General features: G+C 58.6%; 58 protein-coding genes (1 of these 58 running past the window's edge). 30 read left to right on the top strand and 28 right to left on the bottom strand.

Translation table 11 applies throughout. The annotated features are described in order from the left end of the window. From FJ320_00770 to FJ320_00760, 3 genes are all read left to right on the top strand, one after another. A partial coding sequence (locus FJ320_00770; protein ID MBM3924515.1) for a zinc ABC transporter substrate-binding protein occupies window positions 1–283 on the top strand: 283 nt, incomplete at its 5' end. A gap of 68 nt (window positions 284–351) precedes the next feature. Next, window positions 352–627 (top strand): hypothetical protein, encoded by a 276-nt coding sequence (locus FJ320_00765; GenBank protein ID MBM3924514.1) that lies wholly within the window; start codon window positions 352–354, stop codon window positions 625–627. A gap of 105 nt (window positions 628–732) precedes the next feature. Continuing rightward, window positions 733–1,155, top strand: a complete 423-nt coding sequence (locus FJ320_00760; GenBank protein ID MBM3924513.1) for a hypothetical protein — start codon at window positions 733–735, stop codon at window positions 1,153–1,155. A 67-nt stretch (window positions 1,156–1,222) separates the two neighbouring features. On the opposite strand, the gene lepB (FJ320_00755) is transcribed toward FJ320_00760, so the two are convergent. Further along, entirely contained in the window at window positions 1,223–1,642 is a 420-nt protein-coding gene (gene lepB / locus FJ320_00755) for a signal peptidase I (GenBank protein ID MBM3924512.1), read from the bottom strand. Between the two features lie 180 nt (window positions 1,643–1,822). After that, window positions 1,823–2,920 carry an NAD(P)-dependent oxidoreductase gene (locus FJ320_00750; protein MBM3924511.1) on the bottom strand — a complete coding sequence of 366 codons (1,098 nt, stop codon included), beginning with the start codon at window positions 2,918–2,920 and terminating at the stop codon, window positions 1,823–1,825. Window positions 2,921–3,079: 159 nt separating this feature from the next. On the opposite strand from FJ320_00750, the gene sodN reads away from it, so the two are divergent. Beyond that, window positions 3,080–3,583: a superoxide dismutase, Ni gene (gene sodN / locus FJ320_00745; GenBank protein ID MBM3924510.1), complete on the top strand. Its 504-nt coding sequence runs from the start codon at window positions 3,080–3,082 to the stop codon at window positions 3,581–3,583. A 192-nt stretch (window positions 3,584–3,775) separates the two neighbouring features. On the opposite strand, the gene hemB is transcribed toward sodN, so the two are convergent. The 8 genes from hemB to FJ320_00705 all read right to left on the bottom strand — a co-directional run bounded on the left by hemB (window position 3,776) and on the right by FJ320_00705 (window position 11,654). After that, on the bottom strand, window positions 3,776–4,759 hold the full coding sequence (gene hemB / locus FJ320_00740; protein MBM3924509.1) for a porphobilinogen synthase: 984 nt from the start codon (window positions 4,757–4,759) through the stop codon (window positions 3,776–3,778). Window positions 4,760–5,028: 269 nt separating this feature from the next. After that, the gene (cobA, locus tag FJ320_00735) at window positions 5,029–6,558 is read right to left on the bottom strand and encodes a uroporphyrinogen-III C-methyltransferase (GenBank protein MBM3924508.1); all 1,530 of its coding nucleotides are present in this window, start codon (window positions 6,556–6,558) and stop codon (window positions 5,029–5,031) included. A gap of 282 nt (window positions 6,559–6,840) precedes the next feature. Continuing rightward, the gene (gene hemC, locus FJ320_00730; GenBank protein MBM3924507.1) at window positions 6,841–7,758 is read right to left on the bottom strand and encodes a hydroxymethylbilane synthase; all 918 of its coding nucleotides are present in this window, start codon (window positions 7,756–7,758) and stop codon (window positions 6,841–6,843) included. A gap of 172 nt (window positions 7,759–7,930) precedes the next feature. Then, window positions 7,931–8,611: a bifunctional precorrin-2 dehydrogenase/sirohydrochlorin ferrochelatase gene (locus tag FJ320_00725; protein ID MBM3924506.1), complete on the bottom strand. Its 681-nt coding sequence runs from the start codon at window positions 8,609–8,611 to the stop codon at window positions 7,931–7,933. A 92-nt stretch (window positions 8,612–8,703) separates the two neighbouring features. Next, complete coding sequence (gene secG, locus FJ320_00720) at window positions 8,704–8,919, bottom strand: preprotein translocase subunit SecG (GenBank protein MBM3924505.1); 216 nt, start codon at window positions 8,917–8,919, stop codon at window positions 8,704–8,706. A gap of 11 nt (window positions 8,920–8,930) precedes the next feature. Beyond that, window positions 8,931–10,409 (bottom strand): Asp-tRNA(Asn)/Glu-tRNA(Gln) amidotransferase subunit GatB, encoded by a 1,479-nt coding sequence (gatB, locus tag FJ320_00715; protein MBM3924504.1) that lies wholly within the window; start codon window positions 10,407–10,409, stop codon window positions 8,931–8,933. 55 nt (window positions 10,410–10,464) lie between these two features. Next, on the bottom strand, window positions 10,465–11,136 hold the full coding sequence (locus FJ320_00710) for a protein-L-isoaspartate(D-aspartate) O-methyltransferase (GenBank protein MBM3924503.1): 672 nt from the start codon (window positions 11,134–11,136) through the stop codon (window positions 10,465–10,467). A gap of 20 nt (window positions 11,137–11,156) precedes the next feature. Further along, on the bottom strand, window positions 11,157–11,654 hold the full coding sequence (locus FJ320_00705; GenBank protein MBM3924502.1) for a hypothetical protein: 498 nt from the start codon (window positions 11,652–11,654) through the stop codon (window positions 11,157–11,159). Between the two features lie 152 nt (window positions 11,655–11,806). Between FJ320_00705 and FJ320_00700 the strand changes: the two genes are divergently transcribed. The 3 genes from FJ320_00700 to FJ320_00690 are packed head-to-tail and all read left to right on the top strand — an operon-like array spanning window position 11,807 to window position 13,725. After that, complete coding sequence (locus FJ320_00700) at window positions 11,807–12,853, top strand: Lrp/AsnC family transcriptional regulator (GenBank protein ID MBM3924501.1); 1,047 nt, start codon at window positions 11,807–11,809, stop codon at window positions 12,851–12,853. 42 nt (window positions 12,854–12,895) lie between these two features. Beyond that, window positions 12,896–13,615: an SAM-dependent chlorinase/fluorinase gene (locus FJ320_00695; protein MBM3924500.1), complete on the top strand. Its 720-nt coding sequence runs from the start codon at window positions 12,896–12,898 to the stop codon at window positions 13,613–13,615. Next, window positions 13,615–13,725 (top strand): SAM-dependent chlorinase/fluorinase, encoded by a 111-nt coding sequence (locus tag FJ320_00690; GenBank protein ID MBM3924499.1) that lies wholly within the window; start codon window positions 13,615–13,617, stop codon window positions 13,723–13,725. The genes FJ320_00695 and FJ320_00690 overlap by 1 nt, the downstream gene beginning before the upstream one ends. Here the strand turns inward: FJ320_00690 and FJ320_00685 are convergent. The 10 genes from FJ320_00685 to FJ320_00640 all read right to left on the bottom strand — a co-directional run bounded on the left by FJ320_00685 (window position 13,722) and on the right by FJ320_00640 (window position 25,620). Further along, window positions 13,722–14,621, bottom strand: a complete 900-nt coding sequence (locus FJ320_00685; protein MBM3924498.1) for a magnesium transporter CorA family protein — start codon at window positions 14,619–14,621, stop codon at window positions 13,722–13,724. The genes FJ320_00690 and FJ320_00685 overlap by 4 nt on opposite strands. Before the next feature lie 127 nt (window positions 14,622–14,748). Further along, complete coding sequence (locus FJ320_00680) at window positions 14,749–16,134, bottom strand: FAD-binding oxidoreductase (protein MBM3924497.1); 1,386 nt, start codon at window positions 16,132–16,134, stop codon at window positions 14,749–14,751. A gap of 14 nt (window positions 16,135–16,148) precedes the next feature. Then, window positions 16,149–16,559 carry a large conductance mechanosensitive channel protein MscL gene (gene mscL, locus FJ320_00675; GenBank protein MBM3924496.1) on the bottom strand — a complete coding sequence of 137 codons (411 nt, stop codon included), beginning with the start codon at window positions 16,557–16,559 and terminating at the stop codon, window positions 16,149–16,151. 356 nt (window positions 16,560–16,915) lie between these two features. Further along, on the bottom strand, window positions 16,916–18,400 hold the full coding sequence (locus FJ320_00670) for a cysteine--tRNA ligase (GenBank protein MBM3924495.1): 1,485 nt from the start codon (window positions 18,398–18,400) through the stop codon (window positions 16,916–16,918). Beyond that, window positions 18,400–18,879, bottom strand: coding sequence for a 2-C-methyl-D-erythritol 2,4-cyclodiphosphate synthase (locus tag FJ320_00665; GenBank protein ID MBM3924494.1), 480 nt, complete (start codon window positions 18,877–18,879; stop codon window positions 18,400–18,402). The genes FJ320_00670 and FJ320_00665 overlap by 1 nt, the downstream gene beginning before the upstream one ends. A 217-nt stretch (window positions 18,880–19,096) precedes the next feature. Beyond that, on the bottom strand, window positions 19,097–19,804 hold the full coding sequence (gene ispD, locus FJ320_00660) for a 2-C-methyl-D-erythritol 4-phosphate cytidylyltransferase (protein ID MBM3924493.1): 708 nt from the start codon (window positions 19,802–19,804) through the stop codon (window positions 19,097–19,099). Between the two features lie 213 nt (window positions 19,805–20,017). Further along, complete coding sequence (locus tag FJ320_00655) at window positions 20,018–21,064, bottom strand: PIN domain nuclease (protein ID MBM3924492.1); 1,047 nt, start codon at window positions 21,062–21,064, stop codon at window positions 20,018–20,020. Between the two features lie 543 nt (window positions 21,065–21,607). Further along, window positions 21,608–24,067 carry an AAA family ATPase gene (locus FJ320_00650; protein MBM3924491.1) on the bottom strand — a complete coding sequence of 820 codons (2,460 nt, stop codon included), beginning with the start codon at window positions 24,065–24,067 and terminating at the stop codon, window positions 21,608–21,610. Between the two features lie 262 nt (window positions 24,068–24,329). Next, the gene (locus tag FJ320_00645) at window positions 24,330–24,689 is read right to left on the bottom strand and encodes a MerR family transcriptional regulator (protein MBM3924490.1); all 360 of its coding nucleotides are present in this window, start codon (window positions 24,687–24,689) and stop codon (window positions 24,330–24,332) included. A gap of 16 nt (window positions 24,690–24,705) precedes the next feature. After that, complete coding sequence (locus FJ320_00640; protein ID MBM3924489.1) at window positions 24,706–25,620, bottom strand: J domain-containing protein; 915 nt, start codon at window positions 25,618–25,620, stop codon at window positions 24,706–24,708. Between the two features lie 212 nt (window positions 25,621–25,832). Here FJ320_00640 and FJ320_00635 point away from each other — a divergent pair, with 212 nt between their 5' ends. The 4 genes from FJ320_00635 (at window position 25,833) to FJ320_00620 (ending at window position 28,495) form a co-directional block, all read left to right on the top strand. Further along, window positions 25,833–26,291, top strand: coding sequence for an Hsp20/alpha crystallin family protein (locus FJ320_00635; GenBank protein ID MBM3924488.1), 459 nt, complete (start codon window positions 25,833–25,835; stop codon window positions 26,289–26,291). A 399-nt stretch (window positions 26,292–26,690) separates the two neighbouring features. Then, complete coding sequence (locus FJ320_00630) at window positions 26,691–27,932, top strand: threonine synthase (GenBank protein MBM3924487.1); 1,242 nt, start codon at window positions 26,691–26,693, stop codon at window positions 27,930–27,932. Between the two features lie 7 nt (window positions 27,933–27,939). Next, window positions 27,940–28,182 carry a FeS-binding protein gene (locus FJ320_00625; GenBank protein ID MBM3924486.1) on the top strand — a complete coding sequence of 81 codons (243 nt, stop codon included), beginning with the start codon at window positions 27,940–27,942 and terminating at the stop codon, window positions 28,180–28,182. 37 nt (window positions 28,183–28,219) lie between these two features. Then, on the top strand, window positions 28,220–28,495 hold the full coding sequence (locus FJ320_00620) for a MoaD/ThiS family protein (GenBank protein MBM3924485.1): 276 nt from the start codon (window positions 28,220–28,222) through the stop codon (window positions 28,493–28,495). Between the two features lie 345 nt (window positions 28,496–28,840). Here FJ320_00620 and tgt read toward each other — a convergent pair whose 3' ends face one another. After that, complete coding sequence (gene tgt, locus FJ320_00615) at window positions 28,841–30,055, bottom strand: tRNA guanosine(34) transglycosylase Tgt (GenBank protein ID MBM3924484.1); 1,215 nt, start codon at window positions 30,053–30,055, stop codon at window positions 28,841–28,843. A gap of 3 nt (window positions 30,056–30,058) precedes the next feature. Further along, complete coding sequence (locus FJ320_00610; protein ID MBM3924483.1) at window positions 30,059–30,937, bottom strand: sulfite exporter TauE/SafE family protein; 879 nt, start codon at window positions 30,935–30,937, stop codon at window positions 30,059–30,061. A gap of 97 nt (window positions 30,938–31,034) precedes the next feature. On the opposite strand from FJ320_00610, the gene FJ320_00605 reads away from it, so the two are divergent. From FJ320_00605 to FJ320_00595, 3 genes are all read left to right on the top strand, one after another. Continuing rightward, complete coding sequence (locus FJ320_00605; GenBank protein ID MBM3924482.1) at window positions 31,035–32,000, top strand: D-2-hydroxyacid dehydrogenase; 966 nt, start codon at window positions 31,035–31,037, stop codon at window positions 31,998–32,000. 185 nt (window positions 32,001–32,185) lie between these two features. Next, a complete protein-coding gene (locus FJ320_00600; protein ID MBM3924481.1) occupies window positions 32,186–32,869 on the top strand; it encodes a deoxyribonuclease V in 684 nt (227 codons plus the stop codon). 223 nt (window positions 32,870–33,092) lie between these two features. Next, window positions 33,093–34,215, top strand: a protein-coding gene (locus tag FJ320_00595) for a peptide chain release factor 2 (GenBank protein ID MBM3924480.1) whose coding sequence is annotated in 2 segments (ribosomal slippage) — window positions 33,093–33,158 and window positions 33,160–34,215 — 1,122 coding nt in all. Because the reading frame shifts where the segments join, the coding sequence is not laid out codon by codon here. Window positions 34,216–34,554: 339 nt separating this feature from the next. Here the strand turns inward: FJ320_00595 and FJ320_00590 are convergent. The 4 genes from FJ320_00590 to FJ320_00575 form a co-directional block, all read right to left on the bottom strand. Then, the gene (locus FJ320_00590; protein MBM3924479.1) at window positions 34,555–35,760 is read right to left on the bottom strand and encodes a bifunctional 3,4-dihydroxy-2-butanone-4-phosphate synthase/GTP cyclohydrolase II; all 1,206 of its coding nucleotides are present in this window, start codon (window positions 35,758–35,760) and stop codon (window positions 34,555–34,557) included. 38 nt (window positions 35,761–35,798) lie between these two features. Then, window positions 35,799–36,380 (bottom strand): riboflavin synthase, encoded by a 582-nt coding sequence (locus FJ320_00585; GenBank protein ID MBM3924478.1) that lies wholly within the window; start codon window positions 36,378–36,380, stop codon window positions 35,799–35,801. A gap of 1 nt (window position 36,381) precedes the next feature. Beyond that, window positions 36,382–37,473, bottom strand: coding sequence for a bifunctional diaminohydroxyphosphoribosylaminopyrimidine deaminase/5-amino-6-(5-phosphoribosylamino)uracil reductase RibD (gene ribD / locus FJ320_00580; GenBank protein ID MBM3924477.1), 1,092 nt, complete (start codon window positions 37,471–37,473; stop codon window positions 36,382–36,384). A gap of 382 nt (window positions 37,474–37,855) precedes the next feature. Continuing rightward, a complete protein-coding gene (locus FJ320_00575) occupies window positions 37,856–38,986 on the bottom strand; it encodes a DUF541 domain-containing protein (GenBank protein MBM3924476.1) in 1,131 nt (376 codons plus the stop codon). A 294-nt stretch (window positions 38,987–39,280) separates the two neighbouring features. Between FJ320_00575 and FJ320_00570 the strand changes: the two genes are divergently transcribed. From FJ320_00570 to FJ320_00555, 4 genes are all read left to right on the top strand, one after another. Further along, window positions 39,281–40,210 (top strand): hypothetical protein, encoded by a 930-nt coding sequence (locus tag FJ320_00570; protein MBM3924475.1) that lies wholly within the window; start codon window positions 39,281–39,283, stop codon window positions 40,208–40,210. Window positions 40,211–40,579: 369 nt separating this feature from the next. Then, window positions 40,580–41,815 carry a hypothetical protein gene (locus tag FJ320_00565; GenBank protein MBM3924474.1) on the top strand — a complete coding sequence of 412 codons (1,236 nt, stop codon included), beginning with the start codon at window positions 40,580–40,582 and terminating at the stop codon, window positions 41,813–41,815. 67 nt (window positions 41,816–41,882) lie between these two features. Continuing rightward, the gene (locus tag FJ320_00560; protein MBM3924473.1) at window positions 41,883–42,467 is read left to right on the top strand and encodes a hypothetical protein; all 585 of its coding nucleotides are present in this window, start codon (window positions 41,883–41,885) and stop codon (window positions 42,465–42,467) included. A gap of 76 nt (window positions 42,468–42,543) precedes the next feature. Then, window positions 42,544–43,494 (top strand): cyclase family protein, encoded by a 951-nt coding sequence (locus FJ320_00555; GenBank protein MBM3924472.1) that lies wholly within the window; start codon window positions 42,544–42,546, stop codon window positions 43,492–43,494. Window positions 43,495–43,872: 378 nt separating this feature from the next. On the opposite strand, the gene FJ320_00550 is transcribed toward FJ320_00555, so the two are convergent. Together FJ320_00550 and FJ320_00545 are read right to left on the bottom strand one after the other, a co-directional pair. Continuing rightward, window positions 43,873–44,646, bottom strand: coding sequence for a zf-HC2 domain-containing protein (locus FJ320_00550; GenBank protein ID MBM3924471.1), 774 nt, complete (start codon window positions 44,644–44,646; stop codon window positions 43,873–43,875). A 9-nt stretch (window positions 44,647–44,655) separates the two neighbouring features. Continuing rightward, on the bottom strand, window positions 44,656–45,291 hold the full coding sequence (locus FJ320_00545) for a sigma-70 family RNA polymerase sigma factor (protein ID MBM3924470.1): 636 nt from the start codon (window positions 45,289–45,291) through the stop codon (window positions 44,656–44,658). Window positions 45,292–45,429: 138 nt separating this feature from the next. Here FJ320_00545 and lepB (FJ320_00540) point away from each other — a divergent pair, with 138 nt between their 5' ends. The 12 genes from lepB (FJ320_00540) to FJ320_00485 form a co-directional block, all read left to right on the top strand. Further along, window positions 45,430–46,038 carry a signal peptidase I gene (gene lepB, locus FJ320_00540; GenBank protein ID MBM3924469.1) on the top strand — a complete coding sequence of 203 codons (609 nt, stop codon included), beginning with the start codon at window positions 45,430–45,432 and terminating at the stop codon, window positions 46,036–46,038. Between the two features lie 538 nt (window positions 46,039–46,576). Beyond that, entirely contained in the window at window positions 46,577–47,653 is a 1,077-nt protein-coding gene (locus FJ320_00535) for an inositol-3-phosphate synthase (GenBank protein ID MBM3924468.1), read from the top strand. A 31-nt stretch (window positions 47,654–47,684) separates the two neighbouring features. Next, window positions 47,685–48,827 carry a glycosyltransferase family 4 protein gene (locus tag FJ320_00530; GenBank protein MBM3924467.1) on the top strand — a complete coding sequence of 381 codons (1,143 nt, stop codon included), beginning with the start codon at window positions 47,685–47,687 and terminating at the stop codon, window positions 48,825–48,827. Then, complete coding sequence (locus FJ320_00525; GenBank protein ID MBM3924466.1) at window positions 48,799–49,413, top strand: CDP-alcohol phosphatidyltransferase family protein; 615 nt, start codon at window positions 48,799–48,801, stop codon at window positions 49,411–49,413. Before FJ320_00530 ends, FJ320_00525 begins: the two co-directional genes overlap by 29 nt. A gap of 52 nt (window positions 49,414–49,465) precedes the next feature. Then, entirely contained in the window at window positions 49,466–49,921 is a 456-nt protein-coding gene (locus tag FJ320_00520; GenBank protein ID MBM3924465.1) for a hypothetical protein, read from the top strand. Window positions 49,922–49,936: 15 nt separating this feature from the next. After that, a complete protein-coding gene (locus FJ320_00515; protein ID MBM3924464.1) occupies window positions 49,937–50,167 on the top strand; it encodes a hypothetical protein in 231 nt (76 codons plus the stop codon). Between the two features lie 4 nt (window positions 50,168–50,171). Next, window positions 50,172–50,645 (top strand): 6,7-dimethyl-8-ribityllumazine synthase, encoded by a 474-nt coding sequence (locus FJ320_00510; protein MBM3924463.1) that lies wholly within the window; start codon window positions 50,172–50,174, stop codon window positions 50,643–50,645. Between the two features lie 9 nt (window positions 50,646–50,654). Then, a complete protein-coding gene (locus tag FJ320_00505; GenBank protein ID MBM3924462.1) occupies window positions 50,655–51,110 on the top strand; it encodes a GatB/YqeY domain-containing protein in 456 nt (151 codons plus the stop codon). A 263-nt stretch (window positions 51,111–51,373) separates the two neighbouring features. Further along, on the top strand, window positions 51,374–51,589 hold the full coding sequence (locus FJ320_00500) for a DUF2283 domain-containing protein (protein ID MBM3924461.1): 216 nt from the start codon (window positions 51,374–51,376) through the stop codon (window positions 51,587–51,589). A 5-nt stretch (window positions 51,590–51,594) separates the two neighbouring features. Continuing rightward, window positions 51,595–52,290 (top strand): phosphoribosylformylglycinamidine synthase subunit PurQ, encoded by a 696-nt coding sequence (gene purQ, locus FJ320_00495; protein MBM3924460.1) that lies wholly within the window; start codon window positions 51,595–51,597, stop codon window positions 52,288–52,290. Window positions 52,291–52,295: 5 nt separating this feature from the next. Next, entirely contained in the window at window positions 52,296–52,754 is a 459-nt protein-coding gene (locus FJ320_00490) for a DMT family transporter (protein MBM3924459.1), read from the top strand. Then, window positions 52,744–52,983, top strand: partial view of a DMT family transporter gene (locus FJ320_00485; GenBank protein MBM3924458.1) — the 5' portion only. Its footprint extends 231 nt past the window's final position; the window shows 240 of its 471 coding nt (coding positions 1–240); its start codon is at window positions 52,744–52,746; the stop codon falls past the right edge of the window. The genes FJ320_00490 and FJ320_00485 overlap by 11 nt, the downstream gene beginning before the upstream one ends.

The raw sequence follows: 52,983 nt of genomic DNA, 5'->3' as shown, positions 1-52,983 counted from the left end.
ATATGGTTTTGAGCAATTAGCTATTGCGGGCATCAGCCCAGAGGATGAGCCAGATGCTAAACGCCTCGCTGGTATCGCCGACTCTGCTAAAGATGCAAAAGTGAAAACCGTGTATTTCGAGGAGGTATTGTCACCAGCACTTGCCAAGACGGTGGCTCAAGAAGTTGGAGCAGAACTTAGTTTCCTTTCAGCTCTGGAATTCGCGCCTGAGAGCGGCGACTACATCTCACAAATGAGGAGCAATCTTCAAAATCTCTTCGTAGGACAAGACTGTAGTAAGTAAAAAACGATCCTGCTTCCACTTAACTCTGTATACGTTATGTGGAAGCAGGATATTTATCGAGGAGTAGTATGAACTTTGTTTCTGCCAATAAGGAAGGTTCTTCTGGCAAGTCGCCTCATGTTCGCAGAATAAGAGAGTTTGTTCGCGAAATTATTTTTGACACTGAAGCAAATGTCATGGTTACTGAACTAGCCTGCCTTGAGCCGGGATGCCCTCCTATTGAAACCGCAATAGTAATCATGGGCAAAATACCCAAAACCTATAAAATAGATAAAGAAATGAAAGACGTGAACTTAGAGGATGTTCGCCAAGTCCTTACTGGCGGTAATGACCATAATCATTAAGTCCTTTTGAAGAGGACTCTTGGTCACCATTGGGGATGCGCTGCTTGAACTTACATTGAGAGCCGTTTGGAAGAGTCACCCTATAAGCCTCTAACTGAAGAGAGGGTGGATGAGACCGTTTTGTGGGAGAGTATAAGAACTCAGCAAAACAAATCACAGGCCGGACTCAGTGCAGGCAGATATTTAACGCAAGGAGTTACCATCAAGAGTGATGCCTACCAATACGAATTTAAATTGGGCTGGCAAAACGGAAAGCAGCAAGTTCTAGAGCCGATATCCCTGGACTACAAGAAGGGTGGAGACATAGTTGATAAGGCGAATACTTGGGCGGGACGCTTACTAGAGTTAAGCCGTAAATCTGAATTCGAAATGACTGCCGTTATCACTTCTCCAACGCCAAGATCTAATTTGCGTGACCACAATCGGGCAAAGCAACTATTATCACGTGCCCCACAAGTACGAATGGTTGTGGAAAGTGAAGAAATTGAGACAGTATGGCGTACTATCTTGAGAGATGTCCGTGATTGATTCTAGCAAACCCTAGGACGTAGATTCAGGTTTAACTGGCCATTCATGTAAATTTGTTCCTACTTTCTCACACTTTTCCTGTGAGCCAAAGCAATTTAACTGGACCTATGCGGCGGGAGTCCAGGCTGTCGCGGCGGTTGTCGCCGAGGACGAGGTATTCATCATCAGAGAGGGACCACTGGAGGTCGAGGGTGGGATTTAGGCCGTTGCCAGTAGCGACGTAGGGTTCATCTAAAAGAGTATCGTTGATGTGGACACGGCCTTTGGTGAGGTGGATGGTCTCGGTGGGGAGGCCGACGATTCGTTTGAGGAGGGGCTTGTGAGGGAGGGTAGGGTGGCGGAAGAGGACGACGTGGCCGCGCTGGGGGGGTGAGTTTTTGTAGGCCCGGCGGTTTATGGAGACGCGCTGGCCGTGGTGGAAGGCGGGGGCCATGCTGTCGCCTTCGACGCGGTACGTGGAGAGGAACCAGAGGAAGGGGGAGAGCATCTAGGGGTTGTGGCTGGAGGCGAAAAGAGATATTGCGCAAGTTCTAAGTCCCTCCATTATCCTTTTCCATAGTGTTGACGAGGATTTTTCTGGAGGTAGACGATCCTCGCCCTTCGACAATCTCAGGGTGAGCGGTAATAAAGGGATTCTACACAGAAGTGTGACCATTGAGGATATAGTCTACGCCCGCTGGGAGGGGCGGAAGCGGCCTCGCCATTCGCGGGTGGGTTCCTTGATTTCAGGATGGGGGATGGAGGCGGAGGCGTCGGACTGCCAGGCTTTGAAGGAGGCGATAAGGCGGTCCTCGATGTCGTAAGCGAAGGGGTTGGCGGCCAGTTCTTCCATTTGCTGAAGGTTGAGGCTGTCTTTGTTATCGACGAGCCACCGGGCGGTGATGGCGAGGCCCTGGGCGGGCGGGACAGCGTCGTGGTAGCCGAGGAGCTTTTTTAGCTTGGTGACGTCGAGGAGGCGGCTGTATTTAGGGGCGTAACCGTTGGCCAACTCGTAGGCCAGGGGATGGCTGATTTCAACGATTTCGAATTCGTGGCCCAGGGCGTCGGCGATGATTTTGATGGCGTCCTTGATGGTATAGGTGACTTCGTCGACGGAGTTGAAGACATGGCCGTTGCCGGCGTCGCTATCGCAGGCGAGAAGGAGCTGGCGTACGGCGTTGTCGGAGTAACAGATGGGGCGGACTTGGCTGCCGTCGCCGGGGACGATGATGACATTTCGCTTATCGAGGACGCGGCGGACGATAGACCACATCCACTGCCGGCCATTGCGGGGGCCATACATCCAGGGGTATCGGAACATAACAGCCGCAAAGTGGCCCTGCTGGTGGTGCTCCATGACTCGCCGCTCGGTGTGCGCGACGGCAAAACCGTATTCGTCGGTCTCGCGGTCGGTGTAGAGGGGGTGGTCTTCAGGGAGAGGGGTCTCTCGCCCCTGGGGCCAGGGGAGGTGCTCGGGCTTCATGAGGGAGGGGGAGCCGCCGACGCCGACGAGCTTGGGGGTGCGGCCAGCCATGGCGTCGGCGATGTGGCGCAGGCGTCCGTACATGGAGACAACGAGATCGAACTGCTCATTGGCGAAGTCTTTCTCGAAGACCTCTTTGGTGAAGGGATCGCCGTGAAGGTGTCGGTGGATGCCTTTGGGAAGGTCGTCAGTTTCGTGGAAGCCTCGGTGGTAGATGGTGACGTGATGGCCGCGGTCCAGGAGGCCCTGGACGACCATGGGGCCGGTGGGGCCGGTGCCGCCGACGACGAGGGCTTTTTTCATAGGGGAGCCTCCGGGGGAAGAGGGATGGAATCAAGGTAAGGTGTCGATATGTGGGCGTCAAGGTTAGCCTTCGGTGGGGGAAAGACATAATCGTTGGCAGAGGGAGGCTTTTGGGTTATACTGCGGCGGTCAAATACCCGAACTTTTGGAGGAGGGAGCATGTCTATCATTACCAAAGTCCTACGGGCTATGCCCGCTCGCAAGGCGTACGCCCACTGCGACATTCCTTGCGGCATTTACGACCCGCACCTGGCGCAGATTGCTGCTCACACTGTAGTGCGGATGGCGACGCTGATCAATGAGCTGGAGAAGCCGGGCCCCAATGCTACGAAGGATGAGTCGGCGATATACACCCACAAGATTTCCCGTTTGACGACAGTGAAGGAAGAGCATGCCGAACTGGCGAAGCGGGAGCTTAGGGTGTTGTGGGGCGATTACTTCAAGCCCGAACACGTGCAGCAGCACCCGAACCTGCATGACACCTTCTGGAAGGCGATGAAGGCAGGGTCGGAGGCGAGGCAGCATCGGAACCTAGATGCTGCCAACGGGCTGTTGAAGGCGACGCAGGAGATTGCGGAGATTTTCTGGAAGACGAAGGGCGCGAAACCGGTGCGAAAGCCGTCCCGCCAGACGACGGGTGGGGAGATAGTGGTGCCGGACTAAGGCCTCTTCTAACCATTGGATTTCAAAGCCCCCTCATTGACGAGGGGGCTTTCATTTTCCCTAGGCTCAGGGTGACTGATAATAAATGGTGTGTGGCGGTAGCGGATGGAACCAGTACGCCTTGGTAGCCATACGTAATGGTGGCGGACAGTAAGCTGAGATTTCTCGACTTCGCTCGAAATGACAGTGAGGCTAGCGGCGGGAGTTGAGCCAGTGGGCGACGTCTTTGGCGTGGTAGGAGATGATGATATCTGCGCCAGCGCGCTTGATGCCGGTGAGGAGTTCGAGGGTGGCGGAGCGCTCGTCGAGCCAGCCGTTGGCGGCGGCGGACTTGATCATGGAGTACTCGCCGCTGACGTTGTAGGCGGCGATGGGGGGGGCGAAGCTCTGGCGGGCCTTGGAGATAACGTCCAGATAGGCCAGAGCAGGTTTGACCATGATGATGTCGGCGCCCTCTTCGATGTCAGCCTCGATCTCACGGAGGGCCATGCGAGGGTTGGCGGGGTCCATCTGGTAGCTTTTGCGGTCGCCGAATTGGGGGGTGGAGTTGGCGGCGGTGCGAAAGGGGCCATAGAAGGCGGAGGCGTGTTTGGCGGCGTAGGCCATAATGGGGGTGTCCTGGAAGGTCTCATGGTCTAAAGCGCCGCGGATGGCTTTGACCTGTCCGTCCATCATGCCTGAAGGGGCGACAACGTCAGCGCCGGCTTTGGCGTGGGAGATAGCGATACGCTGGTAGAGCTCCAGGGTACGGTCGTTGTCGATGCCGCCGTCGTGGATGACGCCGCAATGGCCGTGGCTGGTGTATTCGCAGAGGCAGACGTCGGTGATGACGAGGAGGTCAGGGGTGGCCTGCTTGATGACGCCGATAGCTTCCTGGATGATGCCGTGGTCGTCATAGGCCTCACTTCCAGAGGAGTCTTTTTCGGCGGGGAGGCCGAAGAGGATGACGCCTGGGATGCCGAGGTCGGCGACTTCCTTGACCTCGGTGAGAAGGTTGTCGAGGGAGAGGTGGTAGATGCCGGGCATGGGGGCGATTTCGTCACGGATATCGCGGCCGTGGGTAACGAAGAGGGGGAAGATGAAGTCTCGAGGGGAGAGGTAGGTCTCCCGCACCATGTCTCGCAGGGTGGGGTTTTCGCGGAGGCGGCGGAGGCGGAGCTGGGGGAAGGTGGGCATGGGTTACGTCCTCCACCCTAACCTTTCCACTTGTTGGAGAGGGATATAAGCGCAGCATGGCAGGTGGCATTGATAAAGCATTGTGCTTCTAGGGATTCACCCCTCATCCTACGCCTTCTCCCACAAGGGGAGAAGGCAGTTCCTGGGTGACGTTCGTACATCTGTTCCAACTCCCCTCGTTGAACCTTCGGCAGGTTTAGGACCCGTTGCGCTTGACCGTTACTAAAGGGCGAAGGAATAATTGTGAATATACTGGGCTGTTTCAACCTTTATCCTTTTACCCTGGCTAAATATGCTTTCATAGCTTCCACCAGGCCTTCCACTGTATGTATAGGGGCTTCTACATCGACGGTGAGGCCGCGGTCACGGGCAGTACGGGAGGTGATGGGGCCTATGGAGGTGATGAGTTTGCCCGCAAGGAGGCCGGAGTTGCCGTTAAGAAGCTCGATTAGATTGTTAACTGTGGAGGAACTGGTGAAGGTGACGGCGTCTATTTTACCACTGGATAGAAGCCGTAGAGCGGTTTCTTTGGAGGAAGCGGGTACGAGGGTGCGATAGGCGATGACTTGGTCAACGGTGGCGCCGGACTGCTCCAGGGCTTGGACAAGGTCCAGGGGGGCGATGTCGGTGCGGGGAAGGAGGACGCGGGAGTCTTTGGCGGCATGACCGAGGGACTGGGAAAGAGCATTGGAGGTGAACTCGGGGGGGACGAGGTCGGCATGGAGGCCAAATTTTTGGAGGGCGGAAGCAGTGGCGGGACCGATGGCGCAAAGTCTGACACCGCCCAGGGCGCGGCTGTCCAGGCCGAGGGCATGAAGTCGGCCAAAGAAGGCATCGACGCCGTTAACGCTGGTGAAGACGACCCACTGATATTGGGAGAGGCGTCGGAGGGCGGAGTCCAGGGCGTCGAAGGACTGGGGAGGGGCGATCTCGATGGCGGGAAGCTCGATGGGGTCGGCGCCTTCCTGGGCGAGGAGTTGACATAACACAGAGGCCTGCTGGCGGGAGCGAGTGACGAGGACTCGAAGGCCGGAGAGGGGGCGGTTGTCGAACCAGGCGATGTCGTCGCGGAGGTTGACCACCTGGCCGATGACGGCGACGACAGGCGGGCCGAGGCCGGCATCCTGCCCTCGTCGGACAATGTCTTTCAGGGTGGCGGTGACGGTGCGCTGTTTAGGGTAGGTGCCCCACTCGACCAGGGCGACGGGGGTGGAGGGCTTCATGCCTTCTTTAAGGAGGCGTTCGACGACTTTAGGCAGGGCAGACCAGCCCATCATGACGATTAGCGTGCCGCCGGTCTGGGCGAGGGCTTGCCAGTTGATGGCGGACTTTTCTTTTGCTGGGTCTTCCACGGCGCTGACGACAGTGAAGGAGGAGGCGGCGTCGCGGTGGGTGACAGGAATTCCGGCGTAGGCGGGGGCGGCGATGGCGGAGGTGACGCCGGGGATGATTTCGAAGGGGATACCAGCCATGGCGAGGACCTGGGCCTCCTCGCCGCCGCGGCCGAAGACAAATGGGTCGCCACCTTTTAGCCGGACGACGCGCTTGCCTTCGCGGGCCTTATCTATTAGCAGCGGGAAGATGTCTTCCTGGCCGGCAGCGGCGCCTGGGGTAGGGTCTTTGCCGACGTAGATAAGCTGTGCGTCGGGGCGGGCCTCTTTGAGGATGGCTTTGTCGATGAGGCGGTCGTAGACGATGACGTCGGCCTGGCGGAGGCGGTGGAGGCCTTTGGCGGTGATGAGCCCGGGGTCGCCAGGGCCGGCGCCGACGAGGGAGATGAGCGCTGGAGTAGGGGTCATGGGGATAGGATTGCCCCCTTCCTACCCCTCTTTTGCCGAGCGAGGAAAGGGATAAACGCAGCGCAGCAGGTGGCATTGATAAAGAATCGTGTTCCTAGGGATTCACCCCTAAACCTGCGCCTTCTCCCACAAGGGGAGAAGGAATTGCCGGGGAAGCCTTCAATCCTCATGTTAGGGCCTCAAACCTCAACTAACACTAGGCATATAAGGGAAGGCGAAAGAAGGAAGTTGGCTTGATGCAAGAAGCGAGTTTCATAAGTGAATTGTAACAGCAGTAGGGTTCTACTGTTTTTCTGGGGAGAAAAGTTTGGCGGCGCCTTTTTCTATGAGGCGCTGGAGGGCTTCGGCGGCGAGCTCGCGGGGGTTATCGGGGTTGCCGCGGGCCTTGGTGGTGAAGGACTGGGCGCTGTCAGGCGAGGCGAGGAGGGCATACATGATTATGCTGTCGCCGCTGACGCGGGCGTAGGCGGCGGAGGGGCTGCTACAACCCATGCCGAGCTTTTCGAGGAAGGCGCGCTCGGCGGTGACGGCGCGCCGAGTGGGGGAATGGTCGATGGTCTTGAGGAGGGCGAGGGTGTGGTTGTCGTCCTGGCGTACTTCGATAGCCAGAGCGCCCTGGCCGGGGTCGGGGATAAACTCTTCTGCAGAGAAGTACTGGGAGATTTTGGACTGGAGGCCGAGGCGGATGAGGCCAGCGGCGGCGAGAATAACGCCGTCGTAGTCAGGGCCGAAGGCTTTGTTGACTCGAGTGTCCACGTTACCACGGATGGGGAGGGCCTGGAGGTCGGGCCGGAGGCGGCGGAGCTGGGCGGTGCGGCGGGGACTGCTGGTGCCGATTCGAGCGCCTGGCGGGAGCTTGTCCAGGGTCACGTTTTCTTTGCTGACGAGGACGTCGCGGGGGTCGATGCGCTGGGTGATGGCGGCGATGGCGAGGCAGGGAGGCGTGACGGGCGGGAGGTCTTTGAGGCTGTGGACGGCGAGGTCGATTTCCTTGCGGAGGAGGGCGTCTTCGATCTCTTTGACGAAGACGCCCCGGCCAAGAGAGGCAAGGGGAACGTCGGGGGCTTTGTCGCCGCCAGTGCGGATGGTCTTGATATCGAAGGCTTGGGCGGGGTGTTTGGCGCGGATTAGGGCTAGGGCTTCTTCGGTCTGGATGAGGGCGAGGCGGGAGCCTCGGGTGCCGACGATGAGGGGGGTCATGGGGTAGTGACCTGGAGCAATAGAAGGCAACGCTGAGAAATTGGTTTTGTGAGGCGGTGAGCGACGCACTCACAACGGGGTTCCACGCGTAGCAGATTCTTCGACTGCGTCGGAGTACCGGCTCCGCTCAGAATGACAGAATAGTCTTGTTGGTTGGTAACGAGAGCCGTGATCATCTAGCGCGACCTTTCGATTTGGAGGTCAGGGTAGACATAAGTCGGTCAAAGGCCTGGTCTTCGTGGCCTTGCTGGACTAGCCGGAGAAGGTCATGATTCAGGGCTTCTTGCCACCGGTCGGGGTGGACTTTTAGCCCTTGTTTTTTGATTTCGAGGCGGGCGCGCATTAGGAGGGGGGCGAGGTCGGCGTAGGGGAGGATGTCGCTTTGTTCCAGGGACTCGCGGAGCTTGCGGGCGAGGGCGGGGCTGGCGCCGGAGGTGGAGATGGCGAAGGTGACGGGGCCGCGTTTGACCACGGCGGGGGCGATAAAGACGCAGAGGGGAGGATAGTCCACGACGTTGAGGAGGACTTTTTCGGCGGCGGCTTCTTTAGCTACGGCGTCGTTGACACTCCGCTGGTCGGTGGCGGCGATGGCGAGGAAGGCGTCTTTGAGGTCGCCGGGCTGGTACTCGCGCTGGAGCCATTGTATACGGCCCTTTGCGGCCCAGTCTTTGAGGGCGGCGGTGGCGGTGGGGCTGACAAGGGTGATGGGGCAGTTGTGGTGGAGGAGGCCTTGGACCTTGCCTTCGGCCACGGCGCCGCCGCCGATGACGACGCATGGACGGCCGGTGAGGTCCAGGAAGACAGGGTAGTAGGAGGGGAGATTTTGGGTTTTAGGGCTAGTCATAATTCGCATTAGAGCAATTACGGGCGCGCTAATCACTCATAAGCCGGGATATCGCCTCGATTAAAGAGGCGCTGGTTTCGCGTGAAAAGCCAGGCGGTCCTTTAATTCAACCGTACGCTCAAAATCGATACCACCACAAACACGGCCACCAGCACTATAGTCATCTGAAAGAGCGTCTTCTCGATGCCCCTGCGCACTCGGAAAGCCGCCGTGGCGGAGCCGAAAAGGCCGGTGCCCATCTCCCTAACCTGCAGCAGTATGACGATGACCAGGATGGTGGAGACAAGAATCTGAACTATATCTATCGCCGTTTCCAAAAGATACCTCTTTAGCTAGACTTCAGGGCCTCCAGGCCCTTTTTCACCAGTTCATTCACCACGGTGGGGTTGCCCTTCCCCCTGGTGAGCCTCATCACCTGCCCCACTAGGAACCTGGACGCCGTGTCCTTGCCCTTTATGTAATCCTCCACGGCCTTGGGGTTCTCGCTTATGGCCTGCTGCACCGCTGCTTCCACCACGGACGTGTCACTGATTTGCGCCAGCCCCTTCTCTTTGACCACTTGCGAGGGCGGCTTGCCACTCTCGAACCCCTCTTCCAGTACCGTCTTGGCCAGGGTGTTGCTCAGCGTTCCCGACTCGATCAACTCCACCAGCTCCGACAGGTGGTCCGGCTTGAACGCAGACTCCCCCAGCGACTGGCCCTTCAGATTTAAGACCCTGGTCACGTCGCTCAGCATCCAATTGCTGATGGACTTGGCCCTGGACTGCCCGCCCTTGGCGACAGCCGATTCAAAAAAGTCCGCCACATCCTTAGAAGACGTGAGATGCTCCGCGTCGTATAGCGGCAGTCCGTACTGGCCCACGAATCTGTCCCGGCGCTGGGAGGGAAGCTCAGGCAGGCTGGCCTTTACCAGGCTGACCCACTCCCGGCTTATTACCAGGGGAGGCAGGTCAGGCTCAGGGAAATAACGATAGTCGTGGGCGTGCTCTTTGGAACGCTGGGACACGGTAACGCCCTTATCGTCCACCCACCCCCTGGTCTCCTGCACCACCCGTCCGCCGTCGTCCAGGACTTTAGCCTGGCGGTCGACCTCATATAAAAGGGCGTTGTACACCGAACGGAAGCTGTTCATGTTCTTGATTTCCGTCCGGGTGCCGAAGGCGCTGCTTCCTTTGGGCCGAATGCTCACGTTGGCGTCGCACCGGAAGCTCCCCTCCTCCATGTTGCCGGTGGTGACGCCGATGTACTGGAGTATGGAGCGCAGCGTGGTCAAATACTGCCGGGCCTCCTCCGCCGACCGGATGTCCGGCTCGCCCACTATCTCCATCAGCGGCACGCCCGAGCGGTTCACGTCTACGAGGCTGAAACTCTCGCCGTGGGGGTTGTTGACGTGCTGCAGCTTGGCCACGTCCTCTTCCAGATGGACTCGCGTGATGCCCACCTTCTTTTTGCCACTGTCGCTTTCAATCTCCAGAAGCCCCTTCGTGGCGATGGGCGAGTCGTACTGCGATATCTGATAGCCCTTCATGAGGTCGGGGTATGGGTAGTTCTTGCGGTCGAATTTTGTGGTGGGCGCGATTTCGCAGTTCAGCGCCAGTCCGGTGGCCATAGTGAACTCCACCGCCCTACGATTGATGACCGGCAGTGTGCCCGGCAGCCCCAGGCACACGGGGCAGACCAGGGTGTTGGGCGAGGCGGTCTGATAGTCGGCGCGGCAGGAGCAGAACATTTTGCTCCTGGTCTTGAGCTGGACATGCACCTCCAGCCCTATGACGACCTCGTATTTCTCTAAAACTGAGGTGACCATATAGTTTTTGGACTCGAACCAGTATATCAGCGCTCTATTATAGCGGCAATGAAACCTAGGCTTCGTCTGCGGCTCCCGCCATGCCCTCCGGCCACGCCTCAGGCCCGATCAGCGGCACAAACCGGCACGGCCACAGATAGCTTATCGATATGCCCTCGCTGGTCTTGAGCGCCCTCACTAACTCCTGCTCCTTCAGCCCTCCTACCGGCGCCACCAGCCGACCTCCCAGCTTCATCTGGTCCAGCAGAGACTTCTGCAGCCTGGGACTGGCCGCCGTCACTACAATCGCGTCGTAGGGCCCTTTCTCAGGACAGCCTAACACCGGCCCAGCCTCCACCACCTCTACATTATGGCGGCCCAAGGAGCGCAGGATAGACGCGGCCTTCTCCGCCAGCCACGGTACCCTCTCCACGCTCACTACCCACCCCTCGGACGCCAGAAGCGACAGTATGGCCGACTGGTAGCCGCTGCCCGTTCCCACCTCCAGCACCCTATCCTTGTCCCGCAGTTCCAGGGCACCGGTCATAATAGCCACGATGGTGGGCTGGGAGATGGTCTGTCCCTCACCGATGGGCAGGGGGGCGTCGTCGTAGGATAGATGCCGCAGATTCTCGGGCACAAAGGCTTGGCGGGGCATCTGCTCCATGGCCCGCAGCACCCGCTCGTACCTTATAACCTGTCGCAGCTTTCTGAACAGGCGCTGCCTTGCGTTGTTAAGCTTTTCCACAAATCCAGTATATCAACGGCCTACTTCCAGAAAAAACGCCAGCCCGGCATATCCACCCGCCACTCGCCGTCCTCAAACAGCATGGGTATCACCAGCCCGGGCTTCACGGTCCTCTGCTCCTGCACCTGCTGGTCTCTCCCCACGCCGATGGGCAAAAACACAAAGGCGTGGACGTCGTCCACGTAGCTTGTCGGGGCTACACCGAGATCGCCCAGGTCCTCCAGGGGCCAGTGCTTCAACACCGCCGCCCGAAATCCTTCCATCATAGGTGCGAATAGCGGATGGTTCGAATCGTAGGCCGCTCTGTACACCACCTGCAGGTCGATCTTGTTCTGGGTGGCCCACACCCCCAACCTCACCCCCCTGGACTCTTTCGACAGCACATTCCAAGCCGCCGCCATATCCCCGTCCCGAATCGCTTCGGCGAACCTACCGGCGGTCAGCCCGCAGTCATCCGGCTCCAGGCTTCGCTTCTGGCCTGGAATGTTCATAGCTCCCCTCTGTGGGTCGGTGCTCACGCCCCGATTGTAACACCCCAATCGCGTCCCGGTTAATCATGACATTGTGTTGACTTTCACAATCATCGCCAGTACATTCATGAAAGATTAAGTCTGATAAAATAGTCCCGGGCGACGCCCATCTACGCTCGAATACCCCACCTGAGGTGATAATGGCCCAGCAGACCCTTAAACCCGCCTCCGGCAAGAAGTCCGCCGGCGACATGGACGCCACCGACCGTCAGTTCCTTAATATCACCCAGTCTCGATTTCCCCTGGCCGACGAGCCGTATAAGGTCATTGCAGGTGAACTGGGCATCTCCGAAGCCGAACTCTTCATTCGCCTGGCCGCCCTCCGAAAAGCCAATGTTGTCCGCCAGATCAGCGCCATCTTCGACACCCGCCGCCTGGGCTACAAGACTACCCTCGTCGCTATGGCCTACCACGCCGACAGGCTGCACAAGTCCGCCCTATATATCAATCGGCACCCAGGCGTCAGCCACAACTACGCCCGAGAAGGTTCCTTCTACAACCTCTGGTTTACCCTGGCGGTGCCGCCCAACGAGGTGCTGGAAGACACCGTAAAACAGATGGCGGAAAAGACCGGCGCCCAAGCGTTCCGCGTCATGCCCACCATTCGGTTCTTCAAAATCGGCGTCAACTTTGACATGGTGAGCCAGAAGAGCGCGGCTTTCGACTACAGCCCCGACGGCTATAACCAGCCCATCTCCAAGGACTGGAACAAGCCTGTCCATCTCAGCGACTTCGACATCCGCGCTATCCAGGAACTGCAGGAAGACCTGCCCATGATTCCCCGCCCCTTCGACAATATGGCCCGACGCCTGGGCCTTACCAACCAACAGCTCTTCGACCTGGCCAAGGAGTTCCAGGACCGCGGCATAATGCGCCGTTACAGCGCCGTCCTCTACCATCGAAAGGCTGGCTTCCGCGCCAACGCCATGGCTGTTTGGAAGGTGCCTGAAGACCGCGCCGAGGCCGTGGGCAAGATAATGGCCCGGCATACAGGCGTCACTCATTGCTATCAGCGCCCCACCTTCCCGGACTGGCCCTACACGCATTTCACCATGATTCACGCCGTCTCCAAAGAAGGCTGTGAAGACGCCGTCAAAGAGATTGAAAGGGCTACCGACATCCACGACTATCTCATTCTATATAGCAACCGCGAGTACAAAAAAACACGCGTCCGCTACTTTGTCTAGTAGACCGAGAGCAGACTAACAGGAGGCGCGGCTAGAGCGCACGTGGGCAGTAATGGAGCCATCATAACTCTCACGACGGATTTTGGGGCGGCGGACCCGTATGTGGGGCTGATAAAGGGGGTGGTGTTAGGGATCAATCCGCAGGCGTCGATAATCGATTTGACACATGAAGCGCGCCCGCAGAACGTAAGGCAGGGCGGTTTTCTTTTGTGGAAGAGCTACCGGTATTTTCCGAAGGGCACGATTCATGTAGCGGTGGTGGACCCGGGGGTGGGGTCGTCCAGGCGTGGGGTGGTCGTGGAGACGCCGAGGGGCGTGTTTGTGGCGCCGGACAACGGGGTGCTGAGCTATGTAATTAAGGACTTCTTTGACGGCGAGCTGCCCGGGGCTATGGCAGGACTAATCCCAGTACCTCCTGGGTGCAGAGCGTTTCATATAACAAACAGGTCGCTATGGCTTGAGCCGGTCAGCGCGACGTTTCACGGGCGGGACGTTTTCGCGCCGGTGGCGGCGCGTCTTTCACTGGGTATAGCGGTGTCGGAGGTCGGGGAGGGGGCGGAGAGCCTGTCGTGTTTGAGGATGGAGCCGCGTTTGTGGGAGGGAGGCCGGCTGCGGGGCCGGGTGGCGCACGTGGACAGGTTTGGCAATTTGATAACGGATATTGAGGCTGCGCTGTTGAGGCCATCGGTAGGGTTGAGGGTGGAAGTGAAAGGGAAGGAGATCAGGGGACTGAAGGATTTTACTCGCAGGGGCAGGGGCTGATGGCGCTGGTGGGGAGCTACGACACGCTGGAGGTGGCGGTGAGGGATGGGAGCGCGGCGTCGTTACTGGGGGCGGAGATAGGGGATGAGGTGACGGTGAGGATGGGCTAGAGCCATTTTATTTTTCGGAAGAGAAGCACGCCGCTGACTATCAGCAGCACTTCCAGGGCCAAGACGGCAGGATATGTCCATTTCATGTCCAATTCCGGCATGTTGGTGAAGTTCATGCCGAAGTGACTGGCAATGAGGGTGGGGACCATGATGATGACGGTGACGGCGGTGAGCCGGGTGACGACGTTGTTCAAACGCTCTATACGGCGGTTTAGCTCAACTGTGGTCTGAAGCTCATGCTCGCGCTGCAGGTCTTTGAGCATGTTAAGGCGGTTCCTGCACCTGTCCAACTGGTTGGCGCTTTCGGTCATGAGGACCTGGTAGTCGAAGGAGATGTAGCGGGTCTCGACCTCCTTGAGGTTGGTCTCTTCCAGCTTGATGAGGATTTGATGGAGGTCTTCAAGGCGGTCGAAGAGGCGCTCGAAGTCGAAGATTAGGGCGCGGTACCTGGCGTTATCGAACTGGCTCTCAAGCTCGCGAATTCGAGCTACCAGGGTGTCCAGGTGGGTCTTGTAGTTATTAACAGTCCGTTTCAAGGCGAGGAAGGCCAGCACGGTGGTCTTGCCGTGGGCTTTGGCCTGGATGCCAGCGTGGGGCTGCAGGGCTTCAGGGGACAGGGGCATCCGGGAATAGAGGAGGGCTTTTTCACTGTGGAGGAAGAGGAGGTTGTTGGGCTCTTCGGTGTCGAAGTGCTTGAGGTTCAGGACAAGGAAGTCTTCCGTGGACTCGATGAAGTTGGCGTTCAAGGAAAGGAGGGGCAGGAAATCGATGGAGAGGCCCGCGTCCTCGACGGCCTTGGCGAAGAGGCCGAGGTCGGTGAAGGCTTGAAGGTCGCCGTTTTGGGAGCCTCGCTTTTTGCTTTTGGCGCTAGCTGGGGAGGCTGCTTGGGAGGTCATGAGCCTGCTCCTGTGCTGGTTTTTCCACAACTAACCCGCTGCAAGACGCCCTACTGAGGAAGGCGCGGCCCATTTTAGACCTCAATGGCTAAGATGAAAAGGCCTGGAGAGGGCAATTATTCTAAAATCACGCTTTGTCGAGACCTAGCTTGCCGGGGTTCATGATGTTATGGGGGTCAAGGGAGCACTTCATGTTACCCAAGACGTCGAGACTGACGTCCATCTCTCGGGCGAGGAGGTGGGCCAGCTTGATGCCGACGCCGTGGCAATACTCCATGACGCCGCCCATGTCCTGGGCCAGTGTTAAGACCATGTCAACGGCTTTAGGCATGTCCTCTTCCTTGGTGACATCCCCAGGGAGGAGGAGCATGGAGAAGAGTTCGGGGCGGGCCCAGATGCCGTATTCGCTACACCGGATATCGTACTTTTTGAAGATGGCGTCGCACTTCTTGCGGTAGCTTGGAACTTTGTCCAGGGGCAGGGCGACGTGGAGGTAATCGAAGGAGCGGCTATGGCGCTTCCATCGCTGGCGGCGGGTGAGGGAGGCGACTTCGTCGCGGTAGCCTTCGGCGATGCGGTAGCGGGTGTCCCAGTAGATGGTGGCCTCGGTGGGGCCGTTGTCGATGCCGCCGGCGGCTTCGCAGACCAGCTTGGAGCGGCGGCGCTGGGCATCGACGCCCTCTTTATAGCCCTCGAAGATTAGATATAAGTGGACGCCTTCAAAGTCCTCGGTCAGGTCAAGGACTGAGGGGACAAGGCCGATGGCTAAAAGCTCGGTGATGGCTTGGAAGCCCTGGTCGAATTTTTGGAAGCGGAAGGTGGAGAAGATGCGCTCTTCAGGCTGTCGGAGGATTTTTATGGTGGCCTTGGTGATGATGCCGAAGGCGCCTTCCGAGCCGATGAAGAGCTGGTTGAGGTTGGGGCCGGTGGAGTACTTGGGGACGGCGCGGGTGGTGAGGAGTTCGCCGTCTGGGAGGACAACTTCCAGGCCGAGGACGTGGTCGCCCATGGGGCCGTAGGCGGCGGCGCGGTAGCCGACGCCGTTGGTGGATATGGCCCCGCCGACGGTGGCGATGGGGAGGCTCCAGGGGTCGTGGGCGAGGAGGAGGCCCTGGCCTTCCAGGACGTGGGCGAGGTCGGCGAGGATAACGCCGGACTCGACGGTGGCGGTGAGGGAAATAGGGTCTATGTTTAGGACTTTGTTGAGGCCCTGGAGGTCGATGGCAATGCCACCCTTAAGGGGCACTACGCCGCCCATGACGCCGGTGCCGCCACCGTAGGGAATGATGGGGATGCGGTGCTGCACGGCGAGCTTGACGATTTCGGCTACCTGCTGGGTGTTTTTGGGCCGGACAACGACATCGGCGGTAGAGTTGAGCAGTTGGGCGGAGCGGTAGGCGCGGGAGGGGGAGAGGGCGTCGGCGGAGTAGCGCTCGCGTTGGGGTAGGGAGGTGAGGACGCGGGAGCGGCCCAGGAGGGTGGTGAGGGAGGCGAGGACATCGCGATTAAGCATAGGGGAGGATTCCTTTAGGCCACAGGCGATACTGGTGAGGCGCAGTGGGCGCAGCGTTTGGCGGCGAGGGGGATTTCGCTGAGGCACTCGGGGCACTTGCGAGTGGTGGGGTCGGCGGGGACTGGGGCGGCGCGGGAGCGCTCGACGAGGGCGTTAACTGGCTTCACGACGAGGAAGAAGATAGCGGCGGCGATGAGTATGAAGGCGATGAGGGCGTTGATGAAGGAACCGTATCGAAAGACGCTGCCGTTGATGGTGAAGGTGAGGCTAGAGAAGTCGGCGTTGCCGGGGATGCTGATCAGGGGGGTGAGGAGGTCTTTGACGAAGGATGTAATGACGGCGCCGAAGGCGACGCCGATAACAACGGCCACGGCCAGGTCGATGACGTTGCCGCGGAGGAGAAATTTTTTGAATTCGTCTAGCATTTTCATGGGTGGGCTCCCTTTGAAGGCTAGTGTGCTGGGGAAAGGGTAGCATTGAGGGGAGAGGGAGGGAAGGAGAGGGCATGGGGAAGGGACCTTTGACCCTCCTCTTCTGTTCTCCCCCTCAAGTAGGAGGGAAGGAAGACTTCTGGCTTGTCGTCGCTACTAAATGGCCGAAGTCGATCTGCAGCTGGGCCAGATTCTTCGACTGCGTCGGAGTACCGACTTCGCTCAGAATGATATAACGCTACCTAAGCAGCGAAGGTGAAGTGAAGATGTGAACGGGTGTTGAGACTCCTCCCCTACGGTCGGAATGATTTTACTCCTCACACTACAGCACCACCCCAAAGGGGAAGGGGTTAGAGGCGGGGTTTCCAGATGGCGCCGTCGCGGGTGTCTTCGACGGCGATGCCGGCGTCGGTGAGCTTGTGGCGGATGGCGTCGGCTAGCTTGTAGTCTTTTGCCTGTCGCAGCTCACGGCGGATGGCCAGGAGGGTTTCGACAAGAGTGGCGAGGTCCGGAGAGTCTTTGTGGGTCTTGACCCAGCCGGCGAGCTTGTGATGGCCGGAGGCGTCCAGGAGGCCGCCCATCTCGTTGAAGACGGAGGAGACGGGAGCAAGGAACTGATTATTCTCGGCGAGGGTTTTGGCCTGGAATGTGAGGCCGAGGATGCCGCCGAGCTTTCGGAGGATCCCCTGGGCCTTTTTTATCGACTGACCTTGATCTTTAGCTCGGTTGATTTCGCGGGACAGGTCAAAGAGGGCGGCCAAAGCCTGGGGGGTGTTCAGGTCCGAGTCCATGGCGTCGATGAAGGATTTTTCAAAGGGGGAGGGGTCTAATTCGGTGGCGCTGGAGGGGGAGTCGTGGGAAAGGGCGTGGCGGAGGCGCTCGGCGGCGCGCTCTTGGGATGCGACGCCTTCGGGGCTGTAGCTGAGGGGGCTGCGGTAGTGGGAACTGAGGAAGAAGAGGCGGAGGGCGTCGACGGAGTAGCGTTCCAGGGCTTCGGATACGGTCACCAGATTGCCCAGGGACTTGCTCATTTTTTCGGCGCCCATCTGAAGGAGACCGTTGTGGACCCAGACGCGGGAGAAGGGCACTTTGCCGGTAAAGGACTCGCTCTGGGCGATCTCGTTTTCGTGGTGGGGGAAGACCAGGTCTAGGCCGCCGCCGTGGATGTCTAGAGTATCGCCTAGCTGCTCCAGGCAGATGGAGGTGCATTCGATGTGCCAACCGGGGCGGCCCTGGCCCCAGGGGCTGTCCCAGGAGGGCTCGCCGGGCTTGGCGGCCTTCCAAAGGGCGAAGTCCATAGGGTGTTCTTTGGCCTCGGCGACGTCTATACGGGCGCCGGCGATCATGCTGTCCAGGGAACGGTGGCTGAGCTTGCCGTAGTCATCGTCCTTGGTGACACGGAAATAAACGTCACCGTTGGAGGAGTAGGCGTAGCCCTTATCGATAAGGCCTGAGATAACGTCGATGATTTTAGGCATAGCGTCGGTGGCCAGGGCGTAGACGGTGGGGGGACGGACGTTGAGGCGCTCCATCTGGACCTTATACTCGTCGATGTAACGGTCGGCGAGGACGCGGTAGGAGACACCCTCCTGGTTGGCGCGGTTAATAATCTTGTCGTCGATGTCAGTAAAGTTCTGGATGTGGCGGACCTGGAAGCCGCGGAACTCCAGGTGTCGCCGCAGGGTGTCAAAGATGACATAACTCATAGCGTGGCCGATGTGGCAAGGGGCGTAGGGCGTGACGCCGCATACATACATATTCACGGGCATCTTTACCTGGCGTTTTGCAGGCGCAATGTCCTCTTCTTTGCCGGACATGGTGTTGTAGAGTTTCATTAAACGGTCTCGATGAGGGCTACGGCGTGGGCGGCGATACCTTCCCCTCGACCCGTAAAGCCCAGATTATCGGTTGTAGTAGCTTTGATGCTGATAATTTCAGGGCCGACGCTGAGCGTTCGGGAGACGTTTTTTCGCATCTGCTCCACGAAGGGACTCAGACGCGGCCGCTGGGCGAGTATTGTAGCATCCACGTTCACGATGCGCCAACCTCGCTCCCGGACGAGGGCGCCGACGCGCTGGAGGAGGATGAGGCTGGATATGCCCTTTAGTGTGGGGTCTGTGGAGGGGAAGTGCTTGCCCTTGTCGCCGAGGCCGGCGGCGCCCAGGAGGGCGTCCATGATGGCGTGGACGGCGACGTCGCCGTCACTGTGGCCCTGGATGCCTTTTTCGTGGGGGATGGGGACGCCGCCGAGGACGAGGCGTCGCCCTGCGACCAGGGGGTGGGCGTCGAGGCCTGAGCCTACGCGGAGGGTCATTAGCGGGGGCCTTCGACGAGTGGTCCTAAGGTTTGGGGGGAAGGTGAGGAGAGGAAGAGAACGTTCCGCGGGGTTAGGAGTGGCCTAGCCTGGCGGACGGAGCGTAGAGCTAGTGTTTCACCCTCTCTTCTATTCTCCCCCATCAAGGAGGAGAAAGGAAAAAGGGGGTTGGTATCGTATGCGTTCATGGTCACTAAACTCGTTTGGCTGGCTAGCATTAGCTACCTTTAGAACGGGACTTTCGCATGAGGGCTTCCAGTATCAGGAGGTCTTCCGGGGTGGTGACTTTGAGGTTAGCGTAGGAGCCCATGAAGACTTTTACGGGGTGGCCTAGGGCTTCGACCATGGCGCCGTCGTCAGTGAAGTCGTTTTTGCATTGCTGGTGGGCTTGCATGATGAGAGGATAGCGAAAAACCTGGGGGGTCTGCACCTGATAGAGTTTTTCTCGTGGAGGCGTTTCTTTGACTAGCCCGTCCTTTTCGACCAGCTTGATGGTGTCCTTGGCGGAGACGGCGGCGATGGCAGCACCGGTTTCGGCGGCGGCGTCAAGGCCGCGCTGGAGGAGGGCGGTGTCTATGTTGGGGCGGGCGCCGTCGTGGACCATGACCCACTGGCAGGGGGCGAGGCGCTGGAGGCCGGCGAGGACGGAGTCCTGGCGCCGTGCGCCGCCGGGGCAGAGGGCCTTGAGTTTTGAATATTGGTTACGAAAGAGGAGTTTTTCAGCTTCCGCGAGGCGTTGAGGAGAGAGAACCAGGACTATTTGGTCGACGGCGGGAAAGGCGGAGAAGACCTCCAGGGAATGAGCGATAAGGGGCTTGCCGTTGAGGGAGGAGAAGATTTTGTCTATGCCAGCCATGCGGCGACTTTCGCCCGCGGCGACGATGACTGCGGCGACGCTGCGTGAGGGGGCGGGAGATGCGTCCATTTAGCAGGAGCCTCCTAACACACGGGCTTAATGGACGCAAATAGGTGGAAGGGCGAGGGCCGATAAATTGAGCCTCCACATTGTATGAAGAATCGCGATGGTGGAGCGATATCGCCCCTACATGAATTTAAGGGGTACTGGCAACTGAAATGAGGTGTAATAGTGGCGTTCGGCACGTTGAGATTTCTCGACTACGCTCGAAATGACGTGACACTAATATCCGCTGCGGGGTTGGGCGAAGATGATGCGGCCGGCGGCGGTCTGAAGGACGCGGGTGACGGCCACCTGCTGGACGGTATTGATAAAGCGACGCCCGCCTTCAACGACTACCATGGTGCCGTCGTCCAGGAATGCGACGCCCTGGCCGGGCTCTTTTCCTTCTTGAACGATGTTGATGCTCAGCTCCTCGCCGGGGAGGACCACGGGTTTGAGGGCGTTGGCGAGTTCATTGACGTTGAGGACGCTTATGCCCTGGAGCTCGGCGACACGGTTCAGGTTGAAATCTGTGGTGAGGATGTGGGCTTTGAGCTTTTTGGCGAGGTGTACAAGCTCGGAATCCACCTCAGCGCCATTAATGTCTTTGGTCTCGAGGACCTGGATGGGAAGCTCGCCCTCGCGACTGAGACGGGAGAGGACTTCCAGGCCGCGGCGGCCTCGGGTGCGGCGGAGAGGGTCGTTGGAGTCGGCGATGTGGCGAAGCTCATCGAGGACAAATCTAGGGATGACGAGAGTGCCGCGGATGAAGCCGGTCTTGGTGACATCGGCGACGCGGCCGTCGATGATGGCGCTGGTGTCGACGAGGATCCGTCCGTTGGCCCTGCTGGAAAGAGGAGGAGCCCCGGCTTTAGTACTGGGGGCGGGGGCGAGGCCTCGAAACTCACGCTCGCGCTGGAGGCCCAGGGCAAGGCCTATGGCGCCGAGGACGCCGCTGAGAGAGAGGGGGAGGACCCAGCTAAGCCAGCCATCGATTTGGAAGAGGGGAATAGAGGCCAGAGCGGCGATGGCGAGGCCGGCGATGAGGCCAACAGCGCCTGATATGATGGCGGAAGAGGGTATCTTGCCGGTCTCTTCCAGGGCCTTGCGGAGGAGGAGCAATGTGAGGAAGGGGCCGAAGAGACCGCCGAGGGCGCCGCCGCCGAGGGTGAAGGTGAGGCCCCAGGGGAGGTAGCCGTCAACGCTGTCGGAAACCCAGGGCGTGAGCAGGCCAATACGCCAGCCCAGGAGTGCGAAGGCGATGACGTTAATTGTGCGGACTATCAATGTACAGCCGTCCCTCCACTATGCTTCCGGCCTTGGCGTCGCGCTCTGAGGGAGGCGCGGGGGCGATATTTGGGAAAGGGAGGTGTTAGACACCAGGCAAAGGAAGTTTGTGGAGTGTTTGCGTATTTTAAGGATAGCACAGGTACAATCCTGGCAACCAGAGTGTTCAGGGTAACGGAATCATGACGGCTTGTACTTGATAGAGGTTAGGTTTGACGCAGTATGGTATACCATCCCCTGGCCCCTTCACGTTGGTGTGTGATTGATAATACAGTCCCGGTCATAAGCGGGGTACCCTCATCACCCTTAGTCCCTCGGGGGATACTCGGGACAGGCTCTTCCGGACCGAAGGGGGAGGACCTGAGGAGACTCCTATCCCCGCCTGTGCAAAAGGCTCCTAGCTTCCTATAAACAAGGCCATCATAGAAGAAAAAGAAGGCTTGGAACTTCCTTTAATGAGCATCACATGTCTGCTGGAAGAGGAAGAGAAAGTAAAGGGCTCGGCCTGGGCCGAGCCCTTTACTAGGTATGCCTTGTGGGAGGCTAACTGGCGGCGGAAGCAGGGACGGGAGCGGCGGCTTTGGTGAAGGTGAGGTTGCCGTCCTTGACGTCGACGACGACGTGGTTGCCTTCCGAGATCTCGCCGGCGAGGAGCTGGCGGGCCAGGGGGTTTTCCACGTGGCGCTGGAGGGCACGGCGCAGGGGGCGGGCGCCGTAGACGGGGTCGTAGCCTTCTTTGACGAGCCAGTCTTCGGCGGCGCTGGTCAGCTCGAAGGTGATCTTCTGCTCGGACAGCCGCTCCTGAACCTCTTTAGCCAGGAGCTTAACGATTTGTTTGATCTGCTCCTGGGTGAGGGGGTTGAAGATGATGATCTCATCTATACGGTTGAGGAACTCAGGGCGGAACTGCCGTTGGAGGGCGTCCCGGATGGAGGCGCGGAGGCGCTCTTCGTCCATGATGGAGCGGGCCCTGCCGTCCAGCTTGAAGCCGACGGGCTGGTGGGCGATGGCCTGGGTGCCGAGGTTGCTGGTCATGATAATGACAGTGTTGCGAAAGTCTACTGTCCTGCCCTGACCGTCGGTGAGGCGGCCATCCTCAAGAATCTGCAGCAGGATGTTGAAGACGTCCGGGTGGGCCTTTTCGATTTCGTCGAAAAGGATGACGCGGAAGGGGCGGCGGCGGACAGTCTCGGTAAGCTGGCCGCCCTCGTCGTAGCCGACGTAGCCGGGAGGCGCGCCGATGAGGCGGGAGACGGTATGCTTCTCCATGTACTCGGACATGTCGAGGCGCACCATAGCTTCGTCGTCGTCGAAGAGGTACTGGGCGAGGGCGCGGGCCAATTCGGTCTTGCCGACGCCGGTGGGGCCGAGGAAGATGAAGCTGCCGATAGGCCGCTTGGGGTCTTTGAGGCCGGAGCGGGCGCGTCGGATAGCTTCAGAGATGGCGCGGACGGCGTCTTCCTGGCCGACGATGCGGGCGTGAAGGCGCTCTTCCATGTTAAGCAGCTTATCCTTCTCGGTCTCCAGCAACTGGGCGACCTGAATGCCGGTCCAGCTATGGATTAGCCGGGCGATGTCCTGAGCGTCCACGACCATGTCTGTCTTCTTGTCCTTGAACCAGGCCTCGCGCTCCTTATTAAAAGTCCCTTCCAGGCGGACACGCTCGGTGCGGTACTTAGCGGAGGACTCATAATCGCCGCGCTGGGAGGCGGCCTCTTCCTGGTTCCGGAGGTCCTGAAGGCTGCGCTCCTTTTCCTGGAGATGGGAGGGAAGGCTTTCGGCGTCCAGGCGCAGCTTGGCGGCGGCCTCGTCCAGGAGGTCAATGGCCTTGTCGGGGAGATGACGCTCGGTGATGTAACGCTGACTGAGGCGGGCGGCGGCCTCCAGGGCGGAGTCGTCGATTTTGACCTTGTGATGGGCTTCGTATTTAGGCCGCAGGGCGCGGAGGATCTGAATGGTGTCATCCACGGAGGGCTCGTCCAGGAACACGGGCTGGAAGCGGCGCTCCAGGGCGGCATCTTTTTCGATGTGCTTCCGGTACTCGTCCAGGGTGGTAGCGCCTATGCACTGGAGCTCGCCACGGGCGAGAGCGGGTTTGAGGAGGTTGCTGGCGTCGATGGCGCCTTCGGCGCCGCCGGCGCCGACCATGGTATGAATCTCGTCTATGAAGAGAATGACTTCACCCTGGGAGACTTTGACCTCGTCGATGACAGCCTTGAGGCGCTCCTCGAATTCGCCGCGGAACTTGCTGCCGGCGACGAGGGCACCCATGTCCAGGGCCATAACGCGCCTGCCTTTGAGGGCATCAGGGACGTCCTCGGCAACGATGCGCTGGGCCAGACCTTCGGCGATGGCGGTCTTGCCGACGCCGGCCTCGCCGATGATGACGGGGTTGTTTTTCTTGCGGCGGGTGAGGGTCTGCATAACGCGCCGGATCTCCTCCTCACGGCCAACGACGGGGTCCAGCTTGCCCTGACGGGCGAGCCCGGTGAGGTCGACGCTGTACTTTTCGAGGGAACGATACCGGCTCTCGGCGCGGGGGTCGGTGACGCGGTGGCTGCCGCGGACCTGGGCCAGGGCCTGGTAGAGCTTTTCGGTGGTGATGCCACGGGCCTTGAGGATGGAGGCGGCGGGACCCTGGTCTTCCATAGCGGCGGCGACCAGGAGATGCTCAACGCCGACAAACTCGTCCTTGAGGCGGTCTGCTTCGGCCTTGGCGTTTTCCATGAGGCGTGCGAGGCGAGGCGTGCTGTAGATCTGGGTGGACGGGGATGCCAGCTTGGGGGCCTGGTCGAGAACGCGTTCCATTTGGGATCTCAGGGAGCCGGCGTCCACGCCCATCTGGCGCAGTATGTCGCTGGCTAGGCCTTTGTCTTGCTGGAGAAGGGCGAGAAGGACGTGCTCCACGTCCCACTGGTTGTGGCGGTAACGAACCATAAGCTCCTGGGAGGCTCCGAGGGCGTCCCGGGCGGCTTCAGTAAATTGTTCTGGTCTTAGAACCATTCTATTAATCCTCCTGAGGGTTAGCCTAAGATGCCAGCCCTGTATTCATTCGAGATACCATCCCCTTAATTCCCTTCCTGCTGGAAGGGGAAGAAAAATAGGATCACCTCATCATCCTCCTTCGGCAAGCTCAGGACAGGCTCTAGCCCCTTCTTCTCCTTTTCAAAAGGAGAAGAAGGGGAACCAGACGGGACATCCCTGCCTTCCTTGCAAATGTCGAGTTTCTCCACAAAATTTTCCCTTCCACGATGTGACGCCAGATTTAAGATTTGTCCTCGTCGCCATCGGTTGAGAGATGGCGGAGGTGCGCTACTTCTTCTAGGAGCCTGGACATTTCCTGCTGCATTTCGTTGACCCGGTCCATGAGGCGAAGGGCGACTTCTACGCCGGCGAGGTTCAGGCCCATCTCCTCGGTGAGGGTGCGGATGCGCTTGAGGCGTTCCACGTCGGTGGCGGAGTAGAGTCGCTGGCGGCCAGTGGAGCGGGAGGGAGTTAAGAGGCCGGCGCGCTCGTAGTAACGGAGGGTCTGGGCGTGGAGGCCGACCATTCGCGCTGCCACGCTTATGACGTAGCAAGGCTCCAAGCTAATATCGAGTTCGATGTCGTTGAGGTTGCTATCCATATTTTCTATCACGGGGCTACCTCTTCACTGAACGTAGTTCCTTAAGCTTTTGGAAAAGCTGGCGTTCCTCCTGGCTGAGGCTTTTGGGGAGGAGCACTTTCACCCTGGCTAAGAGGTCGCCTTTTTGGGTGGGGTTGTTAAGGCGGGGCATACCCTGGCCTCCCAGGCGGAAGACCTGGCCGTTCTGGGTCTCGGGCGGGATTTTCAGGGCAACCCTGCCGGTGAGGGTAGGAACGGTGACCTCGCTGCCCAAGACGGCGTCGGTCATGGGGACCTCGATTTCTGTGCGGAGGTCTGAGCCTTCACGCTGAAACCTGGGGTGAGACACAACGTTGATGACTAGATATATGTCCTGGCGGCGGCCATCGCCGGAGGCGATGCGGACCCGGGAGCCGGTATCGACGCCGGGGGGTATTTTCACCTCGAGGCGCTGCTGGCGGGTAGAGCCATCGGTGGGGACCTGAATGTGACGGGTGGCGCCCTGGGCGGCCTCATCAAGGGAGATTTCGGCGGGGACTTCGATAGGCTCGGCTGCGGCAGGGGTCCTGCCTTGTTTGCCGAAGAACTCCTCGAAAATATCGCCGAAATTAGCGCCGGGAGAGCGCTGGCTGCCGGGGCCCTGGGTGGTCCAGGTATAGGTGAAGCCTTCAGGTCCGGCGCCGGGGCGGGAGCGCTGGTAGCCGGCCTGGCGGGCCTGGTCCATACGGTCGGCGTGCTTCCAGTTGTCGCCGTACTGATCATACTTGCGGCGATTTTCGGGGTCGGAGAGGACCTCATAGGCTTCGTTGATCTGCTTGAAGCGGGCTTCCGCAGCCTTGTCGTTGGGGTTGACGTCGGGGTGGTACTTGCGGGCGAGCTTGCGATAGGCCTTGCGGATGTCTGGGTCCGAAGCCTTGGAATCAACGCCCAATATTTGATAATAGTTAGCCATTAGGACTCCAAACCCTAAGGGCTACATTATATAAAACTTTACAATAATTAATCAAGTATAACTTGGCTTAGTCTATTAGCATTGCTTGCTGCTTGCTATAAGATACTTGACTAAAGAGGCTTAAGTTTCTAGAATTTTATTCTTAGAATGGTCAATACCAGCAAGTAGTCCTGGAATAAAAACAAAGAAACCTTTTGGAGTGGAGGTGTGTCATGACTCTTATGCGATGGGACCCGTTCACAGAACTTCGCCGGATGGAAGAGAATATGAACCGTTTATGGCGAGGTTTCACGTCGGATGGTGGGAACGAGGCGTGGGCGCTGCCGCTGGACGTGATGGAGGAAGGGGATAACATTGTAATCCATGCTTCCGTCCCCGGCGTGAAGCCGGAGAACATCAACGTGATGGTGGAGAACAACGTCCTGACCATTCGCGCTGAGACTAAGGAGGAGAAGGAGGGCAAGGAGGGCGATTACCTGATGAGGGAGCGCCGGTTCGGGTCCTTCTATCGATCCTTGAGGCTGCCGGATACCGTGGACACGGAAAGGGCTAAGACGACCTACGAGAACGGCGTGCTGAAGCTGTCCTTTCCGAAGATGGAGTCCAAGAAAGCGAAACAGCTTAAGGTGAACGTGCCTAACGAGGGCAAGGTTCTTGAGAGCAAGGAATAAGTTTGTCTTTGGGATCGCTAGCAACCATGAAAAAGCCCCCCGACAAATCGGGGGGCTTTTTATTTGGGGAGGAAAATAAAAGGCCCCCGGCCTTTCTCCCAGGCCGGGGGCGCTTTGGGGGGAGGTAGCTGCAGGAGGAGAGGCAGGGCCAAGGAGGAAACCCGTTGGTCCTCAGCCTCCTGCGTGGCTATGCAAATGCGGTTTGTAAAGATAATATGGCGGTAGAGGCGGAACGGTTTTACATAATTAGATTGAGATTTTAGCTATCTTAGCTAGGGACTTGTGCGGGGATGCAATGGAGGCCGTTTACGTTGACAGTACAGGAGGCCTTTGTTAACATTTGCGGAAGGGCTGCTCGGCATAGACGGCCCTGTTTTTAATCCACGGAGGCTTAGGCAGGTGTCCTTTGTTACCGGTCTGAGATGCAGGGAATGCGGTCGCGACTATCCGGTGGAGCCGGTGAACGTCTGCGACTTCTGCTTTGGCCCTCTGGAAGTGGTGTACGACTACAAGTCGATAGCCAAGGCGACGAGCCGGAAGCGCATTGCGGAGGGGCCGCTGACCATATGGCGGTACCAGGACTTTCTGCCAGTGGATGCGGCCAACGCCGTGGATATTCATGCCGGCTTCACGCCTCTGATAAAGTCCAAGAACTTAGGACGGATGCTGGGGCTGGACAACCTTTATATCAAGAACGACAGCGTCAACCCGTCCTACTCGTTCAAAGACAGGGTGGTGTCGGTGGCGGCGACGAAGGCGCTGGAGTTTGAATTCGACACGCTGAGCTGCGCGTCTACGGGGAACCTGGCGTGTTCGGTGGCGGCCCACGCCGCGTGGGCGGGGATGAAGGCGGTGGTGTTTATACCGGCGGACCTGGAGGTGGGGAAGGTTATTGGGGCAGCCATTTACGGGCCGACGGTGATGGCAGTGCAGGGCAATTATGACGATGTAAACCGGCTGTGCAGCGAGATTGCCGACTCTTACCGGTGGGCGTTTGTGAATGTAAATATGCGGCCCTTCTATGCCGAGGGGAGCAAGACCCTGGGGCTGGAGGTGGCGGAGCAGTTGGGATGGCGTTTCCCCGACCACGCGGTGGTGCCGGTGGCGTCAGGGGCGCTGCTGACGAAGATATATCGAGGGTTCAACGAGCTGGTGACGGTGGGGCTGGTGAAGGGGCCGGTGCATACCAGGATGTACGCGGCGCAGGCGCGGGGATGTTCGCCAGTGGTGGACACGTTCCTGGCAGGGGAGGAGATTGTGAAGCCTGTGCGGCCCAATTCAATCGCCAAGTCGCTGGCCATCGGCAATCCGGCGGACGGGGTATATGCCATTCGCACCATGAAGCAGTCCAAAGGCGGCGCGCATGCCATTCGGGAGGAGGAAGTAGAGGAGGGTATGAGGCTTTTGGCGGAGACGGAGGGTATCTTCACCGAAACGGCGGGCGGTGTGGTAGTATCGTCGTTAAAGGCGCTGGCGAAGAAGGGCGCCTTCCGTCGCGAGGACGTAGTAGTGGCGTATATAACGGGCAACGGTCTCAAGACCCAGGAAGTCGTCAAGGACGTGGTCCGTCCCTTGAGCATCAAGCCGACGATGAAAGAGTTCGAGGCGGCGCTGCACGGCGCGACGGCGGCGGGGCGGTAGGCCGGATATGTCGAAGCAGAGGGTGAAGTTCACGTACGAGAAGGCGCTGGTGACCAAGCCGGTAATATTTGAGTTGGGCAGGCAGTTTAACGTGGTCACGAATATTCGCCGGGCGGACGTGCGGGATGACATGGGATGGGTGGTGCTGGAGCTGGAGGGGGACCAGGAGGATATAAGTCACGGCCTGCAGTGGGTGAAGGCCCAGGGCGTGCGAGTGGACCCGGTTGCGGGCGACGTGGTGGAAGGTTAACCTTGAATTGGTTCTGGAAGCAAGGAGGCGTCTGATAATGGGAGTCATGGTCCGAATACCAACACCGCTGCGAAGGCTGACTAAGGGGCAGGATAAGCTGGACGTGTCGGTGACGACGGTGTCAGAGATGATTGAGCATCTGGAAACGAGCTACCCGGGGTTCAAGGAGCGGCTGGTGGATGAAGGCGGGGAGCTAAGGTACTTTGTGAATATTTATCTCAACGGCGAGGACGTGCGGTTCTTGAAGGGACTGAAGACTGCGACGAAGGCGGGGGATGAGGTGAGCATTGTGCCGGCGGTGGCCGGGGGATAGGGTCTCTCCATTAGACGAAAGCAATAAGTCGCTCGCCTGAGAAAATAATAGGGCGAGCGATTTTGTTTTTGGGCGGTTGTGTTTGTGCAAAAAGCCAGGGTTGTTTTTAAGCGGGCACCCTCATCACCCTTAGTCCCTCTTCTTCCGTAGTCGGGAGAAGAGGGAAAGAAAAATAAGATCACCTCATCACCCCCTATCCCCCTCTTCTCCTTTGCAATAGGAGAAGAGGGGGTACCTGAAGGGCCCCTAATCCTATGAAATTGACACGTATCATGATTCCACATTCTGTTCGATATCCATTAGGCGGACCTTGAAGGCTGATTACGCGCGTTGGCGGGAGCCGCTTTAGTCCTCATGGCGGCGGGAGAGCCAGCGCACTTTTTGGGCCATTCGGACGGCCTCATTGGTGGGTTTGTAGCGGGCGAGGAAGTCGCGGGCGAAGGCGTTAAAGGTGCCATCGAGGATGTGGGAGCGCATTTGGGCCATGAGGCGGAGGACGAAGCGCAGATTGTGGATGGTGGCGAGCCGGAGGCCCAGAATCTCTTTGGCTTTGAAGAGGTGGTGGAGGTAGGCGGCCGGGAAGTTGCAGCAGGCAAAGCAGTCGCAACCCTCCATTAGTGGGTTGTTTATGGACTGGAAGCGGGCGGAGGTGATGTCGACGCGGCCAGTGGGGATGAAGAGGGCGCCGTTGCGGGCGACGCGGGTGGGAAGGGCGCAGTCGAAGAGGTCCATGCCTCGGGCGACGCATTCCACCAGGTCTTCGGGCGAGCCGACGCCCATGAGGTAACGGGGTCGGTCTTTGGGTAGAAGATTGTCCATTAGAGCTACGGTCTCGTACATCTGGGCTTTATTTTCTCCGACGGCCAGGCCGCCGACGGCGCAGCCTGGGAAGTCCAGGCCGGTGATGAATTGGGCGGAGGCTTCGCGGAGAGTGGGGGAGACGCCGCCCTGGACGATACCGAAGAGGGCCTGGTTGGGGCTGCTCCAGGCCTGGCGGCATCGAGCGGCCCAGCGGTGGGTGCGGTCCATGGCGTCGCGGAGGGCGGATTCATCGGAGTTGGCGGGGACGAGCTGGTCGAGGCACATCATGATATCGACGCCGAGGCGCTGCTGATACTCGATGGTCTTTTCGGGGGTGAAGAGGTGGCGGGAGCCATCGATGTGGGAGCGGAAGGCGACGCCTTCATCGGTGAGCTTGATGAGGGCGCCAAGGCTGAAGGCCTGGTAGCCGCCGCTGTCGGTTAGGATGGGACCATCCCAGCCCATGAAGGAGTGGAGGCCGCCAAGGCTTTCGATGAGGTCGATGCCGGGGCGTAGGTAGAGGTGGTAGGTGTTGCTGAGGAGGATGTTTGCGCCGAGGTCTCGGACATCGTGGGAGGAGAGAGTCTTGACGGTGCCCTGTGTGGCGACGGGCATAAAGGCAGGAGTTGGGACGTCGCCGTGGGGAGTGGAGAGGAGGCCGGCGCGGGGGGAGCCGATGGATCGGCTTCCGCCGATTGAATGATTAGTTTGTGGCGGACCCGGGGTGGAGGCGGTGTCTAGCCGGAAGGTGAGGGCCATGATTTATATTACATCGAAACCAGACAGCAAGAGCTGGATGCCGATGGCGGCTATGGCGAGGGCGAGAAATCGCAGGAGCCATTGGGCCTGCATAATGCGGGCGATTCGGACGCCGGCCTGAGCGCCCAGGACGACGCCTGTGCCGGTAAGGAGTGCCACGGGATAGTCAACATTGCCTTCGATGACGTGAACGCCGCTGCCGATGGCTGTGCCGACAACCTGGGAGACGAGGGAGGTGCCCACGGCGATGAGGACTGGAAAGTGGAAGAGATAGACCAGGGCAGGAGTACGGAAGGGGCCGCCGCCGTTGCCAAGGAAGCCGGACATGAATCCTATGAGGCCGTTGAGGCCCACGGCGGCCGGCTCATTGTAGGTGTATTGGAACTTCCCGCGGTCAGAGGTGGTGACGGTGTGGGTATGATGCCAGAAGTCGTTGTGGGTTAGAAGGTTGGACTGCTGGAGAGGGAGGGGCTTGCTGGAGGCGTCGCTGCGCTGAGTGTAGATGATGTAGGCGCAGAGGGCTAGGAGAAGGAAGCCGTAGATAATCTCAAAGATATGGCCGGGGATATATCGAAGGCCGATGACGCCTACGATGGTGCCGGGGATGGCGGAGAGGCTGAAGAGCCAGGCGGAGCGCAGGTCGACATAATGCAGTCTGAGGAAGGTGATGGAGGCGGAAATGGAGGAGAGGGCCACGGTGACGAGGGCGCTGCCGACGGCTAGTCGATGGTCGATGCCGAAGGCGAGAATAAGGAGGGGGGCGATGATGAAGCCGCCGCCAGCGCCGATGAGGGAGCCATAGGCGCCCGCGCCGAGGCCCAGGGCGATGAGGGCGATGGCGGTCAGGAGGGTGATATCATCCAAGACGACGGGGGCTCGCAGTCATATATCGATGGGTACTATACACCAAGGGCAGCGATGGACTAAGGCTTTTGGGGAGGTATTCGATAAGAGTAGGTTGAGAGCAAAGGAGGAAGACATGCCCAAGTTTGTGTTTATGCCGCCACAGAATGATTTGCAGCGGCAGTTCGCCGCGCGTTTGAGCGATACATTTTCGGAATATGAGGTCGTCTCACCAGGAACGGACCGGGAGGCTATCGAGGTGATGAGGGATGCGGACGCGGCGTATGGGTGGGTACCGCCAGCGGCGCTGGCAGGGGCTAAGAAGCTTCGATGGCTCCACAGCGCGGCGGCAGGGCCTTCACCGGGATACTATTACAAGGCTCTGATCGAGCATCCTGTAACCATCACGAACCCACGCGGCATCTACAACGACCACATATCACACCATATTTTGATGTTCTTGCTGGCCTTGTCTCGAGGGCTGCCCTGGTACATGGATGCCCAGAGGAAGCGAGTGTGGGATGAGGGCGCGCGAAAAACTCGGTACGTTTATCTGGGCGAGGCGACGGCGCTGATAATCGGCGTGGGCGGGATTGGGCATGAGACGGCCAGGTTGTGCAAAGAACTGGGGATGAGGATTATCGGCGTCGATCCGAGACGGGAATACAAGCTGTCGTATGTCGAGTTTCATGCGCCGGACGAACTCGACAAAGTTTTGCCTCAGGCCGATTTCGTGATTTCCACGCTGCCCCATACGCCGGAGACGGAAGGATTGTTTAACGCGCGGCGTTTTAGGTTGATGAAGAGGACGGCCTACTTTATCAACGTTGGCCGTGGGAAGGTCTGCAGGATAGACGACCTGGCGGAGGCCATCGAGAGGGGGGACATTGCGGGCTGCGGGTTGGATGTGTTTGAAGAGGAGCCGCTGCCATCAAGCCACAAGCTGTGGGGCTTGCCTAATGTTCTGATGACGCCTCACGTAGCTGTGAGGGATGCGGAGAACATACCGGAGCGGAGGTTTCAGGTGCTTCTGGACAACGCGGGTAGGTTCCTCAAGGGTGAGCGGCTGAGGAATGTGGTGGATAAGGCGAAGTGGTACTGATTGGGGGTAGAGATCGGACTGGAGCTAAAGTATCCTCGCCCCCTTCGACCAGGCTCAGGGCAGGCTTAGACAAGCTCAGGGTGAGTAGTAATAAATGGGGCGTGGCAAGTAATGGATTGCTGAGATTTCTTTAGTTCACTCAGAAAAGCGGATGGTCTCCCGTCCAAGCTTGATATAATTAGCAGGTGAGGCTGAAACAGTTACATCCCTGGTCAGTGACGCTGGAGGAGGCGGAAGCTATCCAGAGGCGTTTGGCGTCGGAGGTGTTATTTACAAATGGGGTGGTGGAGAAGGTGCGCTGCGTGGCTGGCGTGGACATATCTGGGGTGAGGGATGAGGGTATGGCGCTAGGAGCGGTGGTGGCGCTGTCGTACCCGAGCATGGAGGTGATGGAGGTGAGAGTGGCGAGGGCGGAGCCGGGGATGGCATACGTGCCGGGATTTCTGTCGTTTAGGGAGGTGCCGGTGCTGGCCAAGGCGCTGGAGGCCCTGAGCGTTCAGCCGGACTTGATGATGGTGGACGGACAGGGTTACGCGCACCCTAGGAGGCTAGGGATTGCGTGTCACCTGGGGCTTATGACAAGCTTGCCGACTATTGGGTGCGCGAAGTCGGTGTTATGCGGGAGGTATGGGGATTTGGACGTAGAGGTGGGAGCAACAAGTCCGCTAATACATCGAAGTGAGGTGGTGGGTGTGGCGCTGCGGACGCGGGCAGGCGTGTCGCCGATGATTGTGTCAGCGGGGCATAGGGTAGATTTGGAGTCATCGATACAATGGGTAATGGAGAGCTGCCGGGGATATCGGATGCCGGAGCCGACGCGGCTGGCGCACAAGGCGGCGTCGGGTACACTGAAGGCGGCATTAATATAGAGGCGTTAATATAGATAGGACATAATATGATCAATGAGGGGACACCCCTCTGCCAGAACCCCGACCCCTCATCTTAGTCTTCCCTCCCGATTGGCATCGGGATCTCAGGTTGATATGGCTATAGGATTCGACCTCAAGGGGGAAGAGACCTGAGGGGAGTCAATTATGGCGCGCTTAACCTACTTTCATAGCAATTACTGGTATAAAGGAATAAGGAATATAGATGCAAGAGTTGAAGCAACAAATCCAGGAGACAGCCCAGAAGATACAACAGATAGTGGGCCGTCTTTGACATCGCTAACAAAGAGGGTGAGATAGGAAAAATCGAGAAGGAGTCCGCGGAGCCGGACTTCTGGAATGACCCCCGACGGGCCCAGGAGTGTATGAAGCGGCTGACACGTCTGAAAGAGACGGTGTCCACCTGGCGGGAGTTGGAGAGGCGGGGGGCGTCGCTGCTGGAGCTGATGGAGATGGCGGAGTCGGAGGGGGACGAGTCGTTGGAGCAGCAGCTTTCCAAAGAGGCGCGGGAGTACGTCAGGACTGTCGGCAGCAAAGAGGTCGAGGTAACACTTTCGGGACCCTACGACGGCAGGCCGTCGATTATTACCATACAGGCCGGGGCAGGGGGGGTGGACTCGCAGGACTGGAGCGACATGCTGCTGCGGATGTACCTTCGCTGGGCGGAGCGCCGGGGGTACAAGACGCAGGTGCTGGACATGTCGTACGGCGAAGAGGCTGGGATAAAGAGCGCCACGGTGGAGGTGGAGGGGCCGTCGGCCTACGGGTACCTGAAGGCGGAGAAGGGGGTTCACCGGCTGGTGCGGCTGTCACCGTTCAATAACGACAACCTACGGCATACATCCTTTGCGTACGTGGAGGCGCTGCCGATGGCGGAGGAGGGGAAAGACACGGACATAGTTATCAGGCCTGAGGACTTGAAGATGGACTTTTTCCGCTCCAGCGGGCCGGGGGGGCAGAACGTGCAGAAGGTGGCGTCGGCGGTGCGGCTGACGCACATACCGACGGGGATTGTGGTGTCGTGCCAGACGGAGCGGTCGCAGCACCAGAACCGGGAGTACGCGATGACCATCCTGCGGGCGAAACTGTTGCAGCTTCGTATGGAGGAGCGGGCGAAGGAGATGGCGCAGCTTAAGGGGCAGAGGGTTTCTGCGGAATGGGGGAACCAGATTCGGAGCTACGTGCTGCACCCGTACAAGTTGGTGAAGGACCATCGGACGGGTTATGAGACTTCCGGCGCGGAGGGAGTGCTGGATGGGGAGCTGGATGAGTTTTTGAAGGCTTACCTTCTATCCACCGTGGGGGATGCGGGCCAGGCGTCAATCTAGCCTGGGAAAACCAGCTTTAACTTTAAGCGGGTCGCCCTTATCACCCTTGATCCCTCTTCTCCCGACTACGGGAGAAGAGGGAAAGTAAAAAGAAATACCACAACCCCCTCCTTCGGCCAGGCTCAGGACGGTCCGATTGTATCGGACTCCGCGATATATGCTTAAAGGCAGCGGAGCTCTTCCAAGCCGAAGGGGGAGAACCAGACGGGAAGGAAAGGGGCCAGAATAGTCATTGTTGGTGAGATGAGAGGTAATGGCGGCGGACGTAGCGTTGAGATTTCTCGGCTGCGGTCGAAATGACGTGCTGTCACACCCAACATCCACCACAAAGGGAAGGGTCTACTGGAGGTTTAGGAAGTGGCCCATTTTCTTTTGTTTTGTCTTTAGGTATCGCTCGTTTTCGCGGGTGCGGTTGACGACCATGGGGACTCGCTCAACGACACTGAGGCCCCAGCCGCTGATGCCGACGATTTTCTGGGGGTTGTTGGTGAGGAGGCGCATTTTGCGGACGCCCAGGTCGGATAGGATCTGGGCGCCGATGCCGTAGGTGCGGAGGTCAGGCTCAAAGCCGAGTTTTTCGTTGGCTTCGACGGTATCTAGGCCGTTGTCCTGGAGGTGGTAGGCCTTGATTTTGTTGTGGAGGCCGATGCCGCGTCCCTCCTGCCGCATGTAGAGGAAGACGCCTTTGCCCTCAGCGGCGATGGCTTTGAGGGCTTGTTCCACCTGCTGGCCGCAGTCGCAACGGGTGCTGCCGAAGATGTCGCCGGTAAGGCACTCGCTGTGGACACGGACGAGGACGGGTTCATCGGGCTGCCAGCGGCCCATGACCAGGGCGACGTGCTGGGCGGGGTCGTAGCGGCTAGTGTGGCCGACGACTTTGAAGTTGCCATACTTGGTGGGAAGCCGGGCGTCGCAGACTTTTTCGACCAGCTTCTCCTGGGAGCGGCGGTAGGCGATGAGCTGGGCGATGGAGATGATCTTGATATCGTGGTCGAGGGAAAATTTTTCCAGCTCCGGCATAAGGGCCATGGTGCCGTCTTCGGAGAGGATTTCACAGATAGCGGCGGCCGGGCTGAAGCCCGCCAGAACGGCGAGATCCACGCTAGCCTCGGTATGGCCGGCGCGGACCAGGACGCCGCCGTCTCGATAGCGAAGGGGGAAGGTGTGGCCGGGCTGGGCGAACTCGTCCGGGGTGGAGGCTGGGTCCAGGGCGGCCTTGATGGTAGCGGCGCGGTCGTAGGCGGAGATGCCGGTGGTAGTACCTTTGGTGTAGTCGATGGACATGGTGAAGGCGGTGCCGTGCATGGAAGGACCGCGGCGGGGGGACATCATGGGGATGTTGAGGCGATCAAGATATTGCCCAGCGATGGGGACGCAGAGAAGGCCGCGGGCGTGTTTGGTCATGAAGTTGATGGCTTCAGGGGTGACCTTATCGGCGGCGAGGACTAAATCGCCTTCGTTCTCGCGTTTGGCGTCGTCAACGACGATAAGGAACTTGCCCTGCTGAAAGTCCTGCAGCGCTTCTTCGATGGTGGCCAGAGCCATTCCTTATCCTTCTAGCATTGAGATAAATTTTGAAGAGATCATTTACGAGAGCTTAAGAGGCTCTCCACGTACTTGGCTAGGATATCCACTTCCAGGTTTACCGAGTCTCCGATTTTTCGTCTTTGGAAATTGGTGTTTACAAACGTATATGGTATCACAGAGATGGTAAAAGATGCACCAAATCGCTTAACGACGGTCAGGCTGATGCCATCAATGGCGATGAAGCCCTTTTCAACGATGTAGGGCATGAGGCGCTGGGGGGCGCGGAACCGGAAGATGCGGGCGCCACCTTCAGGCTTGATGGAGAGGAGCCTGCCGCGAGCGTCAACATGGCCCTGGACGATGTGCCCGCCGAGGCGGCCTCCCGCGCCCAGGGCGCGTTCCAGGTTGACAGGGTAGCCGGGCTCGAGTTCGCCAAGGTTGGTGCGGCGGAGGGTCTCGGGGACGGCGTCGATGCCGAAGGAGGAGGCGTCCAGGGTTACGACGGTAAGGCAGGCGCCGTTTATGGAGACGCTGTCGCCAAGGGCGAGGCCTTCCAGGGCTTTGGCAGCTTTTATGGTCAACCGCGAGCCTGTGAAAGACTTGACGACGCCGACTTCTTCGACAATGCCTGTGAACACGCTAGCTCCTTGGTTTTGGATAGCCTTTGATGAGAACGTCGTCACCGATTTGCTGGACGGAGACGTGGTCTAGCCGCAGGGCATGGGACATGATGTCGATGCCTTGACCTTCGACGGGGGAGAGGGCGTCCTTGCCGCCGATGATAACCGGGGCGATAAAGGCGAGAATTTTGTCGACCAGGGCCTGATCGACAAGGGAGCCGAGGAGGGTGCCGCCGCCTTCGACGAGCAGGCTTACGACGTTTCGCCGGCCCAGCTCTTGCAGGAGGGGTTTGAGGGATACCAGGCCGTCCTCTCGGGGGAGCTTGATAACCCCGGCGCCAGCGGATTCTAGCGTTTTTATAGCAACCGGAGAGGCGTCAGTGACTGCGACCAGGGTCTTGCCTGGCTCGCGCAATAGCAGGGCGTTGGTCGGAGTGCGGGCGTTGGAATCGATGATGACTCGGAGGGGCTGGTGGGACAATGGTTGGCCCTGGGCGCCGCGGGCGGTGAGTCTGGGGTTGTCGCGGAGGACGGTGTTGACGCCAACCATGACAGCGTCGGAGGCGCGGCGGAGGTCATGGACCAGGGCGCGGGAGTCGGGGCCGGTGACCCACTGGGAGTGGCCAGCGCGGGTGGCGGTTTTGCCGTCCAGGCTCATGGCGAACTTGGCGATGACGAAGGGTAGGCCGGTGTGTATATGTTTGGCGAAGGCCTCGTAAAGCTCCCTGATTTCCTGGGAGGACTCGCCTAGGATAACTTTTATGCCTGCTGCCTCGAGTTCCGACTTGCCTCGACCGTTGACCCTGGGGTTGGGATCCAGGGCGGCGATGTGGACTTCCTTGATGCCGGCGTCGATGATGGCGCGGGTGCAGGGCGGGGTGCGCCCTTGGAAGCAGTGGGGTTCCAGAGTGAGGTAGAGGGTAGCGCCGCGGGCGGAGTCGCCGGCCTGTCGGAGGGCGACGATTTCGGCGTGGGCCTGGCCTGGGAGCTGGGTAGCGCCTTGGCCGAGGATGCGGCCGTCTTTAACGATTACGGCGCCGACGGCGGGATTGGGGCTGGTGGTGCCCTGTACGCCTAGGGCAAGGGTGAAGGCGCGCTGCATGTAGTCCATGGAATTATTTGAACAATTTGGCGAGGCTATGATTGGAATCAAGCCGTCTTTGGTATGGCAAGGGCGATTGTAGCAAGCGGGGATGGCTGGGACAACTTTTGTAGCCGCGCCGTCTGCATTCATAACGAACCACTCTCCATTCGGAGCCACCATCCCTTAACCCCTTCCTTTCAGGAAGGGGAAGATAAAATTAAGATCACCTTATCACCCCCTATCCCCCTCTTCTCCTTTGCAATAGGAGAAGAGGGGGACCTGAGGAGAGGGCCGGAAGCGCACAAGGCCAAATGCAAAGCTGGTCGTTTATACAAGCCTTGAAGACAACAAAAAGCCCTCCGCTTGGGTGTTTAGCGGAGGGCTTTAGAGAGGAGAGGAGCGAAGAATGCTAGTCGATGGCGAAGACGGCCTGGACGGTGACGGTGACCTCCACCTCGCCGGTCTTGATGGGGGTGGGAGCGAATTCGGCACCGGGGGCGAAGGCCAGGTCTTTGGAGGCCATACTGACGGGAATTTCGCCGCCGGACTGGGATATGTAGACGAGTTTGCCGAGGCCGACACCGGTGAGCGTGGCGAACTGCTGGGCCTGCTCCATGGCGGCCTTGACAGCGGCTTCTCGGGCCTTGGCGGCCAGGGCCTTGGTGTCATCGACGGTGAAGTGGATACCCTGGACTTGGGCGGCGTCGCCGCCGGCTGCGACCATGTCGTCGATGACGGGGCCGACCTCTTTGTCGCCTCGAATCTTGATGGTTAGCTGGTTTGTGACCTGATAGCCGGTGAGCTTCTGCTTCCACTCGCGGTGGCAGGCGTCGGAGGGCATGGAGCGGTCAGGGGCAATGGCGGGCTGGCCATCCTTGGGGCAGCTATAGGTCTCATAACTATCATACTTGGGATAGACGCTGAAGTGGGTAGTCTGGATATCTTTGGATTCGATGCCGTGCTTCTTGAGGGCTTCCAGCATGGCGTTGAGGGAGGTGTTGGCCTTGTTCATAGCCTCCTTCACGGTGTCGGCGGTGGCGCTGACGCCGATGTTCAGGATGGCCAAGTCGGGCTGGACGGTGACGGTCCCAGCGCCGGTGACGTGGATGCCCTCCTGGAGGCTGCCGTAGCCTCCGTAGGGTATGGAGTCGACGTAAGAAGAGCTGCGTGCTGCGGAGAGCTCGGAGACGGAACCGGCACCGCCCTGGGGAACGCTACCGGCTACGTTAGATACGTTGGCCGAGTTATTGGCGGTAGGGGTCTGGTTGTCGCCGCCGCTGGCGCTGCCACAAGCGATGGTGAGGGTGAGAAGTCCGAGGGCGGCAATTAAGGTAAGGAGCAGCCTAGGTTTCTTCAGGGGTTTCATTGGGGCGGTTCCTCCAGGTTGGATGTTTGGTTTGCGTGACCTCTTCAATGAATAAGACGCGGTGCTTTTTGAAAAGGTTCCCTGGTTGCTTGCCAGATTATGGGGTCTTTTTGGGGCTAGTCTTAGGGATGGGTTTAGTACCAGGTGATACGTAAATGCCGGCCTCGTTCGCATTGGGACACCATCCCCTTTTCCCCCTTTCCCGACTGCATCGGGACTGAGTACAGCCTGCTGGAAGGGGAAGAGATAATAGGATCACCTCATCATCCCCTAACCCCTTCTTCTTCCTTCGGGGGTACTAAGGCAGGCCCTTCTCAATAGGAGAAGAGGGGACACTTGAGTAGATGGGACCTTAACCCTGAGTTGTCATTTTGCACTCTGATTGCACGGCTTTGACAGTATATGAATGGAATGTTAGCATCCTGAAAACGCAGATGTATTGAGTATTATTGCCGCATATCGGTAAAGATGAGGGAGGTTATGGTGAAAAGGGTGGGGCAAGGCGAGTTTACTTATGAAGTCGATGAAGAGTGGGCGCGGCTGCCTGCTGAGTGGGGTATGACGTCGGCTGCGGTAGCCGGGGATTCGCGGGATAGGGTATATGTTTTCGATAGAGGGCCGCATCCGGTGATGGTGTTTGATCGAGAGGGCAAGTTTCTTTACTCGTGGGGTGAGGGAATTTTTCGGATGCCGCATGCCGTTTACCTGGATGCCAAGGACAATGTCTGGCTGGTGGATAGGGATCAGGGCCAGGTAATGAAGTTCACATCGGACGGCAAGATACAGATGTCGATAGGGGTGAAGGGATATCGCTCGGACACGGGAGTGCCAGAGGACGACTTTTCGTCCAACGCCTTCACAAGGGTGACCCACGGGGGCAAGCCTTTTCATCTTCCAGCGGGTGTGGCGGTGTCTTCGACGGGCGATATTTTCGTGGCTGACGGCTATGCTAACAGCCGGGTCCATCAATTTACAGCAGAGGGGAAGTTAATTAAGTCCTGGGGCCAGCCTGGAAAGGGGCGCGGTCAGTTTAACTTGCCACACGGGGTTTGGATTGACCGGCAGGATCGGGTGCTGGTAGCGGACCGGGAGAATGACAGGGTGCAGGTGTTTTCCACGGATGGAGAACTAATTTCAGTATGGCCCCTGGAGCTGATAGGCCCGGCGGTCATACATGTGGACAATAATAACGTAGCCTATATACCCGAGCATAACAGCGGAAAGTTCAGCGTTGTGTCGATAGATGGGGATAGGGTGGAACGGGTGGCGAGGTGGGGGTCGGAGGTCAATCGAAGCTGCCATGGGGCGTGGGTGGACTCGCTTGGAGACGTTTATGTGGTGCAGCCCGGGGAGTTCGGCCGAAAGCGTCGGGTGGTGAAGTATCATCGACGGAGATAATGGACGGGCTGATGCTAGTTTATAGGTGTGATTGCAGCTGTAGGCTATAAGAGACCCGGGTCGTGTCAGTGAGATGACAATCGAGGTTACCGTCATAACAGATTCCTCGACCCGATTAACATCGGGATTTCGCGATTGAATAGTCAAGTAAAGGTGCTCAACTGCGTCCCGATGAGTACATCGAGTTTGCCGCCCGGAATGACAATTCCGTTTCTTGTTAATTAACCCCAGTTCTTAACTGGCATCAGACGTGTGCTGAGGGCAGAGATAGAGGATTAGGGAGACTGGAATTTGATAGGGCCAGTTTGTCTCGGCTAGGGTTAGGAGTATAATGGCCGTCAGAAACCGCATTCAGGAGGACTCTGTTTTATGCCTCGCAAGTATGTTGGTGGGACGTTGCCTGACTATTACATCGTCGATTCAGACTCACACGTGGACGAGAGCAAGTGCGAGCTGTGGAAGCGCTTTCCGGACGAACTGAAGCCGTGGGCGCCGCGCAAGTTTGTGGACCCCAACTGGAAGGATGTAGCGGGGGCGGCCCGGAGCGGCGGCACACAAAAAAACTCCACCCGGCACTACGACAACATCTGGATTTTGGAACATTCCAAGGTGTTTCCCAACTCGGACTTCCGCACCGGGCCTTTTGGCAAGCTGGCGACCTTTTCCACTCACGACCCGGACCAGTGGTACAACCGGGAGGGAGAGCGCAGCCCAAAGGAGCGCATAAAGGACCTGGACGCCGAGGGGTTTGATGTGACCTTTATCTTCTGCGTCCTGCATCAGAACTTGCTGAACACCATCGACAACCCGGAGGTGGCCTACTGGTTCGCCCGGGGGTGGAACGACTGGGTGACAGAGTGGACGGAGGGGTATCGCGACCGGGTGCGGGGGACTATGATCCTTCCGCTGCACGACACCAAGCTGGCGCTGAAGGAGCTGCACCGCGCCGCCGACCTGGGTCTGGGAGGCGCTTATCTCCCCTGCCAGTTCAAGGGCGAGTGGCTGTATAAGGAGCGGTTCCACCCAATCTTGGAGGAGTGCGTGAGGCTGGGGATGCCAGTTTCGATACACCAGCAGCTTCACGAGTCGGTGGGGATGCGCCGACTGGACACCGAGTTCCTGAAGCACCTGTTTATGGGCATCGACGCGCCGTTCTCAGTGTGCGGGTTCATCGCCAGCGGCGTGCTGGACAAGTTCCCGGACCTGAAGGTCGCGTGGATTGAGCAGGGTGCGGGTTGGCTCCCTTACTACCTGGAGCGTCTGGAGGAGCACTATGAGATTATGCCCGACGGCGCGCCCAAGCTGAGGAAGGACGAGCCGAAGGACTATTTCGGCGACCAGCTTTTCATATGCTTCGAGCCTGAGGAGGCCGACTTCCTGCCGCTGCTGACCAAGAAGGTGGGCGAGAGCGGTATCATCATTGGGTCCGACTACTCGCACTTCGACTGCCTGTCGCCGTGGAGCGTGCAGAAGGTGCTGGAGCGCGACGACCTGACGGACGGCCAGAAGAAGAAGATACTGTCCGACAACGGGATACGCTTCTGGAATCTGGACCCCAAGACGCATGAGCGGATGCAGCCTCGAGAGGCCAGCCGCGCCAGCTAGAGGCCTGAGCTAACCAATAAACCACCGCCCCGATTTATCGGGGCGGTTGGCTTTTAAGGAGGAAACGATGACTACGCAGCAGGCATCGGGAATGATTACACTGGACCTGGACAGCCCGGAGGAGTTGAAGCTGGTCAACGGGCGCATCAAGTTTGCTCTGGGCTTAGACCCCGGCCAGCCTAATCAGGGCCTGACGGCAGAGAGGAAGACAGAGGTGGCGGCGCGGCTGGCGGGCTTTGACGATTCGGGATGGGCAACGCCTAAGAGCATTCGAGACTCGGTGAGCACGGGACTGACTTTTGGGTGGTACCGGTTTACGATTACGCTGCCGGAGAAGGTGCGGGGCCTGCCGGTGGCGGGGGCGCAGGTGTGGTTTGAGGCGTCGATAGACGACTACGGCGAGGTCTGGGCGGATTACCCCGGGCCAGACTTAAAGCCGGCGGCGGCTATTGCGGCGCAGAAGCTATCGCCCGTGATTGGGTACAACGGGCGGAACCGCTTGCTAATTGCCAGGGAGGCCAAGCCCGGTCAGAAGCACGTTATTGCCTGCCTGGCGGTAAACGCGCCGCTGGCAAACCCTCTGGGAAGCATATTTATAAGGTATGCGCGGCTGGAGATATGTCAGGGGATGGGAAAGGTGCCCTTTGGCTAGGCGTTTGACACCCTCAAGAGACCCTGCCTAGAATTGGGCCACCTTTTGCAAAAAACGGACACAACGAGGAGGAGCTATGTCACCCAAGAACGCAACATCTCAAGAAATCGCCCAGTGGCACAAGACCCTGAGCAACTGGGGCCGGTGGGGCAAGGAGGACCAGCTAGGAACTATTAACCTGGTCACGCCGCAGAAGCGGCTGGAGGCGACGCGATTGGTGAAGAAGGGGCTGACGGTGAGCCTGGCGCGGCCCATTGTGGCGGAGCCGTCGATTGACGCCGCGGTGCCGCCGCAGTTGTACATGGTGGAGAGCGGCGAGGGGATGCACGACACGCCGGGGAAGCCGGAGTCGCCGTCCCAGGGGGCTATGGAGTACATTGGCATGGTGTACCACGGGATGATAGTCACCCACGTGGACGCGCTATGCCACATGTTCGCGGATGGGAAGATGTACAACGGCTTCCCGTCGCACGCTATTCGGACCCGGACGGGGGCGTCGGTGGAGAGTATAGACAACCTGAAGGACGGAGTGGTGACTCGCGGCGTGCTGCTGGACTTCCCGACTTTAAAGGGCGTGCCGTACATGAAGCCCGGGGAAGCTATATATCCGGAAGACCTGGACGCGGCGGAGAAGAAGTTTGGTGTGAAGGTAGGGCCTGGGGATGTACTGATAATCCGGTCTGGGAACTGGGAGAGGCGGAAGGCGGAGGGGCCGAACCGGCCGATGATTGACGGAGGGTCGGGCTTGCAAGCGGCGTGCCTGCCCTGGCTGAAGCAGCGGGACATCGCCATGTTGGGAGGGGATCTGGCCCAAGATGTGATGCCCAGCGGGTATAAGGAGTACACGCTGCCGGTCCACCGCATCCTCTTAACGGCCATTGGGTGCTGGATTTTGGACAATTGCAATCTGGAGGACCTGGCGCGGGTGTGCAAGCAGGAAAATCGGTACGAGTTTATGCTGGTGGTGAACCCGCTGCGACTGGCCAACGGGACGGGCGCGCCGGTGAATCCGATAGCGATTTTCTAAGGGATAGCGGACCGCTGTTTGCATTGGGGTGGAGATTGCCACTCTCCACCCTTTTCTTTCGGACCCCCTTCCTAACTCCCCACACGCAAACGCGTGATGCAAAATAAATACCTGGTCTTTAATCGGGGCGCCCTCATCACCCTTTGTCCCTCTTCTCCCGTAGTCGGGAGAAGAGGGAAGGAAAATAAGGACCACCTCATCACCCTCTATCCCCCGCTTCTCCTTATCTATTCAATGTGAAGCGGCCTGAAAGGGCTAGGCAACAGCAGAGAAAACCGGAATAGAAATAGGCCGCACCGATGGGTGAGGGCGGCCTATTTATTGGGTAGGGACCGGATGGACCGGCCTATGGAATTTAGACTTAATGGGAACGGTTGGTCATAAAGGTATCTGGGGACGGCGTCGCAGTTGTTGAAAGAAAAGGATGCCTAGGACGACGGCACCAGCGGCCAGAAGGACTTCCAGGACTCGCCAGTAGATAGAGGTGCCGCCGCTTTCGTTAAGAGACGGAGTTTCTATGACGGCGGGGACCTGGTCAGCACTGATGATGGGATCAGGCGCTTGGGGAATGCTAGCGACCTCGGTAGGGGCGGGCTGGTCCGGGATGCCTCCGGTGGTGATAATCTCGGTCACGCCAGGGGCTGCGCCTTTCTGCTTGGAGGGGACGCTGGTCTCGGAGGGTGAGGGGGAGGAGCCAGGCGCGAAGTTGCCGGCGAACTTGGGGCCGTCTATGGCGCGATAGTTTTCCGCAGAGGACGCATTGTCCTCAGGAAGCGCCGCAGTGCCCACGGGGGTGTTACGATCGCCCGAAGACAGGCCGCCCAAAACATCTACGGATATAATGGCGACCAGGGCGAGGGCGGCGGCAGAGGCGGCCAGGCCAACGGCCCAAGAGGGCGCCCTGGACTTAGCGCGGGGAGCGTAGGGTGTCATGTCAGGAGCATTGAGGAGAATGAAGGAGCGCCGTGGCTGGGTCTGGAACATAGCGCGGAGACCGGCAACGGTGGCGCGAAGGGAGTCAAGCTCCTGGCGGCATCGCGGGCAGGCGGTTAGGTGGGTTTCCACCTTCTGCCGCCGGGCGGGAGAGATGCAATCGTCCAGGTACTCGGTGAGCGCCTGACCAGCTATATGTCGATGGCCAAAGAGTCGCATAAACTTTTCCTACTTATATTGACGTAAAGAGTGGGGTAGAAGTTCCCCCTGGTTTAACAAATAGTTTCTTAGGGCGGCGCGGCCCCGGCTGAGGCGGGACTTTATGGTGCCGATATTGCAGTCCAGGGCCTCGGCGGCCGCGTCGTAACTGAAGCCTTCTATGTCCACTAGGATGAGGGCTAGGCGCTGGTCGACGTGGATGGTGTTCAGGCCCTTGTTGATGGCCTGCCGCAGCTCGCTGCGCAGGGCGAGGTTCTCGGGGGAACTGGTTTCGGTGGCGTCGCGGTCGACCGGGTTGTTGATCTGGACGTCCAAGGGCTGGGAGGGCCGGGACTTGCGGATGCGGAGCATATCGCGGCAATAGTTGGCGACGATGCGCATGAGCCAGGCGGCTAGGTTTACGCCTCGATAATTGTTGAAGGAGCGGTAGGCGGAGATGAAGGCTTCCTGGGTTGCGTCTTCAGCCTGGGACCAGTCGCCAAGCATGTGAACGGCAAGGTTGTAGGCCCTGGTCTGATGCTCTTCCACTACGCAGTTGAAACAGTACTGCTTTCCCAGTTTATCCAGGATGGGCAGAAGAGGGTGAGAGGCAGGGTGGTCCACGGTGGAGGGGGGGTTGATCCTAGTGATGGGATTGATGGACATAACCAGTGGATATTAACGCCAGAGTGGACAATTTATCCATATACTGCTCTTAACGGTTGTTTCAAAATTGTCCGGGCATGCCCATGCTAATATAGAATAGTTGTCGGAATTCTTAAATTAGGGATTTTTCTTAACACAATGTTCGACTTGGCCAAAGAATTTCTAGAAGCCCTTATTATGGCGCTGGTGGTGTTCTTCTTTCTCCAGGTCAGCGTTCAGAACTTTCAGTTGGAAGGTTCCAGCATGTACCCGACTTTGGAGTCGGGCGAGTATGTGACGGTGAACAAGCTGGCATATTTAAAAGTGAACATGGATAAGTTCTCCGACATTATTCCCTTTTGGGACGCGTCGGGACAGGAGGAGATGACGCCGTTTCAGAAGGATGGACCCCAACGGGGGAGTATTGTGGTGTTCAGTTACCCAAGGGACCCGGCACGGAGCTTTGTTAAGCGGGTTATAGGAGTGCCCGGGGACCAGGTTTCGATAAGGGACGGGTACACATATTTGAACGGTAAGCTGCTGGACGAGCCCTACGTAGCAGGAACGGAGCGGGCCCGGGGCGAGTATATGGATTTCAAGACGCTGGGACCTGATGAATTTTTTGTTATGGGGGACAATCGTACGCACAGCAACGATTCGCGGCACTGGGGACCACTGGGTATAGATTACATAATAGGAAACAAGTGGGTGGCGTATGACTTGCCGCTGAAGATAGGGTTTATTAATCAGACAGAGGCGCCGAATTAGACGGGAGCGTTACCTCAGCCTGAGAAGCCAACCGAGGCCGGTGGGGGGGGGGGGGGGGGGGGGGGGGGGGGGGGGGGGGGGGGGGGGGGGGGGGGTACTCGGGACGACGCCTCACGCTGGAAGGGGAAGAGAAGGTAAGATCACCTCATCTCCCTCCTTCGGCCAGGCTAGGGACGGCGTCTAACTCCCTCTTCTTCCCTCGTGGGTACTCTGGACAGGTCCGATTACATCGGGCCGATCCTCCTACGGCGGACGGCCTCCTCATCGAATAGATATCAAGGATGAGGAGACTCCGCGATATATGCTTAAAGGAAGCGGATCTCTTTGCAATAGGAGAAGAGGGAGAACCTGAGGAGACAAAGGGATATCAGAGAGCTAACTTCCCGTCGCTTAGCATCTTAAGCGAACACCCGCCTTTTGTAGCAGTGGAGCTACATATAGCTCTGCCAAACTTGTTGTTGTGCCTTTCAAGTTGCTACAATCCATCGGAAGCGCGGCATGACGGTTAAAATTAGTCTGTAGCAAGGAGAAAATCCGAGTGGGAAAGATCAATGTAGCCATCATTGGCGTGGGCAACTGTGCCTCCTCACTGGTGCAGGGCCTTCATAAGTACCGTGAGGTGCCTGAGGATGGCTTTGTGCCCGGTCTGATGCACCCACGCATCGGCGATTACGAGATTGGGGATATTGAAGTGGTGGCGGCGTTTGATATTGACGTCAATAAGGTTGGGAAGGACCTGTCGGAGGCGGTGTTCAGCAAGCCAAACAACACGATAAAGTTTGCCGACGTGCCGCATACGGGGGTTAAGGTGGACCGGGGGATGACCCATGACGGCGTCGGCAAGTACCTGGCGGACGTAGTGAAGAAGGCGCCGGGATCTACAGCCGACGTAGTGGGAATATTGAAGGAGCGCAAGGTTGACGTCGTTATAAACTACCTGCCCGTCGGAAGCGAAGAGGCGACCAAGTGGTACGTGGAGCAGGTGCTGGCGGCTGGATGCGGGTTCATTAACTGCATACCAGTGTTCATCGCGCGGGAGGAGTACTGGCAGAACCGCTTCAAGTCCAAGGGACTGCCGGTAATTGGAGACGACATCAAGTCGCAGGTGGGAGCGACGATTACCCACCGAGTGCTGACCCGCCTTTTCCGGGATAGAGGCGTTATTTTAGACCGCACCTACCAGCTTAACTTTGGAGGAAACACAGACTTCCTCAACATGCTGGAGAGGGAGCGGCTGGTGTCCAAGAAGATATCGAAGACAAACTCGGTCACGTCCCAGTTGGACTACGACATCGGCGCGGACAACGTGCATATAGGGCCCAGCGACTACATACCCTGGCTGCAAGACCGGAAGTGGTGTTATATACGGATGGAGGGCCACAACTTCGGCGGCGCGCCCATAAACGTCGAAGTGAAGCTGGAAGTGTGGGACAGCCCCAATTCTGCGGGTGTGGTGGTAGATGCAGTGCGCTGCATAAAGCTGGCTCTGGACCGGGGCGAGAGCGGAGCGATTAAAGGGCCCAGCGCGTACTTCATGAAGTCGCCGCCTATCCAGTACAGCGACGATCAGGCGAGGCAGATGGTGGAAGACTTCATTGAAGATAAGAAGGGTTAATTACCCCACCACACGGTAGAAAGGCGACCTGATGAAGGTAGCCCTGGTGTCGCCATACGACTTCACCTGGCCTGGCGGTGTGACTGCGCACATTACGCAATTGAGCCATCAGCTTCAGATGATGGGCCACCAGGTAAAAGTCCTGGCGCCGTTTTCGCCATCGAGGGCGCAAGATTTGGAGTCTAACTTTGTGCCCATGGGGCGGTCTGTGCCCATTCCCAGCGGCGGCTCCATAGCGCGCATATCGCTTTCAGCGTGGAACTATAAGAAGGTGCGGGACTTGCTGGCCGAGGAAGAATTTGACGTAATCCACCTGCACGAGCCTATGGCCCCGTATCTGCCGCTGGCGGTGCTGCAATGCTCTAGATCAGTCAATATAGGGACATTCCACGCCTTTCACGGCAGCGGGCGGTGGTATGGCTGGAGCAGCCCAATGCTGCGCCACTGGTTTGACCGGCTGGACGGCTGCATTGCTGTGTCGCAGGCGGCGAAGAAACACGTGGCGCGATTTTTTCCACGGCAGTACGAAATCATACCCAACGGTATCGACCTGTCGCTTTTTAACCCTTGCGTTAAACCGCTGCCCGAGTTCCAGGACGGGAAAGTGAACATCTTGTTTGTGGGAAGGATGGAGAAGCGGAAGGGGCTTAGATACCTGCTGGAGGCATACGGCCAGCTTAAGTGGGAGTTTCCGAACATAAGGCTCATAGTTGTGGGGCCGGGAGACCCGGACAGGAATTGTTACAGGATTATGGCGGAGCGAAGTCTGAAGGACCTGGTGATGGTGGGGCCGGCTAGGTACTCTGATTTACCCAGGTACTACCAGACGGCAGATATTTTTTGTTCGCCGGCCACGGGGAAGGAGAGCTTTGGGATTGTGCTGCTGGAGGCGATGGCTTTAGGGAAGCCTATAGTAGCCACACAAATCGAGGGATATTCGGACATACTCAGGAACGGGCATCAGGCGCTGCTGGCGCGGCCAAAGGACAGCGCGTCGCTGGCGGAGGCGCTAGCGGGGCTGGTGAAGGATACTGAGATGAGGGCTGAGATGGGGCGAAGGGGGCTGGAAGAGGTGAGGCAGTATAGCTGGGAGCGCGTAGCGTGGCGAGTGGTGGACTATTATGAGTCGACGATGAACAGGACGTATGGCGCAGCGGCTGCGAGAAAAGCTTAGAGCTTCACTCAAGCAATGGATTGAGGAGCCCGGGGCAAAGGCGTTAAACGCCGTTGGTCTGACTCCTAATTCCATCACAATACTTGGCTTCCTGATATCGGCGGTGGGGGCGGCGCTGGTGGGGATGGGACTCTTGTGGCAGGGCGGGTTGGTGTTCCTAGCCGGAGGCGCGTTGGACTTGTTCGACGGGGCCTTGGCGAGGATGACGGGTAGGGTTACGACTTTTGGGGCGTTGCTGGACTCGCTGTTCGACCGGCTGGGCGAATCGGCGCTGTACCTGGGGCTGGCGGTTTATGGGGCCACGGACGACCCGGAGTCCAGGCAGCTAGGCGTGTATATGACGCTGCTTATACTGGCCTTCACGAGTTCGCAGGGCGTCAGCTATTTGAGGGCGAGGGGGGAGGCGCTGGGGCTGGACATGAAGGGCGGTCTGATGACGCGGCCCGAGCGGGTGGTGATACTTTCGGCGGGGCTGGTTATCGGTGAAGCAGAGGTGCTGTTGGCGCTGGGATTAATAGCGTTCTTTTCGACGTGGACGATGCTCACGCGGCTGCTGCATATATGGAGAGGAATAAAAACTGGATAAGGTATAGGCGCTGGTGTAAACTAGCTTTAGTCCCCCAAAGCAGAGATATGAGATGCCGCTAATCCCCGAACAAGACCAGACCGAACTAAAGCGCCGCTTCAAAAAGGAGCTTAAGAAGGACGTTACAATTAATTTATTTGTCTCGCGGCAATCGCCACTGCTGACGGTGCCGGGGAGGGAGTGCCCCACCTGCCCCCAGACACAGGAACTGATGGAAGACCTGGCGGCGCTTTCTCCTAAACTGCATTTGAACACCTACGATTTCTTCACCCAGACCAAAGAGCGAGACGAATACGCTGTCGAGCGGGTGCCGGCCATTGTCCTGGAGTCTGACGGAAGCCCGCGGCTGCGATATTTCGGAATACCGGCGGGGTACGAATTTGCCACGCTGCTGGAGGATATCGAGACGTTGTCCAGGGAGGTCAGCCCGCTGTCTGTGGAGACACGGAAGCAGCTAAGGAAGGTAAACCAGCCAGTTCACATACAGGTCTTCGTGACGCCGACTTGACCCCACTGCCCACAGTTGGCCAGGCTGGCCCACGCGATGTCGATAGAGAACAAGCTGATTAGGGCCGACGTTGTCGAGGCGCAGGAGTTTCCGCATATGGCGCGGATGTACAACGTAAGCGCGGTGCCCAAAACGGTAATTAATAATACGACGCAGTTCGTCGGCAACGTGCCGGAACAGCAGTTGTTAGAGAAGGTCATGCAGGTGGGTTACAAGGAACCCGAGGCGGAAAAGAAGGGGAGCTAGGCTCTTGTCCAAAGAGATTAAGGGTTCTTTAGAGGGACAGGGACTTAGGTTTGCCATTGTAGTTTCCCGTTTTAACGATATGGTGACGCACAAGCTCCTGGATGGGGCGGTGAAGGCCCTCAGGGGTCTTGAGGTCAAGGAAGAGGATGTGACGGTGTGCCATGTGCCAGGGTCGCTGGAGCTGGGGGTGGCGGCGAAAGCGCTGGCGGAGTCCAAGATGTACGATGCGGTGATATGCCTGGGCTGTGTTATTCGAGGGGAGACGGGACATTACGAGGTGGTGGCGACGCAGAGCACCGCGGCCATCGCGCGGGTGGCGGTGGACACAGGGGTGCCGGTTATCACGGGTGTGCTGACCACCGAGAATATGAAGCAGGCTATGGACAGGGCCGGGGGGGCTATGGGGAACAAGGGGCAGGAGGCGGCGGAGACAGCGGTGGAGATGGCGAATTTAATGAAGCAGATTCGGCGGAAATAAGGGGAGGATATGGCGCTTAAGGAGAAGCTGCAGGCTGACCAGCTGGAGGCGATGAAGAAGGGAGACCAGCTTCGCTTGTCAGTGATACGGATGCTGCGGAGTAGTATCAATTACGAGGAGATCGATAAGCAGAAGCCGCTGGATGACGCGGGCGTTCATGAACTAGTCGCCAAGGGCATTAAGCAGCGTCGCGAGGCGATTGAATTGTACAAGCAGGGCAAGCGGCAGGACCTGGTGGACAAGGAGGAGAAGGAGGCGGCTATCCTTCAGGAGTACCTGCCGCAGCAGATGAGCAGAGCGGAGGTGGAGTCGCTGGCGAGGAGGGTGGTGTCGGAGGTGGGGGCCAAGGGGCCGGCTGACAAGGGGAAGGTGATGGGGAGGCTGATGCCGCAGACCAAGGGAAAGGCCGAGGGTGGAGTGGTGAATGAGGTGGTGACAAAGATGCTGGAAGGGATGGGAGGATAGCGGACGTTAGATATAATAGAGCTTAAATGCTGAGTGAAAGAAACAAGAGGATTGTTAGCTCTGCTATTCGTATTGCGTCTCTAGGGCTTCCCCCTCATCTCGCCACGGCGAGTCTTCGACCTGCGCCTTCTCCTACAAGGGGAGAAGGGATTTCCTTGGGGGCCATCACACCTTTTGTTCATCTCAATCCAAAATTAGCACCAGGCATTCAAGAGAGAAAGAAGGAAGAGGGTAGGCAACGCGAGGTCTTCATATAAATAAACATGACCAAAAAGCTGATAGAAGTGTGGTATGACTCTGAGGGAGACTTCTTAGAAGTCGTTCTTGAGCGACATCAGGGTTACTTTCAAGAGACCGAGGACGATAGGGTAATGAAGAAAATAGATTCAAAGGGCAGATTACTTGACTTCTCGACATTAGGAATGATCAATATTAAAGGTTTGCCGTTAAAGGTGACGTTGTCAGAGGAGAAAGAATAGAGAGTATGCGTTTTGGAGTTGTGGTCTTCCCCGGGACTTGGAGCGATGGTGACTGCTATCACGCCGTGAAGAATGTGCTGGGGGAAGAGGCCAAGTATCTGTGGCACAAGGATACGGACCTGTCGGGCTATGACTGTATTATTCTGCCTGGCGGGTTTTCTTATGGCGACTATTTGAGGTGCGGGGCGGTGGCGCGGTTCTCGCCGATTATGGAGTCGGTGGGGGAGTTTGCCGGGAAGGGCGGGCTGGTGATTGGGATATGCAATGGATTCCAATTGCTGTGCGAGGCTGGACTGCTGCCTGGAGTACTGATGCGAAACGTGAGCCTACAGTTCCGGTGCCAGTCGACGGACCTGCGGGTGGAAAACACGAATACGCCTTTCACTTTGGACTGCGAGCCGGGGCAGGTGCTGCACATACCCATATCCCATGGCGAGGGGAATTATTACGCGGACCCGGCCACGCTGGACCAGTTGGAGGCCAACAGCCAGGTGGTGTTCAGGTACTCCACGCCTAAAGGCGAGGTGACGCCAGAGGCCAACCCTAACGGGTCGGCGAGGAACATTGCGGGGATAGTGAACAAGCGGGGGAACGTGCTGGGGATGATGCCGCACCCGGAGAGGGCGGTAGAGGAGTTGATGGGCGGGTCGGACGGGTTGTATATCTTTCGTTCGACGGTCCAGAGCCTGGTAAAACGCTAACCTAGATGGCCCTGGGCATCCTACTAGCCTTTCTGTCCCTTTTCGGCTTCAGCTCGTCCGATATTTTCGCCCGTTTAGGACTGCAACGGCTGCCGCCGGCGCTGGGGGCGTTCATATCGGTGCTGACGGGGTTCATGGTTACATCGGCGCTGGCGTTGACACTATATTTTGACGATCTGACGGCGCTGGACCCCAGAGCGTTTTTGTGGGCCTTCTTTTATGGTGTAGTCACCTTTGCGCTGGCGCGGCTCATTTTATACATGGCGTTGAGCATCGCGGGGGCGGCGAGGACGTCGCCGATCATATCCATCAGCCCAATATTCGCGACGCTGATGGCGATGCTGTTCCTAGACGAGCGGCCCAACTGGCTAATGGGTCTGGGGATATTGATGTCGGTGTCAGGGATGGCGTTGATAGTCAGCGAGAGCCGAAATAGGCCGAGCGAGGAACTAAGTGCAGACTAGGGCCGGCTCGAATCGGCGGCTGTTGTGGGGAGCAGCGCTGGCGGTGCTTTCGGCTATGTGCTACGGCGCGAGCCAGGTCATCGCCAAGAAGGGAATGAAGGACTACGACGTGCCGCCGATACTGTTCACGTCTATGGGGCTGTTCTTTGGGGCGCTGGTGATGATGCTAATATCGGCGAAGTCGATGCCAAAGCATGCCGGGGAGCCGCGGCGGTATTTTGGGTTCATG

This window comes from SAR202 cluster bacterium, from assembly GCA_016872285.1.
In the GTDB taxonomy this organism is placed as follows: Bacteria; Chloroflexota; Dehalococcoidia; order Lucifugimonadales.
Note: the sequence above shows the minus strand (reverse complement) of the source record. Positions and strands in the feature narration are given on the sequence as shown.

Bases quoted from the DNA above. Each gene is read 5' to 3' on its own strand.
- FJ320_00765 (MBM3924514.1), top strand. From the start codon at position 352: ATGAACTTTGTTTCTGCCAATAAGGAAGGTTCTTCTGGCAAGTCGCCT.
- lepB (MBM3924512.1), bottom strand. From the start codon at position 1,642: ATGCTCTCCCCCTTCCTCTGGTTCCTCTCCACGTACCGCGTCGAAGGC.
- FJ320_00750 (MBM3924511.1), bottom strand. From the start codon at position 2,920: ATGAAAAAAGCCCTCGTCGTCGGCGGCACCGGCCCCACCGGCCCCATG.
- sodN (MBM3924510.1), top strand. From the start codon at position 3,080: ATGTCTATCATTACCAAAGTCCTACGGGCTATGCCCGCTCGCAAGGCG.
- hemB (MBM3924509.1), bottom strand. From the start codon at position 4,759: ATGCCCACCTTCCCCCAGCTCCGCCTCCGCCGCCTCCGCGAAAACCCC.
- cobA (MBM3924508.1), bottom strand. From the start codon at position 6,558: ATGACCCCTACTCCAGCGCTCATCTCCCTCGTCGGCGCCGGCCCTGGC.
- hemC (MBM3924507.1), bottom strand. From the start codon at position 7,758: ATGACCCCCCTCATCGTCGGCACCCGAGGCTCCCGCCTCGCCCTCATC.
- FJ320_00725 (MBM3924506.1), bottom strand. From the start codon at position 8,611: ATGCGAATTATGACTAGCCCTAAAACCCAAAATCTCCCCTCCTACTAC.
- gatB (MBM3924504.1), bottom strand. From the start codon at position 10,409: ATGGTCACCTCAGTTTTAGAGAAATACGAGGTCGTCATAGGGCTGGAG.
- FJ320_00700 (MBM3924501.1), top strand. From the start codon at position 11,807: ATGGCCCAGCAGACCCTTAAACCCGCCTCCGGCAAGAAGTCCGCCGGC.
- FJ320_00690 (MBM3924499.1), top strand. From the start codon at position 13,615: ATGGCGCTGGTGGGGAGCTACGACACGCTGGAGGTGGCGGTGAGGGAT.
- FJ320_00685 (MBM3924498.1), bottom strand. From the start codon at position 14,621: ATGACCTCCCAAGCAGCCTCCCCAGCTAGCGCCAAAAGCAAAAAGCGA.
- FJ320_00680 (MBM3924497.1), bottom strand. From the start codon at position 16,134: ATGCTTAATCGCGATGTCCTCGCCTCCCTCACCACCCTCCTGGGCCGC.
- mscL (MBM3924496.1), bottom strand. From the start codon at position 16,559: ATGCTAGACGAATTCAAAAAATTTCTCCTCCGCGGCAACGTCATCGAC.
- FJ320_00670 (MBM3924495.1), bottom strand. From the start codon at position 18,400: ATGAAACTCTACAACACCATGTCCGGCAAAGAAGAGGACATTGCGCCT.
- FJ320_00665 (MBM3924494.1), bottom strand. From the start codon at position 18,879: ATGACCCTCCGCGTAGGCTCAGGCCTCGACGCCCACCCCCTGGTCGCA.
- ispD (MBM3924493.1), bottom strand. From the start codon at position 19,804: ATGGACGCATCTCCCGCCCCCTCACGCAGCGTCGCCGCAGTCATCGTC.
- FJ320_00650 (MBM3924491.1), bottom strand. From the start codon at position 24,067: ATGGTTCTAAGACCAGAACAATTTACTGAAGCCGCCCGGGACGCCCTC.
- FJ320_00645 (MBM3924490.1), bottom strand. From the start codon at position 24,689: ATGGATAGCAACCTCAACGACATCGAACTCGATATTAGCTTGGAGCCT.
- FJ320_00640 (MBM3924489.1), bottom strand. From the start codon at position 25,620: ATGGCTAACTATTATCAAATATTGGGCGTTGATTCCAAGGCTTCGGAC.
- FJ320_00635 (MBM3924488.1), top strand. From the start codon at position 25,833: ATGACTCTTATGCGATGGGACCCGTTCACAGAACTTCGCCGGATGGAA.
- FJ320_00625 (MBM3924486.1), top strand. From the start codon at position 27,940: ATGTCGAAGCAGAGGGTGAAGTTCACGTACGAGAAGGCGCTGGTGACC.
- FJ320_00620 (MBM3924485.1), top strand. From the start codon at position 28,220: ATGGGAGTCATGGTCCGAATACCAACACCGCTGCGAAGGCTGACTAAG.
- tgt (MBM3924484.1), bottom strand. From the start codon at position 30,055: ATGGCCCTCACCTTCCGGCTAGACACCGCCTCCACCCCGGGTCCGCCA.
- FJ320_00605 (MBM3924482.1), top strand. From the start codon at position 31,035: ATGCCCAAGTTTGTGTTTATGCCGCCACAGAATGATTTGCAGCGGCAG.
- FJ320_00590 (MBM3924479.1), bottom strand. From the start codon at position 35,760: ATGGCTCTGGCCACCATCGAAGAAGCGCTGCAGGACTTTCAGCAGGGC.
- ribD (MBM3924477.1), bottom strand. From the start codon at position 37,473: ATGGACTACATGCAGCGCGCCTTCACCCTTGCCCTAGGCGTACAGGGC.
- FJ320_00575 (MBM3924476.1), bottom strand. From the start codon at position 38,986: ATGCGAACGAGGCCGGCATTTACGTATCACCTGGTACTAAACCCATCC.
- FJ320_00570 (MBM3924475.1), top strand. From the start codon at position 39,281: ATGAGGGAGGTTATGGTGAAAAGGGTGGGGCAAGGCGAGTTTACTTAT.
- FJ320_00565 (MBM3924474.1), top strand. From the start codon at position 40,580: ATGCCTCGCAAGTATGTTGGTGGGACGTTGCCTGACTATTACATCGTC.
- FJ320_00560 (MBM3924473.1), top strand. From the start codon at position 41,883: ATGACTACGCAGCAGGCATCGGGAATGATTACACTGGACCTGGACAGC.
- FJ320_00555 (MBM3924472.1), top strand. From the start codon at position 42,544: ATGTCACCCAAGAACGCAACATCTCAAGAAATCGCCCAGTGGCACAAG.
- FJ320_00550 (MBM3924471.1), bottom strand. From the start codon at position 44,646: ATGCGACTCTTTGGCCATCGACATATAGCTGGTCAGGCGCTCACCGAG.
- FJ320_00545 (MBM3924470.1), bottom strand. From the start codon at position 45,291: ATGTCCATCAATCCCATCACTAGGATCAACCCCCCCTCCACCGTGGAC.
- lepB (MBM3924469.1), top strand. From the start codon at position 45,430: ATGTTCGACTTGGCCAAAGAATTTCTAGAAGCCCTTATTATGGCGCTG.
- FJ320_00530 (MBM3924467.1), top strand. From the start codon at position 47,685: ATGAAGGTAGCCCTGGTGTCGCCATACGACTTCACCTGGCCTGGCGGT.
- FJ320_00525 (MBM3924466.1), top strand. From the start codon at position 48,799: ATGGCGCAGCGGCTGCGAGAAAAGCTTAGAGCTTCACTCAAGCAATGG.
- FJ320_00520 (MBM3924465.1), top strand. From the start codon at position 49,466: ATGCCGCTAATCCCCGAACAAGACCAGACCGAACTAAAGCGCCGCTTC.
- FJ320_00505 (MBM3924462.1), top strand. From the start codon at position 50,655: ATGGCGCTTAAGGAGAAGCTGCAGGCTGACCAGCTGGAGGCGATGAAG.
- FJ320_00500 (MBM3924461.1), top strand. From the start codon at position 51,374: ATGACCAAAAAGCTGATAGAAGTGTGGTATGACTCTGAGGGAGACTTC.
- purQ (MBM3924460.1), top strand. From the start codon at position 51,595: ATGCGTTTTGGAGTTGTGGTCTTCCCCGGGACTTGGAGCGATGGTGAC.
- FJ320_00490 (MBM3924459.1), top strand. From the start codon at position 52,296: ATGGCCCTGGGCATCCTACTAGCCTTTCTGTCCCTTTTCGGCTTCAGC.